The sequence below is a fragment of the Streptomyces sp. 11x1 genome, from assembly GCF_032598905.1.
GTDB lineage: Bacteria > Actinomycetota > Actinomycetes > Streptomycetales > Streptomycetaceae > Streptomyces.
The window spans coordinates 8,436,055-8,491,779 of the sequence record NZ_CP122458.1 but is presented as its reverse complement, the minus strand read 5'-3'; the positions used below and the strand labels follow the sequence as shown (position 1 = coordinate 8,491,779).

General features: G+C 70.4%; 54 protein-coding genes and 3 pseudogenes (2 of these 57 cut by a window edge). 23 read left to right on the top strand and 34 right to left on the bottom strand.

The window, feature by feature from the left end:
• Positions 1–899, top strand: partial view of a hypothetical protein gene (locus tag P8T65_RS37295; protein ID WP_316729701.1) — the 3' portion only. It extends 799 nt beyond the left edge of the window; only the last 899 of its 1,698 coding nucleotides appear in the window; its start codon lies off the left edge, out of view; the stop codon is at positions 897–899.
• Between the two features lie 157 nt (positions 900–1,056).
• On the opposite strand, the pseudogene P8T65_RS37290 reads toward P8T65_RS37295, so the two are convergent.
• The 6 genes and pseudogenes from P8T65_RS37290 to P8T65_RS37265 all read right to left on the bottom strand — a co-directional run.
• Positions 1,057–1,251, bottom strand: a pseudogene (locus tag P8T65_RS37290) (IS3 family transposase); the annotation flags it as partial.
• A 49-nt stretch (positions 1,252–1,300) separates the two neighbouring features.
• Positions 1,301–2,899 (bottom strand): IS4 family transposase, encoded by a 1,599-nt coding sequence (locus tag P8T65_RS37285; protein ID WP_316728600.1) that lies wholly within the window; start codon positions 2,897–2,899, stop codon positions 1,301–1,303.
• A gap of 93 nt (positions 2,900–2,992) precedes the next feature.
• Positions 2,993–3,769, bottom strand: coding sequence for an IS3 family transposase (locus tag P8T65_RS37280; RefSeq protein ID WP_316731846.1), 777 nt, complete (start codon positions 3,767–3,769; stop codon positions 2,993–2,995).
• 5 nt (positions 3,770–3,774) lie between these two features.
• On the bottom strand, positions 3,775–4,101 hold the full coding sequence (locus tag P8T65_RS37275; protein ID WP_013006446.1) for a transposase: 327 nt from the start codon (positions 4,099–4,101) through the stop codon (positions 3,775–3,777).
• Between the two features lie 534 nt (positions 4,102–4,635).
• A complete protein-coding gene (locus tag P8T65_RS37270; RefSeq protein ID WP_316729700.1) occupies positions 4,636–5,247 on the bottom strand; it encodes a DNA-3-methyladenine glycosylase in 612 nt (203 codons plus the stop codon).
• 20 nt (positions 5,248–5,267) lie between these two features.
• A pseudogene (locus tag P8T65_RS37265) lies at positions 5,268–5,519 on the bottom strand (DNA-3-methyladenine glycosylase); the annotation flags it as partial.
• A 211-nt stretch (positions 5,520–5,730) separates the two neighbouring features.
• Here P8T65_RS37265 and P8T65_RS37260 point away from each other — a divergent pair.
• The 3 genes from P8T65_RS37260 (at position 5,731) to P8T65_RS37250 (ending at position 7,763) form a co-directional block, all read left to right on the top strand.
• Positions 5,731–6,513: a sporulation protein gene (locus tag P8T65_RS37260; protein ID WP_316729698.1), complete on the top strand. Its 783-nt coding sequence runs from the start codon at positions 5,731–5,733 to the stop codon at positions 6,511–6,513.
• Between the two features lie 52 nt (positions 6,514–6,565).
• Entirely contained in the window at positions 6,566–7,105 is a 540-nt protein-coding gene (locus P8T65_RS37255; RefSeq protein ID WP_316729696.1) for a YbhB/YbcL family Raf kinase inhibitor-like protein, read from the top strand.
• Positions 7,106–7,256: 151 nt separating this feature from the next.
• Positions 7,257–7,763, top strand: coding sequence for an HNH endonuclease (locus tag P8T65_RS37250; protein WP_033529234.1), 507 nt, complete (start codon positions 7,257–7,259; stop codon positions 7,761–7,763).
• A 158-nt stretch (positions 7,764–7,921) separates the two neighbouring features.
• On the opposite strand, the gene P8T65_RS37245 is transcribed toward P8T65_RS37250, so the two are convergent.
• The 3 genes from P8T65_RS37245 to P8T65_RS37235 all read right to left on the bottom strand — a co-directional run bounded on the left by P8T65_RS37245 (position 7,922) and on the right by P8T65_RS37235 (position 10,423).
• Positions 7,922–8,869, bottom strand: a complete 948-nt coding sequence (locus P8T65_RS37245; protein WP_184895829.1) for an SPFH domain-containing protein — start codon at positions 8,867–8,869, stop codon at positions 7,922–7,924.
• Positions 8,870–9,054: 185 nt separating this feature from the next.
• A complete protein-coding gene (locus P8T65_RS37240) occupies positions 9,055–9,486 on the bottom strand; it encodes an NfeD family protein (protein ID WP_230214200.1) in 432 nt (143 codons plus the stop codon).
• A gap of 145 nt (positions 9,487–9,631) precedes the next feature.
• Positions 9,632–10,423, bottom strand: coding sequence for an ABC transporter ATP-binding protein (locus P8T65_RS37235; RefSeq protein ID WP_184895826.1), 792 nt, complete (start codon positions 10,421–10,423; stop codon positions 9,632–9,634).
• A 149-nt stretch (positions 10,424–10,572) separates the two neighbouring features.
• Between P8T65_RS37235 and P8T65_RS37230 the strand changes: the two genes are divergently transcribed.
• Entirely contained in the window at positions 10,573–11,358 is a 786-nt protein-coding gene (locus P8T65_RS37230; RefSeq protein WP_316729694.1) for a hypothetical protein, read from the top strand.
• A 226-nt stretch (positions 11,359–11,584) separates the two neighbouring features.
• Here the strand turns inward: P8T65_RS37230 and P8T65_RS37225 are convergent, their stop codons facing one another.
• From P8T65_RS37225 to P8T65_RS37210, 4 genes are all read right to left on the bottom strand, one after another.
• Positions 11,585–11,824, bottom strand: coding sequence for a chaplin (locus tag P8T65_RS37225; protein ID WP_316729692.1), 240 nt, complete (start codon positions 11,822–11,824; stop codon positions 11,585–11,587).
• Between the two features lie 241 nt (positions 11,825–12,065).
• Entirely contained in the window at positions 12,066–12,314 is a 249-nt protein-coding gene (gene chpE / locus P8T65_RS37220) for a chaplin ChpE (RefSeq protein WP_033529228.1), read from the bottom strand.
• 157 nt (positions 12,315–12,471) lie between these two features.
• Positions 12,472–13,113 (bottom strand): response regulator transcription factor, encoded by a 642-nt coding sequence (locus P8T65_RS37215; RefSeq protein ID WP_316729688.1) that lies wholly within the window; start codon positions 13,111–13,113, stop codon positions 12,472–12,474.
• Complete coding sequence (locus tag P8T65_RS37210; protein WP_316729686.1) at positions 13,106–14,251, bottom strand: GAF domain-containing sensor histidine kinase; 1,146 nt, start codon at positions 14,249–14,251, stop codon at positions 13,106–13,108. The genes P8T65_RS37215 and P8T65_RS37210 overlap by 8 nt, the downstream gene beginning before the upstream one ends.
• 283 nt (positions 14,252–14,534) lie before the next feature.
• On the opposite strand from P8T65_RS37210, the gene P8T65_RS37205 reads away from it, so the two are divergent.
• From P8T65_RS37205 to P8T65_RS37195, 3 genes are all read left to right on the top strand, one after another.
• Positions 14,535–15,230 (top strand): SDR family NAD(P)-dependent oxidoreductase, encoded by a 696-nt coding sequence (locus P8T65_RS37205; protein ID WP_316729684.1) that lies wholly within the window; start codon positions 14,535–14,537, stop codon positions 15,228–15,230.
• Positions 15,227–16,300: an S-adenosylmethionine:tRNA ribosyltransferase-isomerase gene (locus P8T65_RS37200; protein ID WP_316729682.1), complete on the top strand. Its 1,074-nt coding sequence runs from the start codon at positions 15,227–15,229 to the stop codon at positions 16,298–16,300. Before P8T65_RS37205 ends, P8T65_RS37200 begins: the two co-directional genes overlap by 4 nt.
• 325 nt (positions 16,301–16,625) lie before the next feature.
• Positions 16,626–17,294: a transglycosylase SLT domain-containing protein gene (locus P8T65_RS37195; protein ID WP_316729680.1), complete on the top strand. Its 669-nt coding sequence runs from the start codon at positions 16,626–16,628 to the stop codon at positions 17,292–17,294.
• A gap of 78 nt (positions 17,295–17,372) precedes the next feature.
• Here the strand turns inward: P8T65_RS37195 and P8T65_RS37190 are convergent, their stop codons facing one another.
• Positions 17,373–19,883, bottom strand: a complete 2,511-nt coding sequence (locus P8T65_RS37190; RefSeq protein WP_316729678.1) for an FHA domain-containing protein — start codon at positions 19,881–19,883, stop codon at positions 17,373–17,375.
• A 241-nt stretch (positions 19,884–20,124) separates the two neighbouring features.
• Between P8T65_RS37190 and P8T65_RS37185 the strand changes: the two genes are divergently transcribed.
• Together P8T65_RS37185 and serB are read left to right on the top strand one after the other, a co-directional pair.
• Entirely contained in the window at positions 20,125–22,428 is a 2,304-nt protein-coding gene (locus P8T65_RS37185; RefSeq protein ID WP_399101780.1) for a streptophobe family protein, read from the top strand.
• A 570-nt stretch (positions 22,429–22,998) separates the two neighbouring features.
• Positions 22,999–24,207 carry a phosphoserine phosphatase SerB gene (gene serB, locus P8T65_RS37180; RefSeq protein WP_184895806.1) on the top strand — a complete coding sequence of 403 codons (1,209 nt, stop codon included), beginning with the start codon at positions 22,999–23,001 and terminating at the stop codon, positions 24,205–24,207.
• Between the two features lie 110 nt (positions 24,208–24,317).
• Here the strand turns inward: serB and P8T65_RS37175 are convergent, their stop codons facing one another.
• The 4 genes from P8T65_RS37175 to P8T65_RS37160 form a co-directional block, all read right to left on the bottom strand.
• The gene (locus P8T65_RS37175; protein WP_316729673.1) at positions 24,318–24,836 is read right to left on the bottom strand and encodes a histidine phosphatase family protein; all 519 of its coding nucleotides are present in this window, start codon (positions 24,834–24,836) and stop codon (positions 24,318–24,320) included.
• Between the two features lie 97 nt (positions 24,837–24,933).
• Positions 24,934–25,149 carry a hypothetical protein gene (locus P8T65_RS37170; RefSeq protein WP_316729671.1) on the bottom strand — a complete coding sequence of 72 codons (216 nt, stop codon included), beginning with the start codon at positions 25,147–25,149 and terminating at the stop codon, positions 24,934–24,936.
• Between the two features lie 188 nt (positions 25,150–25,337).
• On the bottom strand, positions 25,338–25,454 hold the full coding sequence (locus P8T65_RS37165) for an SGM_5486 family transporter-associated protein (RefSeq protein ID WP_005477623.1): 117 nt from the start codon (positions 25,452–25,454) through the stop codon (positions 25,338–25,340).
• Between the two features lie 48 nt (positions 25,455–25,502).
• Positions 25,503–26,831 (bottom strand): MFS transporter, encoded by a 1,329-nt coding sequence (locus P8T65_RS37160; RefSeq protein WP_316729666.1) that lies wholly within the window; start codon positions 26,829–26,831, stop codon positions 25,503–25,505.
• 70 nt (positions 26,832–26,901) lie between these two features.
• Here P8T65_RS37160 and P8T65_RS37155 point away from each other — a divergent pair, with 70 nt between their 5' ends.
• Positions 26,902–27,615, top strand: coding sequence for a FadR/GntR family transcriptional regulator (locus P8T65_RS37155; RefSeq protein WP_316729664.1), 714 nt, complete (start codon positions 26,902–26,904; stop codon positions 27,613–27,615).
• Here the strand turns inward: P8T65_RS37155 and P8T65_RS37150 are convergent.
• The 7 genes and pseudogenes from P8T65_RS37150 to P8T65_RS37125 all read right to left on the bottom strand — a co-directional run bounded on the left by P8T65_RS37150 (position 27,590) and on the right by P8T65_RS37125 (position 32,960).
• Positions 27,590–27,973 carry a hypothetical protein gene (locus P8T65_RS37150; protein WP_316729662.1) on the bottom strand — a complete coding sequence of 128 codons (384 nt, stop codon included), beginning with the start codon at positions 27,971–27,973 and terminating at the stop codon, positions 27,590–27,592. The two genes, P8T65_RS37155 and P8T65_RS37150, sit on opposite strands and share 26 nt — an antisense overlap.
• Positions 27,974–28,175: 202 nt before the next feature.
• Complete coding sequence (gene fabI / locus P8T65_RS37145) at positions 28,176–28,943, bottom strand: enoyl-ACP reductase FabI (protein WP_045560796.1); 768 nt, start codon at positions 28,941–28,943, stop codon at positions 28,176–28,178.
• Between the two features lie 5 nt (positions 28,944–28,948).
• Positions 28,949–29,653, bottom strand: a complete 705-nt coding sequence (fabG, locus tag P8T65_RS37140) for a 3-oxoacyl-[acyl-carrier-protein] reductase (RefSeq protein ID WP_230214253.1) — start codon at positions 29,651–29,653, stop codon at positions 28,949–28,951.
• Between the two features lie 171 nt (positions 29,654–29,824).
• Positions 29,825–30,970, bottom strand: coding sequence for an SEC-C domain-containing protein (locus P8T65_RS37135; protein WP_316729657.1), 1,146 nt, complete (start codon positions 30,968–30,970; stop codon positions 29,825–29,827).
• A 118-nt stretch (positions 30,971–31,088) separates the two neighbouring features.
• Complete coding sequence (locus tag P8T65_RS37130; RefSeq protein ID WP_316729655.1) at positions 31,089–32,153, bottom strand: 5-methylcytosine restriction system specificity protein McrC; 1,065 nt, start codon at positions 32,151–32,153, stop codon at positions 31,089–31,091.
• Positions 32,154–32,301: 148 nt separating this feature from the next.
• A pseudogene (locus tag P8T65_RS47475) lies at positions 32,302–32,631 on the bottom strand (DEAD/DEAH box helicase); the annotation flags it as partial.
• Positions 32,595–32,960, bottom strand: a complete 366-nt coding sequence (locus P8T65_RS37125) for a hypothetical protein (RefSeq protein WP_316729653.1) — start codon at positions 32,958–32,960, stop codon at positions 32,595–32,597. The pseudogene P8T65_RS47475 and the gene P8T65_RS37125, both read right to left, overlap by 37 nt.
• Positions 32,961–33,208: 248 nt before the next feature.
• Here P8T65_RS37125 and P8T65_RS37120 point away from each other — a divergent pair, with 248 nt between their 5' ends.
• From P8T65_RS37120 to tyrS, 3 genes are all read left to right on the top strand, one after another.
• Positions 33,209–34,732: a TldD/PmbA family protein gene (locus tag P8T65_RS37120; protein WP_316729651.1), complete on the top strand. Its 1,524-nt coding sequence runs from the start codon at positions 33,209–33,211 to the stop codon at positions 34,730–34,732.
• An 82-nt stretch (positions 34,733–34,814) separates the two neighbouring features.
• Positions 34,815–36,218 (top strand): metallopeptidase TldD-related protein, encoded by a 1,404-nt coding sequence (locus P8T65_RS37115; protein WP_316729649.1) that lies wholly within the window; start codon positions 34,815–34,817, stop codon positions 36,216–36,218.
• A 50-nt stretch (positions 36,219–36,268) separates the two neighbouring features.
• Positions 36,269–37,537, top strand: coding sequence for a tyrosine--tRNA ligase (tyrS, locus tag P8T65_RS37110; RefSeq protein WP_316729647.1), 1,269 nt, complete (start codon positions 36,269–36,271; stop codon positions 37,535–37,537).
• Positions 37,538–37,614: 77 nt separating this feature from the next.
• Here tyrS and P8T65_RS37105 read toward each other — a convergent pair whose 3' ends face one another.
• The gene (locus tag P8T65_RS37105; RefSeq protein WP_184895760.1) at positions 37,615–37,896 is read right to left on the bottom strand and encodes a GlsB/YeaQ/YmgE family stress response membrane protein; all 282 of its coding nucleotides are present in this window, start codon (positions 37,894–37,896) and stop codon (positions 37,615–37,617) included.
• Positions 37,897–38,140: 244 nt separating this feature from the next.
• Between P8T65_RS37105 and P8T65_RS37100 the strand changes: the two genes are divergently transcribed.
• Complete coding sequence (locus P8T65_RS37100) at positions 38,141–38,524, top strand: DUF3099 domain-containing protein (protein WP_230214271.1); 384 nt, start codon at positions 38,141–38,143, stop codon at positions 38,522–38,524.
• A gap of 230 nt (positions 38,525–38,754) precedes the next feature.
• Complete coding sequence (locus P8T65_RS37095) at positions 38,755–39,006, top strand: hypothetical protein (RefSeq protein ID WP_184895758.1); 252 nt, start codon at positions 38,755–38,757, stop codon at positions 39,004–39,006.
• 18 nt (positions 39,007–39,024) lie between these two features.
• On the opposite strand, the gene moaA is transcribed toward P8T65_RS37095, so the two are convergent.
• The 3 genes from moaA to P8T65_RS37080 all read right to left on the bottom strand — a co-directional run bounded on the left by moaA (position 39,025) and on the right by P8T65_RS37080 (position 42,178).
• A complete protein-coding gene (moaA, locus tag P8T65_RS37090) occupies positions 39,025–40,014 on the bottom strand; it encodes a GTP 3',8-cyclase MoaA (RefSeq protein ID WP_316729643.1) in 990 nt (329 codons plus the stop codon).
• Between the two features lie 185 nt (positions 40,015–40,199).
• A complete protein-coding gene (locus tag P8T65_RS37085) occupies positions 40,200–41,825 on the bottom strand; it encodes a cation acetate symporter (protein WP_316729641.1) in 1,626 nt (541 codons plus the stop codon).
• Positions 41,822–42,178, bottom strand: a complete 357-nt coding sequence (locus P8T65_RS37080) for a DUF485 domain-containing protein (protein WP_316729639.1) — start codon at positions 42,176–42,178, stop codon at positions 41,822–41,824. Before P8T65_RS37080 ends, P8T65_RS37085 begins: the two co-directional genes overlap by 4 nt.
• 431 nt (positions 42,179–42,609) lie before the next feature.
• Between P8T65_RS37080 and P8T65_RS37075 the strand changes: the two genes are divergently transcribed.
• The 4 genes from P8T65_RS37075 to P8T65_RS37060 all read left to right on the top strand — a co-directional run bounded on the left by P8T65_RS37075 (position 42,610) and on the right by P8T65_RS37060 (position 48,345).
• A complete protein-coding gene (locus tag P8T65_RS37075) occupies positions 42,610–44,139 on the top strand; it encodes a S8 family serine peptidase (protein ID WP_316729637.1) in 1,530 nt (509 codons plus the stop codon).
• Positions 44,140–44,176: 37 nt separating this feature from the next.
• A complete protein-coding gene (locus P8T65_RS37070) occupies positions 44,177–45,706 on the top strand; it encodes a S8 family serine peptidase (RefSeq protein WP_316729634.1) in 1,530 nt (509 codons plus the stop codon).
• Positions 45,707–45,776: 70 nt separating this feature from the next.
• Complete coding sequence (locus tag P8T65_RS37065; RefSeq protein ID WP_316729632.1) at positions 45,777–47,204, top strand: CoA transferase; 1,428 nt, start codon at positions 45,777–45,779, stop codon at positions 47,202–47,204.
• Positions 47,205–47,304: 100 nt separating this feature from the next.
• Positions 47,305–48,345 (top strand): CopD family protein, encoded by a 1,041-nt coding sequence (locus P8T65_RS37060; RefSeq protein ID WP_399101762.1) that lies wholly within the window; start codon positions 47,305–47,307, stop codon positions 48,343–48,345.
• 36 nt (positions 48,346–48,381) lie between these two features.
• Here P8T65_RS37060 and P8T65_RS37055 read toward each other — a convergent pair whose 3' ends face one another.
• Positions 48,382–49,083: a lysoplasmalogenase gene (locus tag P8T65_RS37055; RefSeq protein WP_316729630.1), complete on the bottom strand. Its 702-nt coding sequence runs from the start codon at positions 49,081–49,083 to the stop codon at positions 48,382–48,384.
• Positions 49,080–50,015 (bottom strand): sterol desaturase family protein, encoded by a 936-nt coding sequence (locus P8T65_RS37050; protein ID WP_316729629.1) that lies wholly within the window; start codon positions 50,013–50,015, stop codon positions 49,080–49,082. The genes P8T65_RS37055 and P8T65_RS37050 overlap by 4 nt, the downstream gene beginning before the upstream one ends.
• A gap of 190 nt (positions 50,016–50,205) precedes the next feature.
• Between P8T65_RS37050 and P8T65_RS37045 the strand changes: the two genes are divergently transcribed.
• From P8T65_RS37045 to P8T65_RS37035, 3 genes are all read left to right on the top strand, one after another.
• On the top strand, positions 50,206–51,204 hold the full coding sequence (locus P8T65_RS37045; RefSeq protein ID WP_316729626.1) for a DEDDh family exonuclease: 999 nt from the start codon (positions 50,206–50,208) through the stop codon (positions 51,202–51,204).
• A gap of 80 nt (positions 51,205–51,284) precedes the next feature.
• On the top strand, positions 51,285–51,518 hold the full coding sequence (locus tag P8T65_RS37040) for a hypothetical protein (RefSeq protein WP_078853751.1): 234 nt from the start codon (positions 51,285–51,287) through the stop codon (positions 51,516–51,518).
• A gap of 59 nt (positions 51,519–51,577) precedes the next feature.
• On the top strand, positions 51,578–52,381 hold the full coding sequence (locus tag P8T65_RS37035; RefSeq protein WP_316729622.1) for an SURF1 family protein: 804 nt from the start codon (positions 51,578–51,580) through the stop codon (positions 52,379–52,381).
• 37 nt (positions 52,382–52,418) lie between these two features.
• On the opposite strand, the gene P8T65_RS37030 is transcribed toward P8T65_RS37035, so the two are convergent.
• The 3 genes from P8T65_RS37030 to P8T65_RS37020 all read right to left on the bottom strand — a co-directional run.
• The gene (locus tag P8T65_RS37030; protein ID WP_316729620.1) at positions 52,419–53,366 is read right to left on the bottom strand and encodes a hypothetical protein; all 948 of its coding nucleotides are present in this window, start codon (positions 53,364–53,366) and stop codon (positions 52,419–52,421) included.
• Positions 53,367–53,651: 285 nt separating this feature from the next.
• Entirely contained in the window at positions 53,652–53,840 is a 189-nt protein-coding gene (locus P8T65_RS37025) for a YbdD/YjiX family protein (protein WP_184895736.1), read from the bottom strand.
• Positions 53,837–55,725, bottom strand: partial view of a carbon starvation CstA family protein gene (locus P8T65_RS37020; RefSeq protein ID WP_316729617.1) — the 3' portion only. It continues 262 nt past the right edge of the window; only the last 1,889 of its 2,151 coding nucleotides appear in the window; its start codon lies beyond the right edge, outside the window; it ends in the stop codon at positions 53,837–53,839. The genes P8T65_RS37025 and P8T65_RS37020 overlap by 4 nt, the downstream gene beginning before the upstream one ends.

Genomic DNA, 55,725 nt, shown 5'->3' with positions numbered 1-55,725 from the left:
TGCTCTCCTACCGCAAGGGCCGCACCGGGGACGAGGCGCTCAACCTGCCCCGTGATGCCGTGCGGCTGCTGGACCGCTGGCTGGAGCACTCGGCCCAACTGCGAGAGCACGCCGGGGATTTGGCTGGTCGTCTATGGATCTATGTGGGCCATGACGGACTCGGAAGAGGGCAGGGCAGGATCTTCGACCGCCCCCGCGGCCAGCGCCAGCGCCGGGCCTGGATGGAGTTCTCGGGCGTGCTCGGCGACGACGGGCAGCTTCTTCCGGTGCACGGCGGCCGGGTCAGGGCCACCTACCACCACCGGCGCGGCCGCACGACGATCGACCCCAACCACAGCGCCCGCGTCGAGGGTGATCACTACCTCAGCTCTCACACGCCGGCCCAGCTGGACGCGCTTGAGGGCGTCATCGAGCAAGCCCAGGGCGATGTGCGCCGCAAGGCCGCCCCGCCGGTCGTGATCAATGGTGAGGACGCTGCCGTGTTCGCTGCGGACTTCCCGCGCCTGGTCGAGGACGCCGGTCTGGACGCAGCGACCATCAAGGCTCTGCTCTCCGGTGAGCAGGACATGTTCGTCGCCGCGTGCGCCAGCCCGCTCAACGGCCCGCACGCCCCGGAGGGAACCTTGTGTCCGGCTCGGGCGTGGGTGTGTCTGCTGTGTCCGCTCGCCGCGTTCGCGCCCCGGCACCTGCCCGACCTGCGCAGGTTCAAGGAGTACTTCTCCCGGCAGGCCCAGCAGATGACCACCGCGCAGTTCCTGCGGATCTTCGGTCCGTACACGGCCCGCCTGGACGAGGACATCCTGCCCCGGTTCGGCCCGGCCGCCATCGAAGCCGCCACCCGTCAGAGCACCGAGACCGCCGCCTTCTTGCCGCTGCACCTGGAGGAACAGCCCCAGTGACGACCGCCCATGCCTCTTCCCCGGCCCTGGCCGGGCGGCACCCCTTCCACCGGGCTTCCCGCTGCGCGGGCTGCTGAAGCGACCGTCACTCAGCGCTTGCAGCGTGGATGGGATCCGGGTGACCCGCTCCTGAACCGTTCCGGGTTCCGTAGAGAGCTCAGATGTTGGGCGTGACCTGGGGTTTCGTGGTGCTGAGGTAGTGGTTTGCTTCGTACTCGACGGGCGGGATGTGCCCTATCTCACCGTGGAGTCGACTGTGGTTGTACCAGTCGACCCACTCGGCGGTGGCGAGCTCGACCTGGGAGAGCGTTCGCCACGGCCGCTGGGGCTTGATCAACTCGGTTTTGTAGAGCCAATGCCGCGGAGTTAAGCCGTCCCGCATCACGTCAAGTTGATCAGTTTCAGTCAGCAGGGGCGAGCCATTCGGGGGCGATCCGGTATCTCCCTCGTCCTTCCCGGATCAGCATGGTCTGCTCGGCCCACTGGTTGATCTGCGTGCACAGACTGCGGTACTTCGCCCTCACCGTGATGCCGAGGGCCTTGCTGATCTCGACAGTGCGCCACGCTCGTCCTGGATCAGTGCGCAGGAGACGGAGGGTGCGCTCCCTGAAGCCCAGGTCATCGGGCTCGGTCTTGTCACGCCGGTGGACGGCAATGTGCATGGAAGTGATCAGCTGGCTCTTCCTGGGACGTTCCTGGGAGACCACGGTGTACTGCGAGATCGGGCATTTTACGAGCCGGGCGCTGGTGCGTGCCCGACGCGGCGGCAGCAGAGCATCGAGTACGGCCTGCGCGATGCCGCCGTTTCCGTCGGCGGGTTCGAGAACCGCCCGCGCGGTGATCACCTGTTCTGCCGCCGCGCGGAGGGCAACGGTGAAGCTGGCGCGGTCTGGGTCTGTGCCCGGCCGGAACTCGACGGCGTCCACCATGGCACGACGAAGGCTCTGGTAGACGACCAGCAGAGCCCACAGCTCCTGCTGCAAGCCCACCGGGTCGCCCGAGCGCAGAACCCGGCCGGCAAACAGCGTGTCCTTGAGCGCAAGGAAGGACAGTTCGATCTCCCATCGCTCGTGGTAGAGCGCGACCAGCCGGTCGGCCGGATCGGTCCGGTGGTCCAGGAGCGTCGTCGCCAGGCGGTATCGGTCCGTGGCGCGGCTCCCGTCGGCGCAGTTCGCCGTCACCTCGGCCTCGATGATCCGGAAGGTGCGGCCGCGCAGTCGGGTCAGGTAGGAACCGTCCGGCAGTACGGAGATCACAGCCGGACGACGGCGGTAGGTGAGCCGTGCCAGGAGCTGGGCGCCGGTGTCGGCGGCCTCGTTCAGGAACTCGTCGCCGGAGAAGTTCCGGTCGGTGAGCAACAGCATGCTTGCGTCCAGCAGTGGCAGCAGACGTCTGGCGTATCCGGGTTCACCCGTGCTCGTCGGCCCGAACACGGCCCCAAGTAGACCGCGGGTGCCGGTCTCGCACAGAGCCATCAGTCGGACGTGCGGGTACCCCTCCACACCTCGGTGGCGGCGGGTCTTTCCCAGCACCCCACGGACCCGGACGGTGTCGGAAGCCTGCAGCGAGCTGCATCCGTCGAAGGCGACCGTGCGCCATCGCCGGTAACTCACTCCGGGCATCGAAGGGCGGGCGAGCGGGCCGGCCACCGTCTCGAACAGCTCCTGGAACGGAGCCGTCCCCAGACGGCGGCGTACCTCGCGAAGTGCCTTCTCCGAAGGGACCTTCGAGGCCAGGGTACGCACCCCGGCAGTCAGGCTGCTCCAGACGCGCAGGTATCCGGCTTCCGGGAAGAGGCACATCGCCAGGACGAAGTACACCCCCACGCGGGAGGGGATGAGGCGCAACCTGCGCTGCACCGCCCTGGTGTGTTCCAGCACGTCGTCGATCAGTTCGAAGGGAAGAAGCTGCGTGAGCTCCCCCAGATGTCCGGGCGCGAAGAGGCCCGAGGCGACGGTGATGCTGCGAGTCACCGTCGTGGTGGCAGACTGGTCGGGCAACGGGACCTCCGCTCGGAGTAGTGAAGACCTTGGTCGGCTTCACCTCTGTAGCAGAAGTCCCGTTCTTCATGGTCGCCTTGGACCGGAAGCTGATCAACTTGACGTGATGCGGGACGGCTTAACTCCGCGGCATTGTTTGTAGAGCCCGATCGTCGATTCCATCAGGGCGTTGTCCAGGGCGTCCCCGACCGAGCCGATGCTCGCCGCGATGCCGGCGGCATCCAGATGGTCGGCCAGCTTGAACGACGTGTATTGCGACCCGGCGTCCGAGTGATGTATCAACTCGCCTCGAATGTGGGGGCGTTGGTCGCGGTCGCGTTGCCACAAGGCCATCTCCAGCGCGTCCAGGACGAGCCGGGTCTCCTTCGTGGTGGCGGCCGACCAGCCGACGATGCGGCGCGAGAAGGTGTCCACGACGAAGGCGACGTAGACGACGCCGGTCCAGGTCGCCACGTGGGTGAAGTCTGCGACCCAGCAGCGGTTCGGTGCGTCGGCGACGAAGTCGCGGTCGACCAGGTCCGGTGCCCTGGGTGCGATGGGGTCGGGGATCGTGGTGATCACCTTCTTGCCGCGGACGGCGCCGGTGATGCCGAGTTCGCGCATGAGGCGTTCGACGGTGCAGCGGGCCACGGAATGGCCTTGTCGGTTCAGGTGGCGCCAGATCTTTCTGGCACCGTAGACACGGTAGTTGGTGTCGTACGCCTCCTTGATCAGGGGCTTCAGTTCGGTGTCGCGGACGGTGCGGGCCGCGGGGGCGTCCTGGCGTTTGCGGTGTGCGTAGTAGGTGGAGGGGGCGATCTTGCAGTCGTGGTCGGTGAGGACCCGGCAGATCGGCTCGACGCCGCCGAAGCGGCCCTTGTGCTCGTCGATGAACGCTACGAGCGTGTGTGTGGCCGGTCGAGCTCGGCCGCGAAGAAAGACGCTGCTGCCTTGAGGATGTCGTTCGCCCTCTTCAGCTCAGCGTTCTCCTTCTTCAGCCGCTTCAGTTCCGCCGACTCATCCGTCGTCGTGCCCGGCCGGGTGCCGGCGTCGATCTGGTCCTGCCGCACCCACTTACGCAGCGTCTCGGTCGTGCCGATGCCGAGTTTCGACGCGACGGCCTTCATCGCGGACCACTCGGTGTCGTACTCCGGCCGCACCTCGGCGACCATGCGGACAGCTCGCTTGCGCAGCTCAAGCGGGTACTGGGAAGGGCGTGCCATGACTCGATCCTCTCAAATGATCGAGTCCCTACCGAACCCGGAACGGTTCACTGCATCCAGCGCGACGCATGCGAGCTTGCCCGCGTCGTAGAGCGCCTTCACCCCGTCCGGGAAGTCTTCCTGCTCGTACGGACCACCGACCCGTGCCAGAGGCCCAGAGACCAGCAGTGCGTCGGCGACCTAGGCTGGAGACATCCCGAACTGCAGCGGCCCTACGCCTTCTCCGGATCGCAGCTCCCAGCGCTCCCGCTCCGCATCTGCCCTCATCCACCCACCCCTACGTCTGGCCGGCCCAGATCTGTGTCTGTTGCTTTGGTTCGCATGCACCAGGCAGGGACAAGATCCCAACTCGGCTGCTCAAATGCCAACTGGGGTGCTCGGTCACACCCACCCGTCCGGTCCGAGTCGGCGCACGTCGACAGTCACTCGACCGGTCAGGAACGCGTCACGCGCCGCGCTCGCGAACGATCACGCAACTTCTGGCCCAACTTCGCGCCGACTCACCGGCGGGCCGTGAGCGAGGCGTACAGCGGCTCAGGATCCGGCGGGCGGTTTGGCTCGGGGGCTCAGCCGGTACGCCGAGACCGTCGGATCACCGGCGAGGTAGAACCGGTGTAGCCAGTCGTGGGCCTTGCTCACGCCTACCCGAGGACCGACCCGGATGAGCGCGGCAGGTACAGGCTCACCCTCGGACAACACGACCGAGGTACCTGTCAGGAGGTCTGCACCGTTGTGCTCCGCCGTGATGCCGAGTGCCTGACAGAAGTTCCCGGGACCTCGGGCAAGGCGTGGACTCTCGACCCTCTCCCCGCGCCGCTTGCGTGCCAGGTCTTCCCCCTCGATGACCCTGCCTGCCCGGATGAGGACAGCCGAGGCGATGCCATCCGTCCCGGTGACGACGTTGGCGCACCAGTGGAGGCCGTGAGAACGGTACACATACAGGTGTCCTGCGGGTCCGAACATGACGGCGTTACGGGGTGTCTGGCCTCGGTAGGCATGGGAAGCTGGGTCAGCCGTACCGGAGTACGCCTCGGTTTCCGTGATGGCGATGCTCACGGTCCCCTCGGGGGTCTTGCAGGTGAGGACGCTCCCGAGCAGCCTGGGCGCGACCTCTTCGGCAGGATGGGCGAGGACGTCGACGTTCATGCTGATCGCCTTGACATGTCGTAGGTGAAGTAGACGTACACCTGGCCGGGCGGGCCGAACATCACGCCGTTGCGGGCCGTGCGACCGCGATAGGCGTGGGAGCCGGGGTCGTTCGCACCGTCGTAGGCCTCGACCTCCGTGAGACGGAGTTCGATCGGACCCTCCGGGGTGGTGCGGACGAGGACGCGCCCGAGGAGGTCCGGCGCCACCTCCAGTACGGGGCGGTCGAAGAACCCGCGGGCGAGGGGCGTACGGTCGGGGCTCGCGATCATGGCGTACGAGCGTAGTCCAGACGGGTGCGTGCCGACGGGTGGCGTGGGGGCGTCCTCCTTGGAAGGGTGAAGGAGCTGGAGGACGCGGAACCGGGCGTCGTCGGTTTGCGTTTGTAGGGATCAAGGCTCCGCGCCACGCAGAGCGATCCACACCACAGAGAACACAGAACCACGCAGATACGCAGGCTTTCGCCTGACGGGAGGAACAGACATGGGGTTCAAGCGGCTGCTCGCGAGCCTGGGAGCCGGTGGCGCTTCGGTCGAGACGGTGCTGACCGAGATCAACGTCGTCCCGGGCGGTGTCGTCCAGGGTGAGGTGCGGATCCAGGGCGGCTCCGTGGACCAGCAGATCGAGGCGCTGTCCGTAGGGCTGCAGGCGAAGGTCGAGGTCGAGGGTCAGGACGTGGAGTACAAGCAGGACATCGAGTTCACCAAGCAGCGGCTCGGTGGCGCCTTCGAGCTGAAGGCCGAGGCCGTCCACGTGGTGCCGTTCGGGCTGGAGATCCCGTGGGAGACGCCGATCACCACCATCCAGGGGCAGCCGCTGCCCGGGATGCACATCGGTGTGACCACCGAGCTGGAGATCGCGCGCGCGGTCGACTCCGGTGACCTGGACCCCATCAACGTGCACCCGCTGCCCGCGCAGCAGGCTCTCTTGGACGCCTTCATCCAGCTGGGCTTTCGGTTCAAGAACGCGGACATGGAGCGCGGCCACATCCGGGGGACCCGGCAGAAGCTGCCGTTCTACCAGGAGATCGAGTTCTACCCGCCGCAGCAGTACCACGGCCTGAACCAGGTGGAGGTGAGCTTCGTCGCCGACGAGCGCGAGATGGACGTCGTGCTGGAGATGGACAAGAAGCCGGGTCTGTTCAGCGAGGGCAGTGACTCGTTCCGTTCCTTCAGGGTGGGGCTGCACGACTACCAGGGCACGGACTGGACGGCGTACCTCAACCAGTGGCTGTCCGAGGTCGGCAGCAAGCGCAGCTGGTTCTAGGCTCGGTACCACCGGAACCACACCCACCCCGGATCCATCAGGAGGTATCCAGGTGACCGAGCCGAAGAGGCCGCCGCTCCCCCACGATTTCCACCCGGTCGTGCCGTCCTTCACGGTCGCGAGCGAGGACGTCGAGGCGGGTTCCACGCTCAAGGACGCCCAGGTCTACGCGGAGGGGAACACCTCGCCGCAGCTGCGCTGGGAGGGCTTCCCGCCGGAGACCAAGAGCTTCGCCGTGACGTGCTACGACCCGGACGCCCCTACGGGGAGCGGGTTCTGGCACTGGGTCGTGTTCGACATCCCGGCGTCGGTGACGGAGTTGCCGACGGGTGCCGGCTCGGGGAAGTTCGAGGGACTGCCCGAGGGCGCCGTCCAGGCGCGCAACGACTACGGGACGAAGGACTTCGGCGGAGCCGCGCCGCCGCCCGGCGATCCGGCGCACCGGTACGTGTTCACGGTGTACGCCGTGGACCAGGAGAAGCTCGGTCCGGATTCGGATGCTTCTCCCGCGGTGGTCGGGTTCAACCTGCGGTTCCACACCCTGGCCCGCGCCCAACTCATCGGTGAGTACTCCGCCGTGGCGGAAAAGTAACGAAGCCGGACGTTCATTGAACGTTTGCCCGTCTCTGGTCTTGGAAGTGATCAGAGACGGGCATTTTTTATTGCGTTGTCCATCTCGGCGTGCCCGGCCAGAGTTGATCCAAGCCCGCCGGGGGGTGGGCTGGCACAGGAGGTGGGCTGGAATGCGGGACACGCTGGTACTGAACGCGAGCTTCGAGCCGCTGTCGACGGTGACGCTCAACCGAGCCGTCGTGCTGGTACTGCAGGACAAGGCCGTCGTCGAGCAGACCCACCCCGAACTGCGCATGCGCGGAGCCGCGGTCGACATACCGGCGCCCCGGGTGATCAGGCTCTGCAGGTACGTGAGGGTGCCGTTCCGAAGACAAGCGCCGTGGTCGAGGCGGGGCGTGCTGGTACGGGACAGGCACCGGTGCGCGTACTGCGGTCGTCGGGCGACGACCGTGGACCATGTGGTGCCGCGGTCGCGGGGTGGTGGGGACACCTGGCTGAACACGGTGGCTTCTTGCGCCGAGGACAATCACCGCAAGGCGGACCGGACTCCGGAGCAGGCGGGGATGCCGTTGCTGCGGCAGCCGTTCGAGCCGACGCCGGCGGATGCGATGCTGCTGTCGCTGGGCCACGATGACTTCGATGCGCTGCCGGCGTGGCTCTCGCAGGGCGCCGCGTAGGGCTCCGCCCGGGAACGCCGTCCTCCCCAGCGTCGGTCGGCTTCTGTTGTGTGCGGGCTGCGGGTCCGTTGTGGCTGATCGCGCAGTTCCCCGCGCCCCTTATAGGCAAAAGACTTGGGCCCGCCTTCTGCTTCGAAGGCGGGCCCAGCGTCGTGTTCTCAGTCGATCGCCGGCTTCTCGCGGCGTTCGTTGTTGCCGTCCGCCGGCCTGGGGACGGTCGGGCCGCCGCCGAGGTTGCCGAAGTTGCCCATGGCGCCGGAGAGGCCCTTGAGGGCGTCGCCGATCTCGCTGGGGACGATCCAGAGCTTGTTGGCGTCGCCCTCGGCGATCTTCGGGAGCATCTGGAGGTACTGGTAGGACAGGAGCTTCTGGTCCGGGTCGCCGGCGTGGATGGCCTCGAAGACCGTACGTACGGCCTGGGCCTCGCCCTCGGCCCGCAGGGCGGCGGCCTTGGCCTCACCTTCCGCGCGCAGGATCTGGGACTGCTTCTCACCCTCGGCGGTGAGGATGGCCGCCTGGCGCGTACCTTCGGCGGTGAGGATCGCGGCGCGCTTGTCACGGTCGGCGCGCATCTGCTTCTCCATCGAGTCCTGGATGGAGGTGGGCGGCTCGATCGCCTTCAGCTCGACGCGGTTGACGCGGATGCCCCACTTGCCGGTGGCCTCGTCGAGGACGCCGCGCAGGGCCGCGTTGATCTCCTCGCGGGAGGTCAGGGTCCGCTCCAGGTCCATGCCACCGATGATGTTGCGCAGGGTGGTGACGGTGAGCTGCTCGATCGCCTGGATGTAGCTGGCGACCTCGTAGGTCGCGGCGCGGGCGTCGGTGACCTGGTAGTAGATGACCGTGTCGATGTTCACGACCAGGTTGTCCTGGGTGATCACCGGCTGCGGCGGGAACGGCACGACCTGTTCGCGCAGGTCGATGCGGTTGCGGATGGAGTCGATGAAGGGGACCACGATGTTGAGGCCCGCGTTGAGTGTGCGCGTGTAGCGGCCGAACCGCTCGACGATGGCCGCGCTGGCCTGTGGGATCACCTGGATGGTCTTGATCAGGGCGATGAAGACCAACACCACCAGAATGATCAGGACGATGATGATCGGTTCCATCGATTGCTCCCCGAGCCCTTCTCCGCCGTGTCGCTTCCTGAAGATCTTGAAGGTCCTCAAGATCCTGAAGATCCTATGCCTGTCGAGGCCGTTGAGGATCTTGTGGTCGAGTCTGGCAGAACACCGCCTGCCCGGTGGGGCGTTCACGCCATAGCGTCATCGCCTCGTGACCACGTCGTGCGAGGTCACATGACGATCGCCGTGGCTCCCTCGATCTCGACGACGTCCACTTCCTGGCCCACTTCGAAAGCCTGGCCGGTGTCGAGCGCCCGGGCGGACCAGACCTCGCCGCCCAGCTTGATGCGGCCGCCCGCGCCGTCGACCCGTTCCAGGACGACGGCGTGTTTGCCCTTCAACGCGTCGATCCCGGTGGCGAGTTCTGGCCGCTGCGATCTGTGCCGGGCCGCGATGGGCCGGACGACGGCGATGAGCGCGACGGACACGATCGCGAAGACGACTACCTGGAGTACGACCCCACCGCCCAGCCCCGCGACCACGGCTCCGGCGACCGCGCCCAGGGCGAGCATTCCCAACTCGGGCATCGCGGTCACGACGAGGGCGATCCCGAGCCCGGCCGCGCCGATCAGCCACCACACCCATGCGTCGATGCTGTCCACATCGGCAATGGTAGAACCGCGATCGGGCCGCCGAACAGAGTGCACGGTCAAAGATCGCGTACAGAGGGCCTCCAAGTCGGGTGCGCCCGGGCCGGGTTGTGGCCCCTGCGCGTCCGACCGGCGGAAGTTCGGTGGGAGTTGGAGGTCAGGTGAGTGGCAGGCCGTGGGCGGTCCAGCGCTCGCCGAGCTGGTCGACGACGAGCGGGAGGCCGAAGCAGAGGGAGAGGTTGCGGGAGGTGAGCTCCAGCTCCAGGGGGCCTGCGGCGAGGACCTTGCCCTGACGGATCATCAGGACGTGGGTGAAGCCCGGGGGGATCTCCTCGACGTGGTGGGTGACCATGATCATGGAGGGGGCGATCGGATCGCGGGCGAGGCGGCCGAGGCGGCGTACGAGGTCCTCGCGTCCGCCGAGGTCCAGGCCGGCGGCGGGCTCGTCGAGGAGGAGCAGCTCGGGGTCGGCCATCAGGGCACGGGCGATGAGGGTGCGCTTGCGCTCGCCCTCGGAGAGGGTGCCGAACTTGCGGTCGACGTACTCGGTCATGCCGAGGCGGTCGAGGAAGGCGCGGGCGCGCAGTTCGTCGACCTCCTCGTAGTCCTCGTTCCAGGTGGCCGTCATGCCGTACGCGGCGGTCAGCACAGTCTGCAGGACGGTCTGGCGCCGGGGGAGCTTCTCCGCCATGGCGATGCCGGCCATGCCGATACGGGGGCGCAGCTCGAAGACGTCGACCTTGCCGAGGGTGTCGCCGAGGATCGTGGCGGTGCCCTTGCTGGGGTACAGGTAGCTGGACGCGATGTTCAGGAGGGTCGTCTTGCCCGCGCCGTTCGGTCCGAGGATGGCCCAGCGCTCGCCCTCCTTGACCGACCAGGAGACCTGGTCCACCAGAGCCCGGCCCTCGCGGACCACGGATACGTCCTCCAGCTCCAGAACATCGCTCATGAGCGCGCTGTCTCCCCTTGCAGTGTCGGCCTGTCTCGGCTGTCGCGTACGCCTGTGGTTGGAGCCACCGCCGGGTGGGCGCAGCCCATAGGGAAATCTACGCCACCGGCCGGGCCACCCATCGCCTCGGTCGTCCTTAGGGTGGGGACATGCTCTCCGAACCACGCTCAGGACGCCTCGCCTCATGGGGAAATGCCCTTCTTGCCGGACTTGTCTCGCCGGATGACGCCGTGCTCGCGATCGTCGGGGAGGACACGGTGCACCGGGTGGCGGGGCTGCCCGGCGAGTCGGGGCCCGTCGGGCTGACGCTCGGGCTGGGACGGTTGCGGGCGCTCGGGGTGACCGGGTTGCGGATCGCGCTGCCGGCGCCGGGGCATCCGCTGGGGCTGAGCGGTCCGCCGGAGTTCAACAAACTGGCGTTGGAGGCGGAGGAGGCAGTCGTCTGCCACGGCGGTGCGCTCGGGCTGGTGCCGGAGGTCTCCTCGGTGGGGCCCGAGGGCGACGAGCACGTCGAGGTCGTCTGGCACTGCCTGGAGGTGCGGGAGGCGCCTCCGGCCGATGTGCCCTCTCTCGGGGAGGCCGAACGGGAGCTGGCGGAGGCGCTGCGGGAGGCGACGGCGGTGCTGTCGCGGCTGGACGTGGCGGCCTCGGGGCCGGTGGCGGAGGCGGCGATCGACGCGTACCGGGCTCGTGCCGAGCCGGGGCGGGACGTGTTGGCGCCCGGGTATCCACCGCGTGCGGTACGGGTGCTGGAGCTGGCGCAGCGCATCGGGCTGCTGATCTCCGTGGCGTTCGAGAACGGGCACGGCGGGGCGGTGAGCGCCTCCGAGATGGCCTCGCGGACGGCGGCGCTGCGGCCGGTGGAGCGGACGGCTCGGCGTGCGCAGGTGGCGGCGTACAACGCGTTCGTGGAGGAGCGGGAGCGGGGGCGGTAGTTCGGCGGGGGTCGGCCCTCGGTTGCGCGTTGCCCGGCGGCTGCGGCTGGGTGGGGGCGGGTTCGCTCACCGGCGCTTGCCGGGTGCCGCCTGCGCCCGCCCTCCCCCACTCTCGGCTTCGCTCGAGCGGGAGGTGCCCCCACCGCCCCAGCGGCACGATTGCCCGCAGTTGGGACGGCGGCCTGGCGCCCCGCGATCCTGAGGGTTCGCGGGGCACAGCGGAGTGTCAGTGGTTGGCGCTGATGTTGCCGAACGTCGGGTTGAGCGCGGCGATGAGGTTGGCGCTGAGGCCCGTGACCGTGACGGGGACGTCGAGGGGGACCTGGACGTCGAGGCCGGAGCCGACACAGGGGCAATGCACGGCGGCGCTGTCCGCGGAGGAGTCGGCGACGGCGGCACCGGACGAGGCGCCCGCGGCGAGACCGGCGGCGGTGACGGTCAGAGCGGCCTTCTTGGCGAAGTTCATGAGCTGCGTTCCTCCTGCGTCGTACGGGTCCTGCCCGCCCACGGGCCGTGCGCTGATCGACGCCCGGTGGGTCCGCGGTGGTACGCGCGAAGGACGGGAAGGGCCCCTTCGGCGCATTGGGGCGATGGAACGACCACAGGACGAGACGACCACAGGAGGAAATCGACTTCGGATATACCTGACCGGCCTTCCAGGGAGTGCCTGGAAGGCCGGTGGTCACGAGTGCTCCGGGGCGGGAACGTCAGTGGTTGACACCCAGGTTGCCGAAGGCCGGGTTCAGGATGCCGACGACGTTGACGCTGTTGCCGACCGCGTTCACGGGGATGTGGACCGGGGCCTGGATGACGTTGCCCGAGACGACGCCCGGCGAGCCGATGGCCTTGCCGTCGGCGTGCGCCCCGCCGTCGGTGGCGGAGGCCATCCCGGCACCGGCGGCGACGAGGCCACCGGCCACCATCGTGACAGCGGCGGCCTTCTTCAGGTTCTTCACTTTGAGCCCTTCCTTGCGATCACTGCGGCGGTCGCACGCAGCACGCACTGAAGAACGCCGGGGGTCCCGACAGGATGCGCCACTTGGGTGACATACACCCGACAGTATGAATCTCAGCCCGGAGTGGAACCCTCCGTGTTGCCGGACAATCCGCACATCATCCGGTCACACCACGGCGTACCGCCCACAGTGCGGCCTGGGTCCGGTCCGCCAGGTCGAGCTTCATGAGGATGTTCGAGACGTGGGTCTTCACCGTCTTCTCGGACAGCACCAGCGCACGGGCTATCTCACGGTTGGAGCGGCCGTCGGCGATCAGGCCCAGCACCTCGCGCTCCCGCTCGGTGAGTGAACCGCCTCTTCCCTGGCCGGAGCCCGCCTCCTCCTGGGACAGCAGGGCGTCGGCGACCTCCGGTTGCAGGAGGATGTGCCCGGCGTGGACCGAGCGGATGGCGCCGGCCAGGGCGTCGGGGTCGACGTCCTTGTAGACGTACCCGGCGGCCCCGGCCCGCAGGGCGGGGATGACCGTGCGCTGCTCGGTGAAGCTGGTGACGATGAGCACGCGCGCGGGGTTGTCGAGTTCGCGGAGTCTGCGGAGCGCCTCGACGCCGTCCATGCCGGGCATCTTGACGTCCATGAGGACGACGTCGGGCCTCAGCTCCTCGGCGCGGGCGACCCCCTCGGCGCCGTCGGCGGCCTCGCCCACGACCTCGATGTCGTCCTGCACCTCCAGGAAGGTGCGCAGTCCGCGGCGTACCACCTGGTGGTCGTCGACGAGGAGCACCTTGATCGCGTCAGCCACCGGGGACCTCCATCTCGATGGTCGTGCCCTTGCCGGGCGCCGATTCCACGGTCAGCCTGCCGCCGACCCCGCTCGCCCGGTCACGCATGGAGACCAGGCCGAGGTGGCGTCCCGCGCGGCGTACGGCCTGGGGGTCGAAACCGTCACCGTCGTCGGTGACCCGCAGGACGGCTCCGCCGCCGTGCCGGTCCAGCGTGACGTCGACCCGCTTCGCCGCCGAGTGCCGCAGGGCGTTGTGCAGGGCCTCCTGGGCGACGCGCAGCATGGCCTCCTCCTGGGCGGCGGGCAGCGCACGGGCGCCGCGGCCGGAGAAGGTGACGCGGGCGCTGTGGGCGCGGTCCAGGACATGGACCTGGGTGCGCAGGGTGGCGACCAGGCCGTCCTCGTCGAGCCCGGCGGGGCGGAGTTCGACGACGGCGGCGCGCAGCTCGTCCGCGGCTTCGGCGGCGAGGGCGGCGACCTGCTGGAGTTCGCCCTTGGCGCGGGAAGGGTCCCGGTCGACCAGGGTGGCGGCGGCCTGGGCGGTCAGGCGCAGGGAGAACAGCTTCTGGCTGACGGCGTCGTGGAGTTCGTGGGCGAGCCGGGAGCGTTCCTCGGCGATGGTCAGCTCGCGGCTGCGCTCGTAGAGGCGGGCGTTGGTCAGGGCGATGGCGGCGTGCTGGGCGAGGATCGACAGCAGTTCCTCGTCCTCCTCGGTGAAGCCGCAGCCCCCCTCGGGCTTGGGGCAGCGTTTGTTGGCGAGGAAGAGGGCGGCGATGACCTCGTCGCCGTCGCGGACGGGCAGGCCCAGGAAGTCGATCAGGTCGGGGTGCGCGCTGGGCCAGCCCTCGAAGCGGGGGTCCTTGCGGACGTCGGCCAGGCGCTCGGGGGTGGCCTGGTGGAGCATCGCGGCGAGGATGCCGTGCTGGCGCGGCAGCGGGCCGATGGCCTTCCACTGGGCGTCGCTGACGCCGTCGACGACGAACTGGGCGAAGCCTCCGTGGTCGTCGGGGACGCCGAGCGCGGCGTACTCCGCGTCCAGCAGCTCACGCGCGGAGGCGACGATCGTCTTGAGGACGTCGCGCACCTCCAGGTGCCTGCTCATGGCCAGCAGGGCGCTGCTCACCGCGGCGAGGCCGGACCGGGGACCTTGACTCATGACCTCACCGTACCGGCGGGGTCCGACGGCGCGGATCGGACCGCCGGAGGCCTCACCGGGGCCCTCGGCCCTAGGCCCTGGGCCTACGACCGGACCTAGGTCCGGGGATGCGGGTCCGGCGGCCTGCGACCGGGCCCAGGCCCCTGGGCCCGGCCCGATGACCTAGGGCGAAGGGCCCCGGGGCTCTGCGGCCCGCGTACGAGGCGGTGGGGGCGGTGCGGTTCCTACGTTGGGATCACCGCCGCCCGGTTCGGAGGCGGGCGAGGACGAGGGGACGGATGTCATGCCGGTAGCGATCATCACGGGGGCGTCGAAGGGGCTGGGCCGGGCACTGGGCGCGGCGCTGGCGGAGCGCGGGTGGGATCTGGTGCTCGACGCCAGGGCCGCCGGGCTTTTGAAGGAGACGGCGGCGGAGTTGTCGGGGCACGGGACGCGGGTGGAGGCCCTGGCGGGGGATGTCACGGACGCCGGGCACCGGGCGGAGCTGGTGGCGGCCGCGCGGGCGCTGGGCGGGGTGGACCTGCTGGTGAACAACGCGAGCGCGCTGGGCGCCGAGCCGCTCGTACGGCTGGAGGAGCTGCCCCTGGACGGGCTGAGGCGGGCGCTGGAGGTGAATGTGGTGGCAGCGCTGGGGCTGGTCCAGGAGACGCTGCCGCTGCTGCGGGCCTCGGGTGCGGGCACGGTGATCGACGTCAGTTCGGACGCGGCGGCCGAGGCGTACGCGACGTGGGGCGGGTACGGGGCCTCGAAGGCGGCGCTGGACCAGCTGTCGGCGGTGCTGGCGGAGGAGGAGCCGGAACTGCGGGTGTGGGCCGTTGATCCCGGGGACATGGGCACGGACCTGTACGCGGCCGCAGTACCGGAGGACGACGGTCCGCGGCCGTCGCCGGCCGGTGTGGTGCCGGCCTTCCTTCGGTTGCTCGACGAGCGGCCGGTCAGTGGCCGTTACGCGGCGCCGTCGCTGCTGGAGGGGCGATGACGACGGCGACGGTGCGGGTGCCGGAGGAGCTGCACGCGCGCGTGCCCGCCGAGCAGCGCGGGCCGGGCCTCGACCGGGACGGCGTACGCCTGCTTCTCTCGCGGGGGACAGAGCGGGGGACAGAGGTGTCGCACCACGCGTTCGCGGCCTTGCCGCGGCTGTTGACGGCGGGCGATCTGCTGGTGGTCAACACCTCGCCGACGCTGGCGGCGGCGGTGGACGGGAGGATCGGGCACGCGCGCGTGGTGGTGCACTTCTCCACGCGGGGCGACGACGGCCGGTGGGCGGTCGAGCTGCGGGATCCGGACGGGCGCGGCACCACGCGCGCGCGTGCGGGCGGTCCGGCGGGGACGGAGGTGCGGCTGGCCCGTGGCGTTCGGCTGGTCCTGGAGGAGCCCCTGAGCGAGCGGGGGGAACGGTTGTGGTGGGCCCGGGTGTCCTCGTCGGCCGTCGCCGGGCTGCTCCGGGAACACGGGCGGCCCATCCGTTACTCCTACACCGATCGGGACCAACCGCTGTCCGTGTACCAGACGGTGTTCGCGTTGCCGTCCGAGGACGGGGCGGGCAGTGCGGAGATGCCGAGCGCCGGGCGGCCGTTCACGGCCCGGCTGGTGGCGGAGCTGGTGAGCCGGGGCGTGCAGTTCGCGCCGGTCTCGCTGCACACCGGGGTCGCGTCGGCGGAGGCGCACGAGCCGCCGTACCCGGAGCGGTTCGCGGTGCCGGAGGTCTCTGCGCGGCTGATCAACGCGGCGCGGGCGGGCGAGGGGCGGGTCCTGGCGGTGGGGACGACGGCGGTGCGGGCTGTGGAGTCGGCGACCGGGTCCGACGGCGTCGTACGGGCGCGGGAGGGCTGGACGGATCTGGTGGTGACGCCGGAGCGCGGGGTGCGGGCGGTCGACGGGCTGCTGACCGGGCTGCACGAGCCGGAGGCCTCGCACCTGCTGATGCTGGAGGCGGTCGCGGGGCGGGCGGCGATCGACCGCGCGTACGAGGCCGCGGTCGCGGGGCGTTATCTGTGGCACGAGTTCGGGGACGTGCATCTGATCCTGCCGGAGACGTGCCTCACGTAGCGCATTGCGTCCGCAACGGACTGTGAAGACAGCACCCGGGCCGTGTGAGGCCCCCCATAGGGCGCACATCACGTACGAAGGCGCCTAGGAGATGCATACGGGCGGTATGAGCGGGAAGGACGGTGCGATCTGTCCTATTTTGCCGGTTCCCGTACAACTAAGCAGCATCGTACGTCACGCCTTTGCCACGCGATTTTGCGGCCGCTAAGAATGGCAACCGTCGCTCGACGCCGCGGGTCATCCCGCGGCGTTTGTGCTGGAACAGCTGTGTCCCCCACCTGGCACGCAGAGCGACCTCCGCGCTATTCGAAGAGGTCCATCACTCATGCTCAAGAACGCCAAGATCCCCGGCCACAGTCTCGCGCTGACCAAGACCCACAAGCTCTCGTTCGCCGGCGTGGCCGCCTTCGGTGCCGCCGCCCTCGCGTTCTCGCTGGTGCCGGCCGAGGCTCAGACCGCCACGCAGACCGTGTCCGCGACTCCGGCGGCGTTCAGCCAGAACCCGGCCCCCGCCGCGAAGGCCAGCGTGACGAACCAGGCCGCCGACGCCGAGAAGAAGGCCGCCGCCGCTGCCGCGAAGAAGAAGGCCGAGCAGGAGCGCGCGAAGAAGGAGGCCGCGAGCCGGTCCGCCAAGCGCGCCGCCCAGGTCAAGGCCGCCGCCGCGAAGTCGTACCCGAACAACCTCGACGGCTGGATCCGCGAGGCCCTCGACATCATGAAGAAGCACAAGATCCCGGGCACCTACAACGGCCTGCACAAGAACATCATGCGGGAGTCCTCGGGCAACCCGAACGCCATCAACAACTGGGACATCAACGCCCAGAACGGCGTTCCGTCGATCGGTCTGCTGCAGGTCATCAAGCCGACCTTCGACGCCTACCACGTGCCGGGCACGAAGAAGAGCCAGTACGACCCGGTCGCCAACCTGACGGCCGCCGCGAACTACGCCGCCGACCGCTACGGCTCGATCGACAACGTCAACAGCGCGTACTGAGGCCCGCGCGGGACCTCTGAGACGAGGAAGGGCGGCACCCGGTTCGGGTGCCGCCCTTCGTACGTCACTGCCCGTGGACTACTTCCGCATGACCTCGGGCTCGTGGCGACGCAGGAAGCGGGCCACGAGGAAGCCGCAGATCACCCCGAGCACGATGAGGGCGATCATGTCGAGGCTGTACGCGCCGACCGTGTGGTCCCACAGCGGGTCGGTGTCGCCGGCCTCCTTCGGCGGGCTGATGTTGTTGAAGTCCAGCGTGGCACCGGCGGCGGCGACCGCCCAGCGGGACGGCATCAGGTACGAGAACTCGTTGACGCCGGGGCTGCCGTGCAGGGCGAAGAGGCAGCCGGTGAAGACGACCTGGACGATCGCGAACATGACCAGCAGCGGCATCGTCTTCTCGGCGGTCTTCACCAGCGAGGAGATGACCAGGCCGAACATCATGGACGTGAAGCCGAGCCCCATGATCGGGATGGAGAGTTCGAGCATGACGGCGACCTTGCCCTCACCGAAGATCAGCGCCTCGTCCGGGATCGTCCGGCTGGAGAACCCGATCGCGCCGACCATCGCGCCCTGGAACACGGTCACCGCGCCGAGGACGATCACCTTGGACATCAGGTACGCCGAGCGGGACAGACCGGTAGCCCGCTCCCGCTCGTAGATCACCCGTTCCTTGATCAGCTCTCGGACGGAGTTGGCGGCGCCCGCGAAGCACGCGCCGACCGCGAGGATCAGCAGCACCGTGGTGGCCGTGCCGTTCGGGATGGGCAGATTCGTCGCCGGGTTGATCTTCCGGACCAGCAGGTCCTTGTCCGGGTCGATGAGCAGGCTCACCGCGCCGAGGACGGCCGGCAGGATCACCGTCAGCGCCAGGAAGCCCTTGTCGGACGCGATGACGGAGACATAGCGCCGGACCAGGGTGCCGAGCTGGGAGAACCAGCCCTGCGGCTTCGGCGGACGCATCGACTGCGGCGGCGGCATGTGCACGGACTGCGGGGCGACGGCGTCGATGTCCGCGGCGTACATCTGGTAGTGCTGCGAGCCCTTCCAGCGGCCCGCCCAGTCGTAGTCGCGGTAGTTCTCGAAGGCGGAGAAGACGTCGGCCCAGGTCTCGTAGCCGAAGAAGTTCAGGGCCTCCTCGGGCGGACCGAAGTACGCCACCGAACCGCCCGGGGCCATCACCAGGAGCTTGTCGCAGATCGCCAGCTCGGCCACCGAGTGGGTGACCACCAGGACCGTACGGCCGTCGTCGGCGAGGCCGCGCAGCAGCTGCATGACGTCGCGGTCCATGCCCGGGTCGAGGCCGGAGGTCGGCTCGTCCAGGAAGATCAGCGACGGCTTGGTCAGCAGCTCCAGGGCGACCGAGACACGCTTGCGCTGGCCGCCGGAGAGGGAGGTGACCTTCTTGTCCTTGTGGATGTCGAGCTTCAGCTCGCGCAGCACCTCGTCGATCCGGGCGTCGCGCTCGGCGGCCGTGGTGTCGGCCGGGAAGCGCAGCTTGGCCGCGTACTTGAGGGCCTTCTTGACGGTCAGCTCCTTGTGCAGGATGTCGTCCTGCGGAACCAGACCGATGCGCTGACGCAGCTCGGCGAACTGCTTGTACAGGTTCCGGTTGTCGTAGAGGACGTCACCCTGGTTGGCCGGGCGGTAGCCCGTGAGCGCCTTCAGCAGGGTGGACTTGCCGGAACCGGACGGGCCGATGACCGCGATGAGCGACTTCTCCGGGACACCGAAGGAGACGTCCTTCAGGATCTGCTTGCCGCCGTCGACGGTGACCGTCAGATGGCGTGCGGAGAAGGAGACGTCACCGGTGTCGACGAACTCTTCGAGTCGGTCGCCGACGATACGGAACGTCGAGTGGCCGACGCCGACGATGTCGTTCGGGCCGAGGAGGGCCGAGCCGCCCTTGGCGATCGGCATACCGTTGACGAACGTGCCGTTGTGCGAGCCTAGGTCGCGGATCTCGAAGCGCCCGTCGGGCGTCGCGTGGAACTCGGCGTGGTGGCGCGAGACCTGGAGGTCGGAGACCACCAGTTCGTTCTCCAGCGCACGACCGATCCGCATCACCCGGCCGAGGGCCAGCTGGTGGAACGTGGTCGGACTGCGGTCGCCATAGACCGGCGGCGCCCCCGCGCCACCACCGGGGCCCTGCTGCGGGAAGCCCTGCTGCTGCGGTACCTGTGCCGCCGGCGGCTGCTGCCAGCCCGCCTGCGGCTGCGGGGTCTGCTGACCGGCGTATCCGGCGCTCGCGCCCTGCGCCGCGTACGGCTGCTGCTGGGGCTGCGCGACGGACGCGGCGGTGCCCGAGAGGCTGAGTCTCGGTCCGTCGGTCGCGTTGCCGAGGTGCACGGCCGAGCCGGGGCCGATCTCCAGCTGGTGGATCCGCTGCCCCTGCACGAAGGTGCCGTTGGTGCTGCCGTGGTCCTCGATCACCCAACTACGGCCGCCGAAGCTGATCGTGGCGTGACGCCAGGACACCCTGGCGTCGTCGAACACGATGTCCCCCTGCGGATCACGTCCGAGGGTATATGCCCTGGACGGATCGAGCGTCCAGGTTTGTCCGTTCAATTCCAGTACGAGTTCCGGCACTCCATGCCCCACTGAGTTGTCCCCCGAATTACCCCCAACACAGGGAGTCTAGGGATGTCGAACATCGGGGGGAACTATTTCAGGCTCGACCCCCTGACCGAAAGTCGGGCCTTGTGAAGAGAACGTACGAGGGCATCTCCCCGCCCCGTTGACGGGGTTGAAACCGGGCCGGAGAGTGGTAATCCCCCGCGAGGGGGACATCAGCGGTGCAACTCCGCGATGCGGATCGGGGGGTCCGACCATGAGCGACCGGTATGTTGACCATGGCAGGCGCGTGCCGTGGGGGGACGTGGTGTTCTCCGCGATCGCGGCCGTGAGCTGGGCGTTGATCGGCATGGCCGGGGCGGCGGCGCTCGGTCTGCATCTGCTGGAAGCCGACGCGGCGGGCCAACTCGGGCCCATGACCGCGGCGGTTGTGGCGCTCGGGGCGGGTGGGTCGGTGACCCCGTCCGGCGATGTGTCCGTGATGGGCCTGGAAGGGGCCCAGGCGACCACCGCCATCGAGATCACGCCACTGGGTGTCAGCCTCGTGGGTGCGCTCCTGCTGTCCTGGTTCTTCCTACGCTCCTTGCGCGGCACGGGAGTTGTCGTCCCGGCCGGCGAACTCCTCGCGCGCGCGGGCGCGGTGCTCGCGCTGTTCGCGGCCCTGATGGGCGGGCTGGCCTGGGCCGGGAACGCGGTCGTCACCCTCGACGGCAGCCGCCTCGGCATCGACGAACAACTGCCGGGCGGCGGCGACCTCGACAACGTCGAGATCCCCGGGCTCGGCGACCTCGGCGACCTCGGCGGCGGGCTGCTGCCGGACCGGCTGGGCGACCTCGCCTCGACCGACGCCAAGGTCGGTTTCACGGTCGACACCATGCCGACCGTCCTCGGCGGCCTGACCTGGTGCCTCGGCGTGCTGCTCATCGCCCTGCTGGCCTCGCGCCGCACTCCGCTGCCGCCCGGACTCGACTGGATGCACCGGGTCGCTCGGCCCGCCGTGTCCGCCATGGTCACGGTGCTCCTGGTGGCGGTCCTGGCCGGGCTCGCCGCGGCGGTGTACGCGGCGGTCGGCGACCCCCATCCGAGGCGGATCGCCGGCGCGGCCCTCCTCGGCGCTCCGAACGGGGTCTGGCTGGGCGTCCCCCTCGGCCTCCTCGTCCCCTGGGACGGCGGGGCGACCGGGGCACTGGCCGACCTCCTGCCCGACCCGCTCGGGGAACTGTTGCGCGTCGACGCGAGCGAACCCGTCACCCTCGGCCGCCTCGCCGAACTGGACGGGCGACTCTGGCTGCTCGGCCTCGCGGCGGCGCTGATGATGTTGTACGCGGGGGTGCTGACCGCCGTGCGTACGCCGTTCGTACGGGGCCCGGCTGCCACCGCTGCCGGAGGTGTGTCCGGTGCGGATGCACGGGGCGGGAGCGTGCTCGGCTTCATCGGGCGCTGCGCGCTTCGGCTAGGGGTCGCGACGGCGGTGGCACTGCCGCTGCTCGTGTGGTTGACGCAGGTGTCGGTGGACGCCTCGCTGACTCTGTTCGGCATCGACGCGTTCGACGCGGGCGTGGAGCTGCGGGGGCGGACGGCGACGGCGGTGGTGCTGGGCGCGCTGTGGGGAGCCGGGGCAGGGGCCGCCGGAGCGGTGCTGGCCTGCGCGACACGGGCAGCCGGGCTGCGGGCGTCGCCGTTGGCCCGTGGGGACGGGGGTGCGGGCGGGGCGGCGGCGACCGCCGGGCCCCAGGGGGCCGACACGCCGTCCGGACCGTACACGCCGGCTACGCCGTACCGCCCGCCGAACCCGGACACCAATCCGTACCTGAGGCTGCCGGAGGAGCTGCGGGGGGTGTCGGGGGCTCAGGGGGCGCCGCGGGCTCAGGGTTACCGGGGGCCCGGTGAGTACGGCGAGTACGGCGAGTACGGCGAGCGTCGCCAGTCCGGGCAGGGGTCGGGCGGGCGGGGCGGCGACGGGTCGGGCGGGGAGGGCCGGGGCAGGCAAGGAGGGGGCGGACGGGGTGCGGGGGGCTCCGGGGGCTCCGGGGGCTCCGGGGCGCAGGCTGTGCCGGAACCGCCTGATGTGTACGGGGCACCCACGGTGGCCCGGCGGTTCACACCGCCGTCCCAACGGCCGCGGCAGTGGCCGGGGTCGGGGGCGGGGTCCGGAGGGGGGCCGAGGCCGAGGCCGGGGTCGGGGGCTGGGTCTGGGTCAGGGGCTGGGTCTGGGTCTGGGTCTGGGTCTGGGTCTGGGTCAGGGTCAGGGTCAGGGTCAGGTTCCGGGACGGGGGCAGGTTCCGGGTCGGGCTCAGGATCAGGGTCGGGATCTAGGCCGGGATCAGGATCTAGGCCGGGGTCGGGGGCTGGGTCTGGGTCTGGGTCAGGTTCCGGGACGGGGGCAGGTTCCGGGACGGGGGCAGGTTCCGGGACGGGCTCGCGATCAGGGTCGGGATCAGGGTCGGGATCAGGATCTGGTTCGCGTTCGGGATCAGGCATCTGGCCGGCACCGCCGCCTCCACCGGAGGAGAGGCCGCCCCCGCCTCCTCCCCCGCCGCGAGGCCCACGCGGGCGGTGAGAGGCCCCGTGAGAGGCGCGGGGCGTGCCTCCGGCGGGGGCTGGGCCCCGCGGGGCGAGCCTCCAGCCGGCCGGAGCGGGGGCAGCAGGCGGCCCTACAGCGGCCCGGGGGCGGTGCCACTTTAGGGCGAGGCTTCAGCCAGCCGGAGCGGGAGCTGCCAGATGGCCCCTAGAGCGGCGAGCCACGCCAGGCAGGCCCTCCGCAGCGGCGGGTCGGCAGGACGGGCCCCCGCAGCGGCTGGGCCACCCGACCGGCCCCCACAGCCGCCGGGTCGGCCCGAGCGGCCCCCTACGGGTGGCACGGTCAGCCGGATGGGCCCCGGCCACGAACGGGGCCGCGCAAGGCGGGGCCCGAGGCACGTACGGGACCATGTCAGGCAAGCTCTCCGGCCTGCGGCGACCGCGCGGCGGCGCCCCTGGGGGCCGGCAGCCGCATTCACACGGGAGCCGGCCTCCGAGGGTGTCGTGCGGGATCCCGGTGCGCTTCAGCCGGCGGTTACCCACTGTTCTCCGTCCGCTGGGCGGACCTCAGGGGCAAAAGGCACGGGGCGCCGGATACGGTTGGCCCATCATGAGCGCTTCGCAGACCTCCTCTGACATCCCCACCCTCCTCGTCAAGATCTTCGGCAAGGACCGGCCGGGGATCACCGCCGGGCTGTTCGACACCCTCGCCGCGTACTCCGTCGACGTGGTCGACATCGAGCAGGTCGTCACCCGTGGCCGGATCGTGCTGTGCGCGCTCGTGACCGAGCCGCCCGCCGGGCAGGAGGGCGACCTGCGGGCGACCGTGCACAGCTGGGCGGAGTCGATGAAGATGCAGGCGGAGATCATCTCCGGCCTGGGCGACAACCGGCCCCGCGGTCTCGGCCGCTCCCACGTCACCGTGCTGGGCCACCCCCTGACCGCCGAGTCCACCGCCCGCATCGCCGCCCGGATCACGGCCACCGGCGGCAACATCGACCGTATCTTCCGGCTCGCCAAGTACCCGGTGACGGCAGTGGAGTTCGCGGTGTCCGGCACGGAGCCCGAGACGCTGCGGACCGCGCTGGTCACCGAGTCGGTGGCACTCGGCGTGGACGTCGCCGTGGTCGCGGCGGGGCTGCACCGCCGGGCCCAGCGGCTGGTGGTGATGGACGTCGACTCCACGCTCATCCAGGACGAGGTGATCGAGCTCTTCGCGGCGCACGCCGGATGCGAGAAGGAGGTCGCCGAGGTCACGGAGAAGGCGATGCGTGGCGAACTGGACTTCGAGCAGTCGCTGCACGCGCGCGTGGCGCTGCTGGAGGGGCTGGACGCCTCGGTCGTGGAGAAGGTGCGCAGCGAGGTCCGGCTCACGCCGGGCGCGCGCACACTGATCCGTACGCTGAAGCGGCTCGGCTTCCAAGTCGGTGTCGTGTCGGGCGGGTTCACCCAGGTCACGGACGACCTGAAGGAGCGGCTGGGCCTCGACTTCGCGCAGGCCAACACCTTGGAGATCGTCGACGGCAGGCTCACCGGCAAGGTCGTGGGCGAGATCGTGGACCGGGCGGGCAAGGCACGGCTGCTGCGCCGGTTCGCCGCCGAGGCGGGGGTCCCGCTGGCCCAGACCGTGGCGATCGGCGACGGCGCGAACGACCTCGACATGCTCAACGCGGCCGGTCTGGGCGTCGCCTTCAACGCCAAGCCGGTCGTGCGCGAGGCCGCCCACACCGCGGTGAACTTCCCCTTCCTCGACACCGTGCTGTATCTCCTCGGGGTGACTCGTGAAGAGGTCGAGGCGGCGGACACGCACGACGAGTAGGACGAGTAGGAAGAGACGAGACGAAGCACACGACAGGGGCCCGGCACCAGATGGTGCCGGGCCCCTGTCGTGCCGGGTCCCGCGTGCCGGAGGTCGGCTACGCGGCGGCGTTACTCGGTGGGCGCCCAGTAGTCGGCCAGGGTGGTCACGCCCGGCTCCAGGCTCTTCCAGGCTCCCTCGAAGGTGAGCACCGCGAAGGCGGCGGCCGGGAACCCGTGGCGGTTCATGCGCTCGCGTGCGTCGCCCTCGGAACTGCCGGCGAGGATGTCGGCGAGGCCCTGGATTCCTGGGTTGTGGCCGATCAGCACGACGTTCTGCGTGTCGTCCGGGGTTTCGTTGAGCAGGGCGATCAACTCACCGGGCGAGGCCTCGTAGATCCGCTCCTCGTAGACCGTTTTCGGCCGCTCGGGCAGTTCATGAACGGCCAACTTCCAGGTGTCGCGGGTCCTGACGGCGGTGGAGCAGAGGGCAAGGTCGAAGGGGATTCCGGAGTCGGCCAACTTGCGGCCGGCGACGGCGGCGTCCATGCGGCCCCGGTCGGCGAGCGGCCGCTCGTGGTCGGAAACCTGGGGCCAGTCGGCCTTCGCATGCCGGAAGAGGACAATCCTGCGGGATTCTGCGACGCTCATGCGTCCCAGCTTCGCACGAAACAGGCCACGGGGCGCAGGGAGTTGAAGTGCGGATACCCGCCACCGGTACATGTGCTTCCGGTGGGCCGGACGCTCGTCACGGTGTGTGGCTCGCCAGGGCGTTCCGTATGCGCTCCAGGAGGTCGGCGATCACGGGGTCCCCGTCGGCGGCCTGGGCCTGCGCGGGGTCCGAGATCAGCAGCAGGAGCGTGACGAAGGCGAGGGCGGGCAGGGCGACCGCCCACCAGGGGAGCCGGACGCCGACGCCGCTCGTGGTCGCCGGGTGGGGCCGGGGGTGCGTACGGGCCGACATGCCGCCTCCGTGGTCTGCGAGTCCTCGTGGCCGGGTCCTCCGTGGGCCCTCGCGGGTCCCCTGCGGCCACATCCCGACGTTACGGAACGGGGGCGGTCCGCCCCATCCGGTGATCCACCCACTTCACCCTGAGACTCGCCCCCTAGGGGATGGGGGGTTATCCCCACCACCGGACGACTTCCGAGCGGTCAGGGTGACGCGATGGCCGCGATGATCCCGATGACGACGAAGATGGCGAGGAACGAGCCGAAGACCAGGAGCATCTTCTTCTGGCCGTTCTGGGGGTTCGGGTCGAGCACTGGCATGCGCCCAGTCTCGCACCCCTGTCCCCGGGTGGGGCCCCCGGGTCCGCCTCAGAGGGCCGCCTCGTCCTCCACCACCCGGTCGCGGCCCGCCAGGACGCCCACGGCGATCTGCGGGAGCATCAGGGCGGCCATGAGGGCGAGGGGCAGGCCCCAGCCGCCGCTGTGCTGGTAGAGCACGCCGACGAGGAGCGGGCCGGGGATGGAGATCAGGTAGCCCGTGCTCTGTGCGAAGGCGGACAGCTGGGCGACGCCCGCGCCGGTCCTGGCCCGCATGCCGACCATGGTGAGCGCGAGCGGGAAGGAGCAGTTGGCGATGCCGATCAGCACCGCCCACGCCCAGGCGCCCTCCGCCGGGGCGAGGTGCAGGCCGCCGTACCCGAGGAGGCCGCAGACGCCCAGGGCGACCACGATCGGCCCCTGGTGGGGCAGGCGGGTGGCGAGCCGGGGGATCACGAAGGCCAGTGGCACGCCCATCACCATGGTGACGGCCAGCAACAGCCCCGCCGTGCCGGCCGGGACCCCGGCGTCGCGGAAGATCTGCGCCATCCACCCCATCGCGATGTAGGCGGCGGTGGCCTGGAGGCCGAAGAAGACGGCGAGCGCCCAGGCGGTACGGCTCCGGGTGATCCGCAGGGCGGGCGCCGCCTCGCGCGCGGTGCGCGGCGCTCCCCCGGGGTGCTCCGCGGGGCGCGCGCCCCGGTGGCGGTCCCGGAGCGACGGGAGCCACGGCACCACGGCCGCCGTCGCGAGCAGCGCCCACACCGCCAGCCCGGTCCGCCAACTCCCGCCCAACGCCTCGGTCATGGGCACGGTGATCGCGGCGGCGGCGGAGGTGCCGAGGGCCAGGGCCATGGAGTAGAGGCCCGTCATGGAGCCGACCCGGTCCGGAAACCAGCGCTTGACGATGACCGGCATCAGGACGTTGCTGACGGCGATGCCCATGAGGGCGAGGGCGCTCGCGGCCACGAACCCGGCCGTGCCGCCGGCGTACGGCCGTATCAGCAGGCCGGCGGCGACGGCGGCCATGCCCGCGCAGACGACGGTGGCCGGACCGAACCGGCGGGCGAGCCGGGGCGCCATGACACCGAAGAGGGCGAAGCAGAGCGGGGGCACGGAGGTGAGGAGCCCGGCGACGCTGCCGCTCATGCCGAGCCCGGCGCGCACCTCTTCGAGGAGGGCGCCGAGGCTGGTGATGGCGGGGCGGAGGTTGAGGGCCGTCAGGACGATGCCGACGACCAGGAGGCGGGTCCTCCACGCGCGCGTGGAGGACGCCCGGGGTTCGGCCGCGGCCCGGTCGGACACGGGTGTTCCGGACGGTGTCCGCTCCGGTGTGAAGGTCGTCGTCGAAGTCTCCTCGCTCACCATGGCACCTATCATAGAATCATAGGATGAATGCTTGTCCATGGGTCGGCTGCTCCCGGTCGGTCACTTCGTGCGAAGGTATGCCATGCCGCTGAGCCATCCCCGCCGATCGGCACTGTCCGAGCAGGTCATCGCCGCGCTGCGGAACCAGATCACCTCGGGCGAGTGGCCGGTCGGCTCACGCATCCCCACCGAGCCCGAGCTGGTCGCGGAGCTGGGTGTCGCCCGGAACACCGTCCGTGAGGCCGTCCGCGCGCTCGCGCACAACGGTCTGCTGGACATCCGCCAGGGCTCCGGCACCTATGTCGTCGCGACCAGCGAGCTCGCCGGCGTGATGCACCGCCGCTTCGCGGACGCCGACCCGAGCCATATCGCCGAGCTGCGCTCCGCCCTGGAGTCGAGCGCGGCGAAGCTGGCGGCCGAGCGGCGCACCGACAAGGACCTCAGGCAGCTGGACGCGCTCCTGGCGCGCCGCGAGCAGGCATGGGCCTCGGGCGACGCGGAGGCCTTCGTGACCGCCGACGCGACCTTCCACATGGCGGTCGTGGCCGCGTCCCACAACGACGTCGTGACGACGGTCTACGCGGACCTGGGCGAGGTCCTGCGGGACTGGCTGCGCGGTGACGTGGGCGAGGAGCTGACGCCGGAGACGTACATGGACCACGCCCCGCTGGTGGACGCGATCCGCGCGGGTGACGCTCGGACCGCCGCGGCGGAGGCGGCCGGCTATCCGTTCCACTGCCGTCCCGGCCGGGTCGGCCCACCGCCCGCTGTCAGCCCTCCCCCCGCTGGTGGCTGAACCACACCGAGCGGACCTCCTTCCAGCAGCGGCCGGCGAGCCGTACCGTCCGCGCGGGAGTGGTCTCGACCGCGGCGCTGTCGCTGTCGATGTCCCACCACCGCGCGCACTCGATGTGCAGACGGACGTGGTCGACGACCGAGTGGGGGTTGAAGCAGTACCCGACCACCTGGGAACCGGTGACGGTGCTGTAGCAGGCCGCCCCGAACGAATCGGGCTCTTCGGGCTTGTCGTCCACCCTTACGCGCGCGTGCCGCTGCCCGGCCTCCTCGCGCGCGTGCGGTGCCGATTCGGACGGGAGGGTGAGGACGAGAACCAGGGCGACGACAGCTGGGGCGATGCTGCGGGAGATGCGCACAAGGGTGACCTCCTCGGCCGAGTGGCTGAGCGGTGCACGTCCAGCGTGCGCGGCAACCGGCCCCGGAGGCCCGCCGGATGAGCCGAACGGGTGATGATCCCGGCGGACAGGAGTACGCCGAGGGCGCGCACCCGAATGGATGCGCGCCCTCGAACGGTGGTGGAGCCCGGCGCGGTGGCGGAGCCTGGAGCAGCGGTGTCGCTCAGGCGCCGATCGCGTGCAGCCCGCCGTCCACGTGGATGATCTCGCCGGTGGTCTTGGGGAACCAGTCGCTGAGCAGGGCGACCACACCGCGGCCGGCCGGCTCGGGGTCCTTGAGGTCCCACTCCAGCGGCGAACGGTCGTCCCACACTGCGGCCAGCTCGCCGAAGCCCGGGATGGACTTGGCGGCCATGGAGGCGAGAGGACCGGCGGAGACCAGGTTGCAGCGGATGTTCTGCTTGCCCAGGTCCCGGGCGACGTAACGGCTGGTGGCCTCCAGGGCGGCCTTGGCCGGGCCCATCCAGTCGTACTGGGGCCAGGCGAACTTCGCGTCGAAGGTCAGACCGACGACCGAGCCGCCGTTCTGCATCAGCGGCAGGCAGGCCATGGTCAGCGACTTCAGGGAGTACGCCGAGACGTGCATCGCGGTGGCGACGGACTCGAAGGGCGTGTTCAGGAAGTTGCCGCCGAGGGCGTCCTGCGGCGCGAAGCCGATGGAGTGGACGACACCGTCGAGACCGCCCAGCTCCTCGCCGACGATGTCGGCCAGGCGCCCGAGGTGCTCGTCGTTGGTGACGTCGAGCTCGATGACCTTGGTGGGCTTGGGGAGCTTCTTGGCGATGCGCTCGGTCAGCGTGGGCCGGGGGAAGGCCGTGAGGATGATCTCGGCGCCCTGCTCCTGGGCCAGCTTGGCGGTGTGGAAGGCGATGGAGGACTCCATCAGCACACCGGTGATCAGGACGCGCTTGCCCTCGAGGATTCCGCTCATGGTGATCAGTGACCCATTCCCAGTCCGCCGTCTACGGGGATGACGGCTCCAGTGATGTACGAGGCGTCGTCCGAGGCGAGGAACCGCACCGTCGCGGCGATCTCCTCGGGCTGCGCGTACCGGCCGAGCGGCACCTGCTGCACGATGCCCGCCCGCTGCTCGTCGGTGAGCACCTTGGTCATGTCGGTGTCGACGAAGCCGGGGGCGACGACGTTGAAGGTGATGTTGCGTGAGCCCAGCTCACGGGCGAGGGAGCGCGCGAAGCCGACCAGGGCCGCCTTGGAGGCGGCGTAGTTCGCCTGGCCGGGCGAGCCGTAGAGGCCCACGACCGAGGAAATGAGGACGACCCGGCCCTTCTTGGCGCGCAGCATGCCGCGGTTGGCGCGCTTGACGACGCGGAAGGTGCCGGTGAGGTTGGTGTCGATGACCGAGGTGAAGTCCTCCTCGGACATACGCATCAGGAGCTGGTCCTTGGTGACGCCGGCGTTGGCGATCAGGACCTCGACCGGGCCGTGTTCGGCCTCGATCTCCTTGTAGGCCTGCTCCACCTGCTCGGGGTCGGTGATGTCGCACTTGACGGCCAGGAAGCCGGCCGGCGGCTCCCCCGAGCGGTAGGTGACGGCGACCTTGTCGCCGGCGTCGGCGAACGCGCGGGCGATGGCGAGGCCGATGCCCCGGTTGCCTCCGGTGACGAGAACCGAGCGGCTCAACGGATCACCCTTTCGTTCTGAGGTCTGGTACCCCCTGAACCTATCCGCCCGCCCCGCCCGGTACCGATTACGAGAGCGACAGGGCCGTGGGGTGCTGTCTGTGGGGTTCCCACAGACAGCACCCCACCGCGGACGTGTCCGTGCGGTGCGACGCGGTGCGGCGCCGAACGCTCACATGAGCGCGGGATTCCCACAGCACTTCTTGTACTTGCGCTCCGAGCCGCACCAGCAGGGCCCGTTTCGCGGCGGCGGCCAATCGACCGCCTGCCCCGCGCGGGCCAGCTCCGCGGCGTACGCGGACCTGGCCGAGGGGATCTCGGGGGAACCGATCTCCCCTGCCTCCGTGTACGCCGTGAGGCCACTCACCGATGCCCGGCCGACGGCCAGGCGCGGCGTGCCCTCGTCCGACAGTTCTCGCAGCGTGCGCTCGACCTGTCTGCGATGACTCTCATGGTCGTCGCCGTACGCGTCCGCGACCGATGGCCAGCTCTGGAGCAGGCGCGCGAACTCGTCCGACGGCCAGAACAGGACGCACGCCTTCACCGGGCCGGAGGAAACCTGTTCGTCCTCGACGAACTCGTCCGCGAGGGCCTCGAACTCGGCCCGCACGGCATCGGGTCCGCCCTCCTCCAGCCGCTTCATACGGAGTGGGTCGTGCAGTTCGTCCAGCGGGCGCACCCGGCCTGCCAGCGGGGTGGCTCGCCGTTCGTGCAGTACGTCGGCCAGGTCGTCCCATTCGTCGTGCGGTTCGCCCAGCAGGCGCCGTACGCGGTGGCGGCCGATGACGAGTTCCTCCAGACCGAAGGGGTCCGGAGAGTCGCCGACCATGTCCGTCGTCACGACAGCGCCGACACCCAGGGCGTGCGTCATGCCTGCCGTGTACCACTCGGCGGCCCTCGCCAGGTCGTCTCCTGCCTCGAAGACCTGGGCGACGATGCTCCAGGCTCCCGCGTCCCGGGGATGCCGGCCACGGAACTCGGCAGCCGCCGCACGGGCGTCGTCCTCCCGTCCGGCCTCCCACAGCGCGTTGATTCTCCAGGCGTCCACGATGTCCGGCTCCTGGCAGCCGCCCGACTCCGGATCCAGCAGCCGCTCGTAGAGCGTCACAGCTCTGTCGTGCTCCCCCGCGTCGAGCCATGCCTCGGCGGCTTCCCGAAGCAGTGCCTCCCGGTCCTCGGGGTGCCGCTCCGCGAGCTGTTCACTCTCCTGGGCGAACCGGGCGTGTGACATCGGGGCGGCGGGGCGGAAGGCGACAGCCTGCCGGGACGTGCCGCCGGTCTTGTGGTTCTTGCCGGACGTGCGGCGCCTTTTGGACATGAACCCACCGTAGTGGGGCACGGGTTGGGCCGGGCACGCGATGCCTGGCAATCACCGGTCCGGGTGGTACGACGGGCCGCGCTTCCGCGCACGCCGGTATCCCCCCAGGCGCTCCCCTTCACGCGGCGGATGCCGCCCGTGCTGTGTCGATGGTCTCGGCGAGCGCGTCGATGGTGGCGGCCAGGTCCCGCCAGGGGCTGGACAGGTCGACGACATGCCGCCAGATCCTCAGTCGTCCGTCCCCCACGGGCACTTCCACCACGCCTTCCTTGCCCGACGCGTACACGAGATGTCCCTCGCCCAAGCCGAGACGGACGCAGTACGCAGTCATCTGGTACAGATCGTCCCGCCCTGGTTTGGTCTTGAACTTGGCGTCGACGACAGCGGCCGGGCGCGGGATGCCGTCATGCGGCGACGGCAGATAGTGCACCAGGTCGGGTTTGAGCACGTGCTTGCGCGCCGCGTCGAGGAAGTGGCTCCTGTCCTGGGGTTCGGGCCGGCCGCCGACGCGGTGACGCAGGGCCTCGCCCACTGCCCGCGCCAGGTACGCCTCGAAGAGCCGCCACATGACGACGAACATGCCCTCGACGGCGATGGGTCCGTCCTCACCCAGTTCGTACGAGGCACCGCGCAGGACGAGCTCGGCGAGGACGAGAGCGTGGGAGTAACGGGCGTTACGACGGCCGGGCGTCCACTGGGGCGCCGGGGCTCCCGTGGGCAGGATGCTGACGCCGTCCAGACGGGCGGTGAGCCGCCCGAGGGCGCCGCGCTGGTCCGGGTCTAGACCGGGAACGCGCAGCAGGCGGCGCACGGCGGCGAGGAGGAGGCGGTTCTCCGGTATGTCGGGTGTGTGGTCGTCGTAGAGTACTTCCAGGGGCACGGGGACGCCCGGTCTGCGGCGGATCTGGTCGGCGTGACGGATACGGCCGCGTACCACGGGCAGGGTGTCGCGCGTCTCCCGGTAGTCGTGCAGCACTCCTTGGCTCAGGGCGCGTTCGGTGGCGGAGACGAAGGCATGGGCGAGGGCGGGCAGCAGGTCGGGGCGGGGTTCCGCGGTGACCGGGCGGGGGTCGAACCGGACGCGCTCCGGGGCGTAGGCGACGAGAATCTCGGTGCCGAACAGGCGAGAGGCCACCTTGGAGATCTCCTGCCGGGCCTCCTCGAAGGTCGCGCCCGTGGCCATGGTCGCCGATGTTCCGATGCACTGGAGGTCCGGCGCCTCGCAGGCGTCCCGCAGACGACGCACGAGAAGGGCAACGTCGGCCCCTGACGGCCCCGGTAGATTGCAGCTCGTCGAGGGCGAGGAAGCGCAGGCCTCGCGCGGCACCGATCAGTTCCCGCCGCTCGTCGGGGCGGGTGAGGAGGTACTCCAGCATCACGCAGTTGGTGAGGAGGATGTCCGGCTTCCTACGGAGGACCTGGAGTTTCTGCTCCGAGTCCTCCTGGCCCGTGTACCGCGCGAAAGTGACCTTGCGACGATCCTCCGGGACTCCCCACGTGAGGTACTTCTCCAGCTCATGGAGCTGGCTGTTGGCCAAGGCGTTCATGGGATAGACCACGATCGCGGAGACCCCGTCCGGGTTCGGCCGACTCAGCACCTCGTGGACGATGGGCACGATGTACGTCAGGCTCTTGCCGGAACCCGTGCCTGTGGTGAGCACGTAGGAGTCCCCACGGTCCGCCGCGGCGATGGCTCACGCTGATGCCGGTGCAGGGAGAGTGTCCGGCTGCCTGGGTCCTGAGGGTGTTTCTTGTGCCGGAAGTAGTCCCGGCACAAGGGGTGCAGGAGACCGTCGTCGCACATCGAGGCCACGGTTCCGCCACTGCGGAAGGTGGGGTTCAGCGCGAGCTTGGGGTCGGGCCAGCGGGTCTTGCGTTCACGCTCCGCGGCCAGGTGTGACTCGATGTCCCGACCCCGCACCGCGACGAGCGAACTGGTGAACGCCTCGTACTCGGCGGTGAGGTCGTGATGGACACCGAAGACGTCCATGACTTGGCCGGCCCCCTTGTTTCCGTACATCCGCCTGCCCATGGACCGTGGCCAGGGGCTTCATCCCCGTCGGGCACGGCACCACGCAACTGAGTCACCCTACTGCCTCGCCAGGCCCCGTCCGCCGCTGGTTTCCCTGCCTTTCTTCCCGGCCGACAGCGCATCTTTCTCCGGCGATCAGGCGAGCGAGACATGATTCACTGCCTCCGACGGCCACCGCAGGCAAGCGTCCGAAGGGATTTTCACCCGTGCCCCACGAAGTTGATCAGTCATTCCTGGCACTTCCACTCAGGGCCCTCGCCGACGCAGCCCTAGCCCGCGCCCGTGCCCTCGGCGCCGATCACGCCGACTTCCGGTTCGAGCGGGTGCGCAGCGCGTCCTGGCGGCTCAGGGACGCGAAGCCGGCCGGGTCGTCGGACACGACCGACCTCGGGTACGCGGTGCGGGTGGTGCACGGCGGGACCTGGGGGTTCGCGTCCGGGGTGGACCTGACGATGGACGCCGCCGCGAAGGTCGCCTCGCAGGCCGTGGCCATGGCCAAGCTCTCCGCCCAGGTCATCAAGGCCGCCGGGTCCGACGAACGGGTGGAACTCGCCGACGAGCCGGTGCACGCGGACAAGACCTGGATCTCCTCCTACGAGATCGACCCGTTCACCGTCCCCGACGAGGAGAAGACCGCGCTGCTCACGCAGTGGAGCACGCGGCTGCTGACGGCCGACGGGGTCAACCACGTCGACGCCTCGCTGCTCACCGTCCACGAGAACAAGTTCTACGCGGACACCGCCGGGACCGTCACCACCCAGCAGCGGGTACGGCTGCACCCGTCGCTGACCGCCGTGTCGGTGGACGAGTCCAGCGGTGAGTTCGACTCGATGCGGACGCTGGCACCGCCGGTCGGGCGCGGCTGGGAGTACCTCACGGGCACCGGCTGGGACTGGGACGACGAGCTGGCGCGCATCCCGGAGCTGCTCGCCGAGAAGATGCGGGCACCGAGCGTCGAGGCGGGCGTGTACGACCTGGTCGTCGATCCGTCCAACCTGTGGCTGACCATCCACGAGTCCATCGGCCACGCCACCGAGCTGGACCGCGCGCTCGGCTACGAGGCCGCGTACGCCGGCACGTCCTTCGCCACCTTCGACAAGCTCGACAAGCTCCGGTACGGCTCCGAGCTGATGAACGTCACCGGTGACCGCACCGCCGAGCACGGTCTGGCGACCATCGGGTACGACGACGAGGGCGTGGCGGGCCAGAGCTGGGACCTCGTCCGCGACGGCACCCTGGTCGGCTACCAACTCGACCGCCGCATCGCGAAGTTGACGGGCCTCGGCCGCTCCAACGGGTGTGCGTACGCCGACTCCCCCGGGCACGTTCCGGTGCAGCGCATGGCGAATGTGTCGCTGAAGCCCGATCCGGCCGGGATGTCGACGGAGGATCTGATCGGCGGGGTCGACCGGGGCGTGTACGTCGTCGGGGACCGGTCGTGGTCCATCGACATGCAGCGGTACAACTTCCAGTTCACCGGGCAGCGCTTCTTCAAGATCGAGAACGGGCAGATCACCGGGCAGCTGCGGGACGTCGCCTACCAGGCGACGACGACCGACTTCTGGGGATCCATGGCGGCCGTCGGCGGGCCGGGGACCTATGTCCTGGGCGGCGCGTTCAACTGCGGGAAGGCCCAGCCGGGTCAGGTCGCCGCGGTGTCCCACGGCTGCCCGTCGGCCCTCTTCAAGGGCGTCAACATTCTGAACACCACGCAGGAGGCCGGTCGATGAGCGCGCACCACGGGATCTGCCGGGGGTCCGGGGGTCGTCCCCCGGGCGAGCACAGCCTGAACACCACGCAGGAGGCCGGTCGATGAGCGCGCGCAGCAGCAAGGCGCACAAGCCGCACGAGATCGTCGAGCGGGCCCTCGACCTCTCCCGGGCCGACGGCTGTGTGGTGATCGCCGACGAGTACTCGACGGCGAACCTCCGCTGGGCCGGCAACGCGCTGACCACGAACGGGGTCACCCGGGGCCGGTCGGTGACCGTCGTCGCCACCGTCGACGGCAAGGAGGGCACCGCCTCCGGCGTCGTGTCGCGGGCCGCCGTCACCGCCGAGGAGCTGGAGCCGCTGGTGCGGGCCGCCGAGGCCGCCGCACACGGCGCCGGTCCGGCCGAGGACGCCCAGCCGCTGGTCACGGGGGTGCCGCACTCCCCCGACTTCACCGACGCGCCCGCCGAGACCTCCTCCGCCGTGTTCGCCGACTTCGCGCCGGCCCTCGGCGAGTCCTTCGCACGCGCGCGGGCGGGCGGGCGTGAGCTGTACGGCTTCGCCAACCACGAGCTGGTGTCGAGCTATCTCGGCACGTCCACCGGGCTGCGGCTGCGCCACGACCAGCCGAACGGGACGCTGGAGCTGAACGCCAAGTCCCCGGACCGCAAGCGTTCCGCCTGGGCGGGGCGTTCCACGCGGGACTTCAAGGACGTCGACCCGGCGGCTCTGGACACGGAGCTGGCCGTACGCCTGGGCTGGGCCGAGCGGCGGGTGCCGCTGCCCGCCGGACGGTACGAGACGCTGCTGCCGCCGACGGCCGTGGCCGACCTGCTGATCTACCAGATGTGGTCGGCGTCGGCGCGGGACGCGGCGGAGGGCCGGACGGTGTTCAGCAAGCACGGCGGCGGCACCCGGATCGGCGAGCGGCTGACCGAACTGCCGCTGACCCTGCGCAGCGACCCCGACGAGCCGGGCCTGGAGACCGCGCCCTTCGTGCTGGCCCACTCCTCCGGCGGCGACAGCTCGGCGTTCGACAACGGGCTGCCGCTGAAGGCGACCGAGTGGATCAGCGGCGGCGAGATCGCGCACCTGCCGACGACCCGGCACAGCGCGGGTCTGACGGGGCTGCCGGTGGTGCCGACGATCGGCAACCTGATCCTGGACGGCGGCGCGGACCGTTCCCTGGAGGAGATGGTCGCGGACACCGAGCGCGGGCTGCTGCTGACCTGCCTCTGGTACATCCGCGAGGTCGACCCGGCCACGCTGCTGCTGACCGGGCTGACCCGGGACGGCGTCTACCTCGTGGAGAACGGCGAGGTCACGGGCGAGGTCAACAACTTCCGGTTCAACGAGTCGCCGGTGGACCTGCTCGGCCGGGCCACGGAGGCCGGGCGCACGGAGAAGACGCTGCCGCGCGAGTGGAGCGACTACTTCACCAGGGCCGCGATGCCCGCCCTGCGGGTGCCGGATTTCAATATGAGTTCTGTCAGCCAGGGCGTATAACCTCGTACCTGATTCACCTGGTGCGACCCACTCGAGGAGACACGAGAACCGTGACGGACATCGTCGACGAGCTGAAGTGGCGGGGCCTGTTCGCCCTGTCCACCGACGAGGACGCTTTGCGCAAGGCGCTCGCGGACGGTCCCGTCACGTTCTATTGCGGTTTCGACCCGACCGCGCCGTCCCTGCACGTCGGACATCTGGTGCAGGTGCTCACCGTGCGCCGGCTCCAGCAGGCCGGTCACCGGCCGCTGGCGCTGGTCGGCGGTGCGACGGGCCTGATCGGCGACCCCCGCCCGACGGCGGAGCGCACGCTGAACGACCCGGAGACCGTCGCCGGCTGGGTCGGAAAGCTGCGCGGCCAGATCGAGCCGTTCCTGTCCTTCGAGGGCGAGAACGCGGCCGTCATGGTCAACAACCTCGACTGGACCGAGGGCCTGTCCGCCATCGAGTTCCTGCGGGACATCGGCAAGCACTTCCGCGTCAACAAGATGCTGACGAAGGACTCCGTCGCCCGTCGTCTGGAGTCCGACCAGGGCATCAGCTACACCGAGTTCAGCTACCAGATCCTCCAGGGCATGGACTTCCTCCAGCTCTACCGGAGGTACGGCTGCACGCTCCAGCAGGGCGGCAGCGACCAGTGGGGCAACCTCACGGCCGGCCTGGACCTGATCCACCGGCTGGAGCCCGGTGTAGAGGCGCACGCGCTGGCCACCCCGCTGATGACCAAGGCGGACGGCACCAAGTTCGGCAAGACCGAGGGCGGCGCCGTCTGGCTCGACCCGGAGATGACCACGCCGTACGCGTTCTACCAGTTCTGGCTGAACGTGGACGACCGGGACATCAGCCGGTACATGCGAATCCTGTCCTTCAAGTCCCGTGCGGAGCTTGAGGAGTTGGAGAAGCAGACGGAGGAGCGGCCGCAGGCACGGGCCGCGCAGCGGGCGCTGGCCGAGGAGCTGACGACGCTGGTGCACGGGGAGCGGCAGACGGCCGCCGTGATCGCCGCGTCCCGGGCCCTGTTCGGTCAGGGCGAGCTGGCGGAGCTGGACGAGAAGACGCTGGCCGCGGCGCTCTCCGAGCTGCCGCACGCGAAGGTGACCGAGCTGGCGCCGGTCGTGGACCTCTTCGCGGAGGTCGGGCTGGTGCCCAGCAAGTCCGCGGGGCGGCGGACCGTGAAGGAGGGCGGGGCGTACGTGAACAACGTGAAGGTCACCGCCGAAGACGCGGTGCCCTCCCGGGAAGAGCTGATCCACGGGCGGTGGCTGGTGCTGCGGCGGGGGAAGAAGAACCTGGCCGCGGTCGAGGTGGCCGGAGCCTAGGGCCGTAGGGGCGTGGGGCCCCGCGAGTGCCGCTGCGTCGTGGTTGCTCGCGCGGTTCCCCGCGCCCCTTACGGGGCTCAGACCCGTCGTTGTTTTCTCTTGCCCAGGGTCGCCATGTACGCCATGTCGCCCAGGGCCACGATGGCGATCGCGGCGACCAGCTGGAAGATGTGGCGGCTCCAGTCGATGCCGGCGGTCTCCTCAACGCCGAAGCCGCGTGCGATCGCGTTGCCGAGGACGGCGCCCAGCATGCCGAAGATCGTCGTCAGCCAGAGCGGGCTGTGCTGCTTGCCCGGGAGGATCGCCTTGGCCAGCAGGCCCAGTACGAATCCCACGATGATCGCCCACAACCAGCCCATGGCTGCCTCCTCGTACGGCTCGACGTGAGCATTACGCCCAGTGTCGGCCTGCCTGCGGTACGCCGCATGTCGGGCACCGCTGTACACGCTACGGCGCATGTCCCGCACTCTCCGTGGAAGGTGACCCGGTCTCGTAGGCGGCGCAGACGCGGCGTAACGTTGAGCTTGTCCGGACCGCGTTCCCTGGAGCGGACACGGGCGGGAACAGGCCGGGTGCCTCCGAACGGGCAGGTGGTGGAACGCGATGCGGAAGCATGGCAACGTCGAGGTCTTCCGGATCACAGGTGCCCGGCAGGGCCTCGCCGACGACGTCCGCGGCCGACAGCGTCGCTACATCATCTCGATGTCCGTGCGCACCCTCGCGGTGATCGCCGCCGCGGTCCTCTGGAACGTCGAACGGCACGTCGCGGTCGTCGCGCTGGTGCTCGGCGCGGTGCTGCCGTACATCGCCGTGGTGATCGCCAACGCGGGCCGGGAGAACGCGCCCTCGCTGCCCTCCACGTTCGTGCGGGCGCCCATGCGACCGATGATCACGCCGCCCGCGGAATCCGTCCCGGAGGACTCCGCGGCCGACCCTGCGGCCGACAGCGCGGCGGGCCGGCGGAGCGAGCCGCGCGAGCGGGCCTGAGCTCCGGCCCTGAGACCGTCCGTACGAAGCGGAATCCGGCCACCCGCCAAGCTCAAGAAAAGCTCAGATCAATCATGTAGTTCCTGTGCCGGGCAGAGGCCTACCCGTGACATACTTCGTACGCGCTCCGCATCCCCCGTCGGAGCGACAGACCGACGCCGGGCAGCTCCCCCCGTGGCTGCTCGGCGTCGCCTTTTCTACGGCCGGATCCCTGCGGCTAGGGTCGACGCGTGAACATCCTCAACGTCCCCGGCTCCGATCCGTCCTCCCCCATCTGTTCGGCCAAGGGGTGCCGGGCCGACGCGGTCTGGGTGCTCGCCTGGAACAACCCGAAGCTGCACACGCCTGAGCGGCGCAAGACGTGGCTCGCGTGCGACGAGCATCGGGAGCATCTGTCGCAGTTCCTGGGCGTGCGGGGCTTCTTGAAGGATGTCGTCGAGCTGGAGAAGTGGGAAGCGCCCGAGGAATCGCCCAAGGAATAGGGGGCTGGGGCGCGGCTGTCAGCCCCCGATCGCCGACATCGGGCGGTCGGGCTGGACGAACGACGGGTCGTCGAGGCCCGCGCCCGCCTTCTTGCCCCACATCGCCAGGCGCCAGATACGGGCTATCTCCTCGTCCGGGGCGCCGGAGCGCAGCGCGGCGCGCAGGTCGGTCTCCTCGCGGGCGAAGAGGCAGGTGCGGACCTGGCCGTCGGCGGTGAGGCGGGTGCGGTCGCAGGCGGAGCAGAAGGGGCGGGTGACGGAGGCGATGACGCCCACGCGGTGGGGGCCGCCGTCGACCAGCCAGCGTTCCGCCGGGGCCGAGCCGCGTTCGTCCTGGCCCTCGGGGGTGAGGTCGAAGCGGGTGCGCAGGGAGGTCAGGATGTCGCCGGCGGTCACCATGCCGTCGCGCTTCCAGCCGTGCTGGGCGTCCAGGGGCATCTGCTCGATGAAACGCAGCTCGTAGTCGTGCTCGACGGCCCAGGCCAGGAGGTCGGGCGCCTCGTTGTCGTTCAGGCCCGGCATCAGGACCGAGTTGACCTTGACGGGGGTCAGGCCGGCGTCGCGGGCGGCCTGCAGGCCCTCCAGGACGTCCTTGAGGCGGTCCCGGCGGGTGAGGGTCTTGAAGACGTCCGGGCGGAGGGTGTCCAGGGAGACGTTCACCCGGTCCAGGCCGGCCGCCTTCAGGGCCGTCGCCGTGCGCTTGAGGCCGATGCCGTTGGTGGTCAGGGACATCTGGGGGCGGGGGGCGAGGGCCGCCACGCGCTCCACGATGCCGACCAGGCCGGGGCGCAGGAGCGGCTCACCGCCGGTGAAGCGGACCTCCTCGACGCCCAGGACGCGGACGGCTATGTCGATGAGACGGACGATCTCGTCGTCGTCGAGCAGGTCGGGCTTGGCCAGCCACTGCAGGCCCTCTTCGGGCATGCAGTACGTACAGCGCAGATTGCACCGGTCGGTCAGCGAAACCCTCAGGTCGGTGGCCACTCGGCCGTAGGTGTCGATGAGCACGTGGGCCCCCTCCCTCGCGGCGGATCACAATCGTTCGACATCTGCGAGCCTACGTGACCGCGCTGACAACATCACAGGCCCGATCGCACGAGACGCGGCGAGGAATCGCCGTAGATCCCTACGACGCGGACAGCACGCGGGGCCGCCGTAGGGATCTACGGCGGCCCCGTGCGCGGCGGGCCGGATCAGTGTGCGCCGGTACCCGTGAGGGAGCGGACCTCCAGCTCGGCGTACTTGGCCTCGTCCGGCTTCTCCTTGGACAGGACGGTGCCGAGGAAGCCCATGAGGAAGCCGAACGGGATGGAGATGATGCCCGGGTTCTTCAGCGGGAACCAGGCGAAGTCGACGTCCGGGAACATCGCCTTCGGGTCGCCGGAGACCACCGGCGAGAACAGCACCAGGCCGACGGCGACGATCAGACCGCCGTAGATCGACCACAGCGCGCCCTGGGTGGTGAACCTCTTCCAGAAGAGGCTGTAGAGGATGGTCGGCAGGTTGGCGGAGGCCGCGACCGCGAAGGCGAGCGCGACCAGGCCGGCCACATTCAGGTCGCGTGCGAGGGCGCCGAGGCCGATGGAGACGATGCCGATGGCTACGGTCGCCCAGCGGGCCGCGCGGACCTCCTCGGCGCCGGAGGCCTTCCCCTTGCGGATGACGTTGGCGTAGATGTCGTGCGCGAAGGAGGACGACGAGGCGAGGGTGAGGCCGGCGACCACAGCGAGGATGGTCGCGAAGGCCACCGCCGAGATCGTGGCGAGCAGGATCGCGCCCCAGGCCGAGTCGACACCGCCGAGGTGCAGGGCGAGCAGCGGGGCCGCCGTGTTGCCCGATGGGTTGGAGGCGATGATCTCGTCCTGGGAGATCAGCGCGGCGGCGCCGAAGCCGAGGGCGATGGTCATCAGGTAGAAGCCGCCGATGATACCGATGGCCCAGTTCACGGACTTACGGGCGGCCTTGGCGTTGGGCACCGTGTAGAAGCGGATCAGGATGTGCGGCAGGCCCGCGGTGCCGAGGATCAGGGCGATGCCGAGGGAGATGAAGTCCAGCTTGGAGGTGCCGGTCGCGCCGTACTGGAGGCCGGGCTCCAGGAAGGCGGCGCCCTTGCCGCTGTTCTCGGCGGCCGTGCCGAGCAGATCGGAGATGTTGAAGTTGAACTTCAGCAGCACCAGGAACGTAATGAGGATCGTGCCGCCGATCAGCAGCACCGCCTTCACCATCTGGACCCAGGTGGTGCCCTTCATACCGCCGATGGAGACGTAGACGATCATCAGAACGCCGACGAGGGCGACGATCAGGATCTTGCCGGCGTCGGAGGTGATGCCGAGCAGCAGCGAGACGAGGACGCCCGCGCCCGCCATCTGGGCCAACAGGTAGAAGATCGAGACGACGATCGTGGACGTGCCGGCCGCGGTGCGGACCGGGCGCTGGCGCATGCGGTACGCGAGCACGTCACCCATGGTGTAGCGGCCGGAGTTGCGCAGCGGCTCGGCGACCAGGAGCAGGGCGACCAGCCAGGCGACGAGGAAGCCGATGGAGTAGAGGAAGCCGTCGTAGCCGAAGAGGGCGATCGCGCCCGCGATACCGAGGAAGGACGCGGCCGACATGTAGTCGCCGGAGACCGCGAGGCCGTTCTGGAAGGCGCTGAACTGGCGCCCGCCCGCGTAGAAGTCGGCGGCGTCCTTGGTCTGGCGGCCGGCCCAGATGGTGATGCCGAGGGTCGCCAGGACGAACAGCGCGAACAGGGTGATGATGAGCGGCCGGTGCTGGCTCGCCTCGTTGGCCGCGAGGAACGTCTGCTGTACGGAGCTCATGCGCCGCCCTCCATCCGGGACTTGATCGCCTCGGCCTTGGGGTCGAGCTTCGCGGCGGCGTGCTTCGAGTACCACCAGGCGATGAGGAACGTGGTGACGAACTGTGCGACGCCGAGGACGAAGGCGACGTTGATGTTGCCGAAGAGCTTGGTGCCCATGAAGTCGCCCGCGTAGTTGGAGAGCAGGACGTACAGCAGGTACCAGGCGATGAAGCCCACGGTCAGCGGGAAGGCGAACGAGCGGTAGGAGCGGCGCAGTTCGGCGAACTCGGCGCTCTCCTGGACCGCGGCGAACTCCTCGGGTGAGGGGAGGTGATGCTCGGCCTTCGCTGGGGGCGGTGCGTCGGTTGCCACGGAGTCTCCTCGCGTCTGAGCCGCCTTCGCGACGGTGGGCGGTGACTTTTTCGCCGTCGGATCGGGGGACGGACTGGGTTCGGACATGGGGTCGGCTCTGTTCCTTCGATGACGGGTGCGCGATCGTGCTCGCGCTCCCTGCTCAACGTCACGGCGGCACACGAGGACCGGTTCAACCGTGCGTGTTTCTTTCGAAAACCGATTCGGAAAGCGCCGCGGGAGCCGTACACGTTCGACACGCGGCCGTGGGGAAACGGCCGGGAGGTGCGGTGACTTCGAGGGTTACCCCTCTACTTCGGCCTCCCGCCCGTGAAGTCATTGCTGGCCGGCGACGACCAGGGATAGCTTCGGGCTGCACCACCAACGTCATGTACCTGCCCGGGCACCCGTGTGTCTCGGGCCGGTTTCTTTGAGGATGATGTGGAGATCCCATGGCTCATCTGCGCTCCAGGCGACAGCTCGCACTCGCGGTGCCGGTCGTCCTGTCGCTGACCGCCTCGCTCGGTTTCCTGCCGGGTGTCGCCTCGGCGGCCCCGGTCACGGAGTCCACCGCCGCGACCGCGGAGGGCCCGAACCTGTCGTACGTCGTGAACACGAAGACGGACAAGCGCACGATCGCCTCCGTGCAGAAGGCGATAACCAAGGCCGGCGGCAAGATAGTGGTCACCTACGCCAAGATCGGCGTGATCGTGGTCCACTCGACCGACCCCGCGTTCGGTGCGACGATCCGCGCGGCGCGTGGGGTGCAGTCCGCCGGTGCCACCCGGACCTCGCCGCTGACCCCCGCCGGTACGACGGACCTGGGCGCCGTCGACATGCTGACGGACGCGGAGGCCGCGAAGGTGAGGGCCGCCTCGGCGGACATCCCCGACGCCGAGCCTCTTGAGGCCGACCAGTGGGACCTGCGCTCGATCGGCGCCGACCAGGCCGCCAAGATCGACGATGGCAGCAAGAAGGTCACGGTCGCCGTCATCGACACGGGCGTCGACGACACCCACCCGGACCTGGCGCCGAACTTCTCCAAGTCCCAGTCCGCCAACTGCAACGGCGGTGTCGCGGACACCAGCGAGGGCTCCTGGCGCCCGTACACCCCTCAGGACTACCACGGCACCCATGTGGCCGGTGAGATAGCCGCGGCCCGCAACGGCGTCGGTGTCGCCGGTGTCGCGCCGGGTGTGAAGGTCTCCAGCATCAACGTGACCGACCGTGCCAGCGGCCTCTTCTACGCCGAGTCGGTCGTCTGCGCGTTCGTCTTCGCCGCCGACCGCGGCGTGGAGATCACGAACAACAGCTACTACGTGGACCCGTGGCTCTACAACTGCGTGGACGACCCGGACCAGGAAGCCATCGTCGACGCGGTGAACCGGGCGCAGAAGTACGCCACCAGGAAGGGCACCCTGCACCTGGCCTCGGCCGGCAACTCCAACCACGACCTGGCCTCCGACGCGATCCTGGACGCGTCCAGCCCGAACGACACCACGCCGGTCGAGCGCACCATCGACCCGAGCGAGTGCTTCGACGTGCCGACCCAGCTGCCGGGCATCGTCACGGTCAGCGCGACGGGCGTGAAGAACGAGAAGTCGTTCTACTCCACGTACGGCAACGGCGTCGTCGACATCGCGGCCCCGGGTGGTGACAGCCGCTACCAGATCCCGGACACGCCGTCGAAGAACGGCCGCATCCTGTCCACGATGCCGAACGGCGAGTACGGCTACCTCCAGGGCACCTCGATGGCGTCGCCGCACGCCGCCGGTGTCGCCGCGCTGCTGAAGTCCACGCACCCGTGGGCCTCCCCGAAGCAGCTGCAGTGGCTGCTGAAGGCCCAGGCGGACGAGCAGGCCTGCCCGACGTCGTACGACCAGAACGGCGACGGCGTCCAGGACGCGGTTTGCGAAGGCAGCCCCAGCGTGAACGGTTTCTACGGGTTCGGCATCGTCAACGCCCTGAAGGCCGTCAAGTAACCGCAGCGGCGAGCAGCCACAGCGAACTGGAGACAGCATGACAGCGCCTCTCAAACGCTCCCGTCGTCTGACCGCGATCCCGCTGGGGATGGCCATGGCGACCGCGCTGCTCGTCGTACCTGACATCACGGCCTCGGCGGCCGAGTCGGCCGGATCGGCCGGATCGGCCGGTCAGTCCGACGCACCCGGGCTCAGCTATGTCGTCAACGTGCGCGCCGGGCACGGGCCCTCCGCGCACGTGAAGAAGGCGATCGCGGAGGCCGGTGGCACGATCGTGACGTCGTACGACCGGATCGGGGTCGTGGTCGTCCACTCCACGAACCCCGGCTTCGCCGCGGAGATCCGTGAGGTGCGCGGGGTGCGGTCGGCCGGTGCCACCCGCACCGCGCCGCTGCCCGCCCAGTCGACCACCGACGTGGGCACCCCGAAGGTGCTGACCGCCGAGGAGGTCGCCGACGTCGAGGCGGTGGACGGGCAGGACCCGCTGGAGCCGTTGCAGTGGGACCTGCCGGCCATCAAGGCCGACAAGGCCCACGAGGTCTCGCTCGGCAGCCGGGACGTCACGGTCGCCGTCATCGACACCGGTGTCGACGACACGCACCCGGACATCGCGCCGAACTTCGACCGCGACGCCTCCGCCAACTGTGTGACGGGCAAGCCCGACACCAGCGACGGGGCCTGGCGGCCGGGGCCCACGGAGAGCGCGCACGGCACCCATGTGGCCGGTGAGATCGCCGCCGCGAAGAACGGCGTCGGTGTCACGGGTGTGGCGCCCGGGGTGAAGGTGTCCGGCATCAAGGTGTCGACCACCGCCGGCTACTTCTACACGGAGGCCGTTGTCTGCGGCTTCATGTGGGCGGCCGAGCACGGAGTGGACGTCACCAACAACAGCTATTACACCGACCCCTGGTACTTCAACTGCAAGAACGACCCGGACCAGAAGGCGCTGGTGGAGGCCCTCGGCCGGGCGACGAAGTACGCGGAGCAGAAGGGCGCGGTCAATGTCGCCGCGGCCGGCAACGAGAACTACGACCTCGCGGCCGACGAGATCACCGACCCGGTCTCCCCCAACGACTCGACGCCGTCGGACCGGGTGATCGACCCGTCCGAGTGCCTCGACATCCCGACCCAGCTGCCGGGTGTCGTCACGGTCGCCTCGACCGGCGCCAAGGGCATCAAGTCGTCCTTCTCCAACCACGGTCTGGGCGTGATCGACATCGCCGCACCCGGCGGCGACTCGACCCGCTTCCAGACCCCGGCCCCGCCCGCCACCAGCGGACTGATCCTGGGTCCGCTGCCCGGCGGCAGGTGGGGCTACATGGCCGGTACGTCGATGGCGTCGCCGCACGTCGCGGGCGTCGCGGCCCTGATCAAGTCGACCCACCCGCACGCTCCGGCCGCCCTGGTCAAGGCACTGCTGTACGCCCAGGCCGACGCCACGCCCTGCACCGACCCGTACGACATCGACGGGGACGGCAAGGTCGACGCGGTCTGCGAGGGGCCGAGGAACTACAACGGCTTCTACGGCTTCGGCACCACGGACGCGCTGGACGCGGTGACCAGGTAGGGAGCTCTCCACGGAAGTCGGGCCGGGCGGTGGTACACCGCCCGGCCCTTCCGTTGCGTAGGTTCGGATCATGACTGACATGGATGGTGTGTGGGCGGCCCTGGGCGGCGATCCCACTCTGCTGCCGAGGGTCTCGACCGTCGTACGGAGCGGGGTGCTCGACGCCCGGCTGCCGGTACGGGAGCTGGCGCGGACCTGCGTCGGGGTGTGCGCGCTGGCGGCGGCCGAGTTGGGCGCGCGCCGGGCCGGGCTCGCCGAGGTCCCCCGGGTGCGGGTGGACGACGGCGCGGTCGGCACCGCCTTCGTGAGTGAACGTCATCTGCTCGTCGACGGGCGGGCGCCGGTCAACTTCGCGCCACTGTCGCGGTTCTGGCGGACGGCGGACGGTTGGGTGCGGACGCACGCGAACTATCCGCATCACCGGGAGCGGCTGCTGTCCGCGCTGGGGGTGCGTGTCGGTGAGCTGCCTGACGAGGGGGTGCCCGCCGTCGGGTCGGCACTCGCCGAACGGTCGTCCCTGGAGGTCGAGGAGGCCGTGTGCGGGGCCGGGGGTCTGGCGTTCGCCCTGCGGACGCCGAAGGAGTGGGCGGCGCACGAGCAGGCGGCGGCCGTACGGGAGCGTCCGCTGGTCGAGTGGTGGCGGTGGGACGGCTCCGACGCGTCACGCGCGCGTGTGTTCGGTACCGGGGCGGAGGTGTCCGCGCCGGCCGCCGGGGTGCGTGTCCTGGACCTGACCCGGGTCATAGCGGGACCGGTCGCCACCCGCACGCTCGCCCTGCTGGGCGCGGACGTGCTGCGGATCGACCCGCCGGGGATGCCCGAGATCCTCGACCAGCACGCCGACACGGGTTTCGGGAAGAGGTCGGCGACGCTCGATCTGACCGCGGACCCCAGGACCTTCGAGGCACTGCTCGCGGAGGCGGACGTCGTCGTCACCGGGTACCGGCCCGGCGCGCTGGACCGGTTCGGGCTGTCGCCCGAGGCGCTGGTCGAGCGGCGGCCCGGGCTGGTCGTGGCCCAGCTCTCGGCGTGGGGCGCGTACGGGCCGTGGGCGGGGCGGCGAGGCTTCGACAGCCTGGTGCAGGTGGCCACGGGCATCGCGGCGGTCGAGGGGTCCCGGGAACAGCCGGGCGCGCTGCCCGTGCAGGCGCTGGACCACGGGACGGGCTATCTGCTGGCGGCGGCCGTGCTGCGGGCGCTCACCGAGCGGGTGGACGGGGGCGGCGGTAGCGTCGTGCGGCTGGCGCTCGCGCGTACGGCGGCCTGGTTGACGGACGACGTCGAGCCCGGCCCGGACAGCCACCGGAGCGGTGACGAACACGCGGGCCACGACGGCCCGGAGGCGTGGCTCGCCGAGCGGGACAGCCCGCTGGGACGGCTGCGGTACGCGCGGTCGCCGGTCTCCTTCGAGGGCGGGCCGGAGGACTGGACACGGCCGCCCGGGGTCTGGGGAGCGGACGAGGCGCGCTGGGGTCGCGTCGAGTCGAGTCGGCATTGAGTCACCCGCAGCCCGGAACCGCACACATGGGCGAAATATCGAACTGGCGATTGTTTTCTGACACTTGCCCGGTTCTGGTACGGCTGGTGAACTTTCCGGGGTGAACCTGACGAGACGCACGGCGGCGGCGACGAAAGCGGAGACGGAGGGGCCTGCGCGGCGGACCGGCCTGACCGGGAGAGGGACCTGGCGGGCCGTCGCGATGCTCGTCCTGGTCGCCGTGGGGGCGCTGATACCCCTGTTGGGGCCCCGGGTGGCGCTGGACGGCACCGGTGAGGCCGGGGCACCCGGGGCCGGTGGGATCGCCCTGCTGCGGACCGTGCTGCTGGCGGCGTTGTGCGTGCCGGCGGGTGAGCTGTTCGTGGCGCTGCTGGTGCGGCGGGTGCCCGGCGCGCCCGGGCAGGCGCCGCGCAGTTGGGCACCCTGGGCCGCCGGGGCCGGTCTCGTGGCCTCGCTGGGGCTCGCCTCGGTCGTGGCCACCGGCAATCTGGTGCCGGGCTCTCCCGCCGACATCGACGTGGGCGGCCTCTACGAGACCCGGGACGGCAAGCTCGCCCTCCTGGAGGTCAACGCCTTCGCGGCGGCCGGTCTGCTGGCGCTGTCCCGTCGGCCGACCGCCCAGGCACTGCCCCTGGCCGCCGTCGTCGTCGCGGAGGCACTGCGCGCCCACCCGACCACGGACTTCCACGACCCGCTGGTCGGCACCGCCCTGACCGTGATTCACCTGACGTGCGCGGCGCTGTGGGCGGGCGGCCTGCCGCACGTGCTGCGGACCCTGCGCACGCGCGCGTGGCGCTCGTCGGGGCCGGGCACCGCGCTGCTGGGGCTCTACGCGCGCGTGGCCGCCGTTCTGCTCGCCGCCGTCACCGCCACCGGGGTGTGGAGCACTCTGCGCCGGATGCCGCCGGGCACGGTCCTCGACCAGCTGACGGAGACGGCGTACGGGCGCGCCCTGTTCGCCAAGGTCCTGCTCGTGGCCTGCGTCGCCGTGCTGGCCCTCTGTGCGCGGCTGCGGCTGCGCCGCACGACCGACGATCCCCTCGACGCCTGCGCTCCCGCACGCGCGGAGGTGGTGGTGCTGGGCGCGGTCGTCGCGGTGTCGGCGCTGTTGACGGCGTTGCCACTGCCGATCCGCTGGTGAGGGCGACGTGCGGCGGGGGTGCGCCGCGCGGGCCGGTCACACCGTGGGCCGGGACACCTCCCCCTCCGCCGGGGTGCCCTCGGGGCGCGCGCCGGGGGTGCCTAGGACGCCCCGGGTCAGCAGGTACTGCGCCGCCAGATAGGTGAGCATGATCCACAGGTCGGGGCGGGGCGGCTGCGGCCACTCGGCGACGCCGGTCGCGATGAGCATGTCCGACACCACGAAGAGAGCGCCGCCGAGCCCCGCGACGAGCCCGAGCCGGGTGGCGGCCCACGCCATCGTGGTCAGCAGGGCGCTGTACCCGGCGACGGGGAGACGTAGCTCGACCGGCAGACCGGGCCACAGACTCGCGACGACGACGACCAGGGCGAGGCCGTACGCGACACCGAACGCGACAGCGTGCGCCGGCGGGCCGGGCCTAGGGTCTCTGCGGTCTCTGCCGAGTCCGGCGAACAGCACGAGGTAGCAGACGTGCCCCGCCGCGAAGGAGGCCATCCCGGCGAGGAAGGCCGGTTCGGCGTCGGAGAGGAGCAGTACGTCGCCGCCCCAGCCGAACAACAGGGCGACGATCAGCGGGCGGGGCGCGCCGCGCGTGTACGCGTACACCGCGAGCAGGGGCATCAGCAGGGGTTTGGCGACGAGGTGCCCCACGTCGAAGCCGGCGGCCAGGGACCCGAGGTCGACGCCGACGACGACCCCGAAGGCGATGAGGAGGACGGACTCCCTGCCCCGCCTCACGCGACGGTCTTCGAGGACGAGGACGAGGACGAAGATGACGGGGTCGGGGGCGGGGTCGTGGCCTGGGTCGGGCTCGGGGGCGGTGTGGGGGCCGGGATCGGCTGTGCGGGCTTCCAGCCGGGCCCCCCGAAGACCCGGCCCGCCCGCTCGCCCCAACCGTTCGCCCGCCTCAGGTCCTTGGCGATGGCGACGTACTCGTGTGTGGCCACCCGCAGCGGGTTGTACGTGTCGATGTTCTTCGTCAGGCCGTACACCGGCCGCTCGGCCTCCTCGACGAACGAGCCGAAGAGCCGGTCCCAGACGATGAGGATGCCGCCGAAGTTGCGGTCCAGGTAGCCGCCCTGGGAGGCGTGGTGGACCCGGTGGTGCGAGGGCGTGTTGAAGACGAACTCGAAGGCGCGGGGCAGCTTCCCGATGCGCTCGGTGTGGATCCAGAACTGGTAGACGAGGTTGGCGGAGGAGCAGAAGGCGAGCGCGGCCGGGTGCACGCCGAGGGCGATGAGCGGGACGTAGAAGGGCCAGACCGTCCAGGTCGTCCAGGGTTGCCGGAGGGCGGTGGTGAGGTTGAACTTCCGGCTGGAGTGGTGGACGACGTGACAGGCCCAGAGGATCCGGATCACGTGGTGGCCGCGGTGGGACCAGTAGTAGAAGAAGTCCTGCGCGAGCAGCATCAGCGGGATCGTCCACCACAGGACCGGGACGCGCAGCGGGGTCAGTTCGTGGATCGCGGTGTAGATCGCGACGATCGGGATCTTCCAGAGGAAGTCGAAGGCAAGGCTCCCGAGCCCCATACCTACGCTCGTCGCGGCGTCCTTCGCGTCGTACCCCGCGGCGTCCTCGTCCGGATGGATCCGGACGCTGATCACCTCGATCACGGTGAGCAGCACGAAGGCGGGTATCGACCAGAGCACGACATCGGGCAGGTTCGGCATGGGGGCACGGTAGAACCGCTGATGGACGGGGGCTAGACGTTGTTACTGACAAGTATTTCCGGCGGTACGCGCTTGCTTCTTGGCGCTCTCCACCAAACCAGGGGACGGTGCGGCAGCTGTCACTCCGTCACCTGTGCCGCTCCGGCGCCGGGTAACGAGCTGTCAGTCGAGGCCCGTATCCTCATGGACCATGCTCGAAGACCACACGACCGCAGCGTCGCAAGCGCCTTGGCCGGCCGCGTACCCACAGGGGTACGCGGTCGTGGACGTGGAGACGACCGGGCTGGCCCGGGACGACCGGATAATTTCCGCGGCTGTGTACAGACTGGACGCGCGGGGCGAGGTCGAGGACCACTGGTACACGTTGGTGAACCCGGAGCGGGACCCGGGGCCGGTGTGGATCCACGGGCTGACGAGCGATGTGCTCGAAGGAGCACCGCTGTTCAAGGAGATCACGGAGGAGTTCTCCGCGCGGCTCGCGGACCGTGTGCTCGTCGCGCACAACGCGGTGTTCGACTGGTCGATGATCGCCCGGGAGTACGCGCGCGCGGAGACCGAGGCACCGGTGCGCCAACGGCTGTGCACCATCGCGCTGTCGAAGGAGCTGGGGCTGCCGCTGCCCAACCACAAGCTGGAGTCGCTGGCGGCGCACTTCGGGGTCGTGCAGCAGCGGGCGCACCACGCGCTGGACGACGCCCGAGTGCTGGCGGAGGCGTTCCGGCCGAGTCTGCGGGTCGCCGCCGCGAGCGGTGTACGGCTGCCGCTGCACGAGTGCCGGCCGCTGACCGAGTGGCGGGACAGCCCCGCCGCACCCCGCATCGGACAGCAGGCGGGCCCCGGAGGCGGCTACGGCGGTTACCGGCCCACCAGTTGGCGGCCCGCGCGGAAGCGGCCTGCGTGCCCCTACCCCAACCCCGGGCGTTTCGAGGACGGCAAACCGCTCAAGCAGGGCATGCGAGTCGCCTTCTCCGGGGACACGTCGGTCGAGCGCGATCTGCTGGAGGACCGTGCGATCGAGGCGGGGCTGCATGTGGCGACGAGCCTGTCCCGGGTGACCAGTCTGCTCGTGACCAACGACCCCGATTCGAACACGTCGAAGGTGGTCAAGGCCCGGCAGTACGGGACGCCGGTGGTGGACGAGGCCGCGTTCGGGCAGTTGCTCCGCGATGTCGCGCCCGCCGACGAGTGACCCGTACGGACGGGTGATTGCCGGGCGACTCGCCCGGCATCCGCTCGCCCACGCGGTGACGACGGCTCACCCTGTGGCGCATGGCGAGATGCGAAGTTTGCGGCAATGACTACGGAATGACCTTCGAGGTCCACGCCCAGGGCGCGGTGCACGTCTTCGACTGCTTCTCCTGCGCGATCCACCGCATGGCCCCCATCTGCGAGCACTGCCGGGTGCAGATCATCGGCCAGGGCGTCGACGTCGACGGCCACTGGTACTGCGGCGCCCACTGCGCGCGGGCCGAGGGGAAGGCGGGCATCGTCGACAAAGTCTGAGCACTTCCGAGTGCGCACCCGCCCGAACACGCCCCACGACCGAGTTGTACGGTCGTGGGGTGTACCGCTTCCTGTTGTCCCGGCAGTGGGTGATCCTCGCGCTGGTCGCCCTCGTCCTGATCCCGACCATGGTCAGGCTGGGTTTCTGGCAGATGGATCGCTACGAGGAGCGCAGCGCGCGCAACCAGCTCGTCGCCGACGCGCTGGCCGCGAAGCCGGTGCCCGTGGAGCGGCTGACCTCACCCGGACACACCGTCACCAGCGCCGAGCGCTACCGCACGGTGACCGCGAAGGGCCGGTTCGACACCGATGACGAGGTCGTCGTCCGCCGCCGGGTCAACGCCGACGACGAGGTCGGCTTCCACGTCCTGACCCCGTTCGTGCTCGACGACGGCAGGGTGCTGCTCGTCAACCGGGGCTGGATCCCCGCGAACGGTCCGAGCCAGACCGCGTTCCCCGAGATCCCCGCCCCGCCCGCCGGCGAGGTCACCGTCACCGGGCGCCTGATGCCCGACGAGACGACCGAGGCGAGCGGCATCAAGGACCTCAAGGGCCTGCCGGACCGGCAGATCATGCTGATCGACAGCGAGCGGGAGGCGAAGCGCCTCGGGGCCCAGGTACTCGGCGGCTATCTCACGCAGACCGAGCCCGAGCCCAAGGGCGACACCCCGCAACAGCTGGGCAGCCCCGGTGACGAGAACGCCGCGCTGAACTACGCCTACGCCCTGCAGTGGTGGCTCTTCGCCCTCGGCGTTCCCGTCGGCTACGTCGTCCTCGCCCGCCGGGAGCGCCGCGACCGCGCGGAGGCGGCGGCCGCGGCGGAGGCCGAGGCCGAGAAGGAGAGCGCACCGACCCCGGTGTAGGTGTGGTTGCCCACGCCGGTGCCGGCGCCCGTGCCGGTCAGGCGTGGGTCGAGCGCTCCCGCCAGTACGTGAACGTGCGTTGCGGCTCGGGGAGCAGGTCCCACGGGTGGCGGGTCATATGGCGGCCCAGGCGTACGAAGACGGGGGCGGCCTCGACCGGGCGGTGTGCGCGGGTGAGGGCGAAGGCGAGGGTGTTGAGGTCGGTGACGGCCTCGGCGTGGGGTGCGGTGCCGACGTCGAACCAGCCCTTGAGGGCCAGGTCGATCTCGTGGACGGACCGGGGCTCGTTCCAGTTGCCGCCGCCCGAGCCGAGGGCGTCGACGGGTGTCGATCCCTGACGATGGGCCATGAGTTCGACGCGGGCCGCCACCGGGAGCAGGGCCAGCGGTGAGCCGTGGGGTGCGCGGGCGGCGGCCTGCCAGGCGAAGTCCATCATGTCGGGGACCGTGCCGTGTGCGCGCGGGGACAGATAGCGCAGCAGCCGGTGGTAGGACGTCCGGAGCCAAGGGGCCCGGTCGACGGCTTCCGTCCATACGGGCACGGCGTCCTTGACCGGTACGGCGCAGGTGTCCATCAGGGACAGCAGCGCCAGCCAGGGGGTGGGGTCCTCGGGGCAGGCCTCGGCGGCGCTGAGGCAGGCGTGTTCGGCGCGGCGGACGGCGGCCCGGTCGGTGGCGGCGGTGCGGTGCGACTCGACGAAGGCGCGCAGGGTGAGGGCGTCGCCGTCGTCCGGGCGGTCGGCCGTCCAGCGCTGGGGGACGGCGGCGGGGAGGCGTCGGGCCAGTACGGCGAGGCGGTGGGCTCGGCGGTCCCAGTCCCGGCCGGTGGTGCGGAGGAGGTCGGCCACGGGTTCCCATGGGGGGCGGGAGCGGCCGGCGCCGAGGCCGTGGAGTTGAGGGGTGGGGCGGAGTTCGGTCAGGGTCCTGTGCAGGGGGTCGTCGTCGAGTTCGGGGCGGATCAGGAGGGAGGGTCGGCGTCTCAGCATCTCTGGATCCGGGGGTCGGAGGGGGGTGGGTTCGGGTGGGTTCGGGCGTGTTGTCGGATGCGGGTCCGGTGGGGCTTCTCGCGCAGTTCCCCACGCCCCTGAAAGACCAGGCCCTGCGGGCCTGAAAGGCGACGACCCTGCGGGCCTGAAAGACGACGGGGCTGCGGGCCTGAAAAGCAGGGGGCGCAGCCCCTGCTTTTCAGGGGCGCGGGGAACTGCGCGACCAGCCCCCCACGCACCCGCACCCGACAACGCACCCTGGGCCGGCTCAGCAGGCCGACGCTCTCAGCAGCAGCGGCCCTCCGGGTGTTCCTCTCTCCGCCGGGTCCGCAGGACGTCGTACTCCCTGCGGGTCGGAAGCGGCGCCTTCGGGTGGTGTCGGCGGTGCCGCTCGCAGTAGCGGTCGTACTCCGCCTCGCCGGTCAGCTCCCGCAGGTACCAGCGGACTCCGCGCACCCAGCTTCGGGCGGTCACCGACCCGCTCCCACCAACTCCTTCTCGGAGCCCTCCTCGTCGATGCGGGACTCGACGTACGGGGCCTCGGTCGACGGCAGGGGCACCGGCGACCGTACGGCGCGGACGCAGACCACGGCGCAGTTGACCAGGACCGTGAGGACCAGCAGCAGGAAGATCGCCATGATCACGCCGTCGACCGTGTTGTTGGTGACGATCGTGTGCATGTCGTCCATGGTCGTGGCGCCCGGCAGGAGTTCGCCCTTGTCGATGGCCGCCGCGTACTTGTCGCGGAGGGCGAAGAAGCCGATGGCCGGGTTGTCGGAGAAGATCTTCTGCCAGCCCGCCGTGAACGTGACGGCCACGTCCCAGGCCAGCGGGATGCCGGTGACCCAGGCCCAGCGCAGCTTGCCGGACTTGATGAGGACGGTCGTGGTCACGGCCAGCGCGACCGCGGCGAGCAACTGGTTGGCGATACCGAAGAGCGGGAAGAGCTGCTTGATTCCGCCGAGGGGGTCGGTGACCCCGGCGTAGAGGAAGTACCCCCAGGCACCGACGACCAGGGCGCTGGTGATCCAGATGCCCGGCTTCCAGGTCACGCGGCCGATCGGCTTCCAGACGTTGCCGAGCATGTCCTGGAGCATGAAGCGCCCGACGCGCGTGCCGGCGTCCACGGTGGTGAGGATGAACAGCGCCTCGAACATGATCGCGAAGTGGTACCAGAAGGCCTTCATCCCGGCGCCGCCGAAGACCCCGGCGAAGATCTCCGACATGCCCACCGCCAGGGTCGGCGCGCCGCCGGAGCGGCCGACGAGGGTCTCCTCCTCGACGGCCTTGGCCGCCGCGGTGAGTTGCTCGGGTGTGATGGTGAAGCCGAGGTTCTTGACCGCCTCGGCGGCCGTGTCGACGGTCGGGCCGAGCAGCGCGGCCGGAGAGTTCATGGCGTAGAAGAGGCCCGGCTCCAGGACGCACGCGGCGATCAGGGCCATCACGGCGACGAAGGACTCCGTGAGCATGGAGCCGTAGCCGATCATGCGGACCTGGGACTCCTTCTGGATCAGCTTCGGCGTGGTGCCGGAGGAGACCAGGGCGTGGAATCCGGACAGGGCGCCGCAGGCGATCGTGATGAAGAGGAAGGGGAAGAGGGAGCCGGCGAAGACCGGTCCGGCGCCCGTGTGCGCGAACTCGGTGACCGACTCGGCGCGGAGGTTCGGGGCGGCGACCACGACACCGACGGCCATCAGGGCGATGGTGCCGACCTTCATGAAGGTGGAGAGGTAGTCGCGCGGGGCCAGCAGCATCCACACGGGGAGCACGGAGGCGACGAAACCGTAGCCGACCAGACAGAAGACCAGGGTCTCGGGGCTCCAGACGAAGTACTCGGCGAGCGAGGAGTCCTGGATCCAGCCGCCGCCGAGGATGGCGAGCAGGAGGAGGGCGACGCCGATGAAGCTGGTCTCCACGACTCGGCCCGGGCGCAGATAGCGCAGGTAGAAGCCCATGAAGAGGGCGATCGGGATGGTCATGGTGACCGAGAAGGTTCCCCAGGCGGACTCGGCGAGGGCGTTGACGACGACCATCGCCAGCACCGCGAGCAGGATGATCATGATGGCGAAGACACCGATCAGCGCGGCGGCGCCGCCGACCCTGCCGATCTCGTCCCGGGCCATCTGGCCGAGGCTCTTGCCGTCCCGGCGCATGGACAGGAACAGGACGATCATGTCCTGGACCGCGCCGGCGAAGATCACGCCCGCGATGATCCAGATGGTGCCCGGCAGATAGCCCATCTGGGCCGCGAGCACCGGTCCGACCAGCGGGCCCGCGCCGGCGATGGCCGCGAAGTGGTGGCCGAACAGCACCCGCTTGTCGGTCGGGTGGTAGTCGACGCCGTCCTCCAGCCGCTCGG

Excerpts from the sequence above, each read along its gene's own strand:
- P8T65_RS37070 (WP_316729634.1), top strand. The coding sequence starts at position 44,177 with ATGACAGCGCCTCTCAAACGCTCCCGTCGTCTGACCGCGATCCCGCTG.
- P8T65_RS37045 (WP_316729626.1), top strand. The coding sequence starts at position 50,206 with ATGCTCGAAGACCACACGACCGCAGCGTCGCAAGCGCCTTGGCCGGCC.
- P8T65_RS37250 (WP_033529234.1), top strand. The coding sequence starts at position 7,257 with ATGCGGGACACGCTGGTACTGAACGCGAGCTTCGAGCCGCTGTCGACG.
- P8T65_RS37130 (WP_316729655.1), bottom strand. The coding sequence starts at position 32,153 with ATGGCCACGGGCGCGACCTTCGAGGAGGCCCGGCAGGAGATCTCCAAG.
- P8T65_RS37245 (WP_184895829.1), bottom strand. The coding sequence starts at position 8,869 with ATGGAACCGATCATCATCGTCCTGATCATTCTGGTGGTGTTGGTCTTC.
- P8T65_RS37040 (WP_078853751.1), top strand. The coding sequence starts at position 51,285 with ATGGCGAGATGCGAAGTTTGCGGCAATGACTACGGAATGACCTTCGAG.
- P8T65_RS37100 (WP_230214271.1), top strand. The coding sequence starts at position 38,141 with ATGCGGAAGCATGGCAACGTCGAGGTCTTCCGGATCACAGGTGCCCGG.
- P8T65_RS37175 (WP_316729673.1), bottom strand. The coding sequence starts at position 24,836 with ATGAGCGTCGCAGAATCCCGCAGGATTGTCCTCTTCCGGCATGCGAAG.
- P8T65_RS37260 (WP_316729698.1), top strand. The coding sequence starts at position 5,731 with ATGGGGTTCAAGCGGCTGCTCGCGAGCCTGGGAGCCGGTGGCGCTTCG.
- P8T65_RS37065 (WP_316729632.1), top strand. The coding sequence starts at position 45,777 with ATGACTGACATGGATGGTGTGTGGGCGGCCCTGGGCGGCGATCCCACT.
- P8T65_RS37170 (WP_316729671.1), bottom strand. The coding sequence starts at position 25,149 with ATGTCGGCCCGTACGCACCCCCGGCCCCACCCGGCGACCACGAGCGGC.
- P8T65_RS37235 (WP_184895826.1), bottom strand. The coding sequence starts at position 10,423 with ATGAGCGATGTTCTGGAGCTGGAGGACGTATCCGTGGTCCGCGAGGGC.
- P8T65_RS37270 (WP_316729700.1), bottom strand. The coding sequence starts at position 5,247 with ATGAACGTCGACGTCCTCGCCCATCCTGCCGAAGAGGTCGCGCCCAGG.
- P8T65_RS37210 (WP_316729686.1), bottom strand. The coding sequence starts at position 14,251 with ATGAGTCAAGGTCCCCGGTCCGGCCTCGCCGCGGTGAGCAGCGCCCTG.
- P8T65_RS37050 (WP_316729629.1), bottom strand. The coding sequence starts at position 50,015 with ATGCCGAACCTGCCCGATGTCGTGCTCTGGTCGATACCCGCCTTCGTG.
- P8T65_RS37160 (WP_316729666.1), bottom strand. The coding sequence starts at position 26,831 with ATGATAGGTGCCATGGTGAGCGAGGAGACTTCGACGACGACCTTCACA.
- P8T65_RS37165 (WP_005477623.1), bottom strand. The coding sequence starts at position 25,454 with ATGCCAGTGCTCGACCCGAACCCCCAGAACGGCCAGAAGAAGATGCTC.
- P8T65_RS37125 (WP_316729653.1), bottom strand. The coding sequence starts at position 32,960 with ATGGACGTCTTCGGTGTCCATCACGACCTCACCGCCGAGTACGAGGCG.
- P8T65_RS37075 (WP_316729637.1), top strand. The coding sequence starts at position 42,610 with ATGGCTCATCTGCGCTCCAGGCGACAGCTCGCACTCGCGGTGCCGGTC.
- P8T65_RS37155 (WP_316729664.1), top strand. The coding sequence starts at position 26,902 with ATGCCGCTGAGCCATCCCCGCCGATCGGCACTGTCCGAGCAGGTCATC.
- P8T65_RS37200 (WP_316729682.1), top strand. The coding sequence starts at position 15,227 with ATGACGACGGCGACGGTGCGGGTGCCGGAGGAGCTGCACGCGCGCGTG.
- fabI (WP_045560796.1), bottom strand. The coding sequence starts at position 28,943 with ATGAGCGGAATCCTCGAGGGCAAGCGCGTCCTGATCACCGGTGTGCTG.
- P8T65_RS37085 (WP_316729641.1), bottom strand. The coding sequence starts at position 41,825 with ATGAGCTCCGTACAGCAGACGTTCCTCGCGGCCAACGAGGCGAGCCAG.
- P8T65_RS37225 (WP_316729692.1), bottom strand. The coding sequence starts at position 11,824 with ATGAACTTCGCCAAGAAGGCCGCTCTGACCGTCACCGCCGCCGGTCTC.
- P8T65_RS37195 (WP_316729680.1), top strand. The coding sequence starts at position 16,626 with ATGCTCAAGAACGCCAAGATCCCCGGCCACAGTCTCGCGCTGACCAAG.
- P8T65_RS37185 (WP_399101780.1), top strand. The coding sequence starts at position 20,125 with ATGAGCGACCGGTATGTTGACCATGGCAGGCGCGTGCCGTGGGGGGAC.
- P8T65_RS37135 (WP_316729657.1), bottom strand. The coding sequence starts at position 30,970 with ATGTCCAAAAGGCGCCGCACGTCCGGCAAGAACCACAAGACCGGCGGC.
- serB (WP_184895806.1), top strand. The coding sequence starts at position 22,999 with ATGAGCGCTTCGCAGACCTCCTCTGACATCCCCACCCTCCTCGTCAAG.
- P8T65_RS37230 (WP_316729694.1), top strand. The coding sequence starts at position 10,573 with ATGCTCTCCGAACCACGCTCAGGACGCCTCGCCTCATGGGGAAATGCC.
- P8T65_RS37205 (WP_316729684.1), top strand. The coding sequence starts at position 14,535 with ATGCCGGTAGCGATCATCACGGGGGCGTCGAAGGGGCTGGGCCGGGCA.
- P8T65_RS37105 (WP_184895760.1), bottom strand. The coding sequence starts at position 37,896 with ATGGGCTGGTTGTGGGCGATCATCGTGGGATTCGTACTGGGCCTGCTG.
- P8T65_RS37030 (WP_316729620.1), bottom strand. The coding sequence starts at position 53,366 with ATGCTGAGACGCCGACCCTCCCTCCTGATCCGCCCCGAACTCGACGAC.
- P8T65_RS37115 (WP_316729649.1), top strand. The coding sequence starts at position 34,815 with ATGAGCGCGCGCAGCAGCAAGGCGCACAAGCCGCACGAGATCGTCGAG.
- P8T65_RS37275 (WP_013006446.1), bottom strand. The coding sequence starts at position 4,101 with ATGGCACGCCCTTCCCAGTACCCGCTTGAGCTGCGCAAGCGAGCTGTC.